At 70.5% G+C, this 57671-nt stretch carries 50 protein-coding genes and 1 pseudogene (1 of these 51 running past the window's edge); 23 read left to right on the forward strand and 28 right to left on the reverse strand.

What is annotated here, in order from left to right; translation table 11 throughout:
- Positions 1-97: 97 nt before the first annotated feature.
- The gene (locus ABZX37_RS24740) at positions 98-1435 is read right to left on the reverse strand and encodes an MFS transporter (protein WP_354743254.1); all 1338 of its coding nucleotides are present in this window, start codon (positions 1433-1435) and stop codon (positions 98-100) included.
- Positions 1436-1532: 97 nt separating this feature from the next.
- Here ABZX37_RS24740 and ABZX37_RS24745 point away from each other — a divergent pair, with 97 nt between their 5' ends.
- The 9 genes from ABZX37_RS24745 (at position 1533) to ABZX37_RS24785 (ending at position 9342) form a co-directional block, all read left to right on the forward strand.
- Entirely contained in the window at positions 1533-2018 is a 486-nt protein-coding gene (locus ABZX37_RS24745; protein ID WP_354743256.1) for a MarR family transcriptional regulator, read from the forward strand.
- A 61-nt stretch (positions 2019-2079) separates the two neighbouring features.
- Positions 2080-3000 (forward strand): hydroxymethylglutaryl-CoA lyase, encoded by a 921-nt coding sequence (locus ABZX37_RS24750; protein WP_354743258.1) that lies wholly within the window; start codon positions 2080-2082, stop codon positions 2998-3000.
- 21 nt (positions 3001-3021) lie between these two features.
- A complete protein-coding gene (locus tag ABZX37_RS24755) occupies positions 3022-3738 on the forward strand; it encodes an enoyl-CoA hydratase/isomerase family protein (protein WP_354743260.1) in 717 nt (238 codons plus the stop codon).
- Entirely contained in the window at positions 3735-4925 is a 1191-nt protein-coding gene (locus ABZX37_RS24760) for a CaiB/BaiF CoA-transferase family protein (protein WP_354743262.1), read from the forward strand. The genes ABZX37_RS24755 and ABZX37_RS24760 overlap by 4 nt, the downstream gene beginning before the upstream one ends.
- A complete protein-coding gene (locus tag ABZX37_RS24765; protein ID WP_354743264.1) occupies positions 4925-5665 on the forward strand; it encodes an enoyl-CoA hydratase/isomerase family protein in 741 nt (246 codons plus the stop codon). The genes ABZX37_RS24760 and ABZX37_RS24765 overlap by 1 nt, the downstream gene beginning before the upstream one ends.
- Positions 5662-7233, forward strand: a complete 1572-nt coding sequence (locus ABZX37_RS24770; RefSeq protein ID WP_354743266.1) for an AMP-binding protein — start codon at positions 5662-5664, stop codon at positions 7231-7233. The genes ABZX37_RS24765 and ABZX37_RS24770 overlap by 4 nt, the downstream gene beginning before the upstream one ends.
- Positions 7230-8192: a nitronate monooxygenase gene (locus ABZX37_RS24775; RefSeq protein WP_354743268.1), complete on the forward strand. Its 963-nt coding sequence runs from the start codon at positions 7230-7232 to the stop codon at positions 8190-8192. Before ABZX37_RS24770 ends, ABZX37_RS24775 begins: the two co-directional genes overlap by 4 nt.
- 306 nt (positions 8193-8498) lie before the next feature.
- A complete protein-coding gene (locus ABZX37_RS24780; RefSeq protein WP_354743270.1) occupies positions 8499-8741 on the forward strand; it encodes a hypothetical protein in 243 nt (80 codons plus the stop codon).
- A 19-nt stretch (positions 8742-8760) separates the two neighbouring features.
- On the forward strand, positions 8761-9342 hold the full coding sequence (locus ABZX37_RS24785) for an SMI1/KNR4 family protein (RefSeq protein ID WP_354743272.1): 582 nt from the start codon (positions 8761-8763) through the stop codon (positions 9340-9342).
- Between the two features lie 12 nt (positions 9343-9354).
- Here the strand turns inward: ABZX37_RS24785 and ABZX37_RS24790 are convergent, their stop codons facing one another.
- The gene (locus ABZX37_RS24790) at positions 9355-9999 is read right to left on the reverse strand and encodes a VC0807 family protein (protein WP_354743274.1); all 645 of its coding nucleotides are present in this window, start codon (positions 9997-9999) and stop codon (positions 9355-9357) included.
- Positions 10000-10047: 48 nt separating this feature from the next.
- Here ABZX37_RS24790 and ABZX37_RS24795 point away from each other — a divergent pair, with 48 nt between their 5' ends.
- Entirely contained in the window at positions 10048-10626 is a 579-nt protein-coding gene (locus ABZX37_RS24795) for a helix-turn-helix transcriptional regulator (protein ID WP_354743276.1), read from the forward strand.
- Between the two features lie 2 nt (positions 10627-10628).
- Here the strand turns inward: ABZX37_RS24795 and ABZX37_RS24800 are convergent, their stop codons facing one another.
- Both ABZX37_RS24800 and ABZX37_RS24805 read right to left on the reverse strand, forming a co-directional pair.
- Positions 10629-11510, reverse strand: a complete 882-nt coding sequence (locus tag ABZX37_RS24800; RefSeq protein ID WP_354743278.1) for an SDR family oxidoreductase — start codon at positions 11508-11510, stop codon at positions 10629-10631.
- A 31-nt stretch (positions 11511-11541) separates the two neighbouring features.
- Positions 11542-13170 (reverse strand): AMP-binding protein, encoded by a 1629-nt coding sequence (locus tag ABZX37_RS24805; protein WP_354743280.1) that lies wholly within the window; start codon positions 13168-13170, stop codon positions 11542-11544.
- A 91-nt stretch (positions 13171-13261) separates the two neighbouring features.
- On the opposite strand from ABZX37_RS24805, the gene ABZX37_RS24810 reads away from it, so the two are divergent.
- The gene (locus tag ABZX37_RS24810) at positions 13262-14107 is read left to right on the forward strand and encodes a LuxR C-terminal-related transcriptional regulator (RefSeq protein ID WP_354743282.1); all 846 of its coding nucleotides are present in this window, start codon (positions 13262-13264) and stop codon (positions 14105-14107) included.
- On the opposite strand, the gene ABZX37_RS24815 is transcribed toward ABZX37_RS24810, so the two are convergent.
- From ABZX37_RS24815 to ABZX37_RS24885, 15 genes and pseudogenes are all read right to left on the reverse strand, one after another.
- Complete coding sequence (locus tag ABZX37_RS24815) at positions 14104-15159, reverse strand: 3-deoxy-7-phosphoheptulonate synthase (RefSeq protein ID WP_354743284.1); 1056 nt, start codon at positions 15157-15159, stop codon at positions 14104-14106. The two genes, ABZX37_RS24810 and ABZX37_RS24815, sit on opposite strands and share 4 nt — an antisense overlap.
- A complete protein-coding gene (locus ABZX37_RS24820) occupies positions 15160-16524 on the reverse strand; it encodes a DHA2 family efflux MFS transporter permease subunit (protein WP_354743286.1) in 1365 nt (454 codons plus the stop codon).
- On the reverse strand, positions 16512-26339 hold the full coding sequence (locus tag ABZX37_RS24825) for an amino acid adenylation domain-containing protein (RefSeq protein ID WP_354743288.1): 9828 nt from the start codon (positions 26337-26339) through the stop codon (positions 16512-16514). The genes ABZX37_RS24820 and ABZX37_RS24825 overlap by 13 nt, the downstream gene beginning before the upstream one ends.
- Positions 26340-26355: 16 nt before the next feature.
- Positions 26356-27132, reverse strand: a complete 777-nt coding sequence (locus tag ABZX37_RS24830; protein ID WP_354743290.1) for an ABC transporter ATP-binding protein — start codon at positions 27130-27132, stop codon at positions 26356-26358.
- Positions 27129-28151 carry an iron chelate uptake ABC transporter family permease subunit gene (locus ABZX37_RS24835; protein WP_354743292.1) on the reverse strand — a complete coding sequence of 341 codons (1023 nt, stop codon included), beginning with the start codon at positions 28149-28151 and terminating at the stop codon, positions 27129-27131. Before ABZX37_RS24835 ends, ABZX37_RS24830 begins: the two co-directional genes overlap by 4 nt.
- Positions 28148-29131 carry an iron ABC transporter permease gene (locus tag ABZX37_RS24840; RefSeq protein ID WP_354743294.1) on the reverse strand — a complete coding sequence of 328 codons (984 nt, stop codon included), beginning with the start codon at positions 29129-29131 and terminating at the stop codon, positions 28148-28150. The genes ABZX37_RS24835 and ABZX37_RS24840 overlap by 4 nt, the downstream gene beginning before the upstream one ends.
- Complete coding sequence (locus ABZX37_RS24845; RefSeq protein ID WP_354743296.1) at positions 29128-30126, reverse strand: ABC transporter substrate-binding protein; 999 nt, start codon at positions 30124-30126, stop codon at positions 29128-29130. Before ABZX37_RS24845 ends, ABZX37_RS24840 begins: the two co-directional genes overlap by 4 nt.
- A gap of 26 nt (positions 30127-30152) precedes the next feature.
- The gene (locus ABZX37_RS24850; RefSeq protein ID WP_354743298.1) at positions 30153-31010 is read right to left on the reverse strand and encodes a siderophore-interacting protein; all 858 of its coding nucleotides are present in this window, start codon (positions 31008-31010) and stop codon (positions 30153-30155) included.
- Positions 31007-31249, reverse strand: a complete 243-nt coding sequence (locus ABZX37_RS24855; RefSeq protein WP_116199911.1) for a phosphopantetheine-binding protein — start codon at positions 31247-31249, stop codon at positions 31007-31009. Before ABZX37_RS24855 ends, ABZX37_RS24850 begins: the two co-directional genes overlap by 4 nt.
- Positions 31246-31908 carry an isochorismatase family protein gene (locus ABZX37_RS24860; protein WP_354743300.1) on the reverse strand — a complete coding sequence of 221 codons (663 nt, stop codon included), beginning with the start codon at positions 31906-31908 and terminating at the stop codon, positions 31246-31248. Before ABZX37_RS24860 ends, ABZX37_RS24855 begins: the two co-directional genes overlap by 4 nt.
- 3 nt (positions 31909-31911) lie before the next feature.
- On the reverse strand, positions 31912-33507 hold the full coding sequence (locus tag ABZX37_RS24865) for an AMP-binding protein (RefSeq protein ID WP_354743302.1): 1596 nt from the start codon (positions 33505-33507) through the stop codon (positions 31912-31914).
- Positions 33504-34997, reverse strand: coding sequence for an isochorismate synthase (locus ABZX37_RS24870; RefSeq protein WP_354743304.1), 1494 nt, complete (start codon positions 34995-34997; stop codon positions 33504-33506). Before ABZX37_RS24870 ends, ABZX37_RS24865 begins: the two co-directional genes overlap by 4 nt.
- 153 nt (positions 34998-35150) lie before the next feature.
- The gene (locus ABZX37_RS24875) at positions 35151-35867 is read right to left on the reverse strand and encodes a 2,3-dihydro-2,3-dihydroxybenzoate dehydrogenase (protein ID WP_354743445.1); all 717 of its coding nucleotides are present in this window, start codon (positions 35865-35867) and stop codon (positions 35151-35153) included.
- A gap of 240 nt (positions 35868-36107) precedes the next feature.
- Positions 36108-36269, reverse strand: a pseudogene (locus ABZX37_RS24880) (SDR family NAD(P)-dependent oxidoreductase); the annotation flags it as partial.
- A gap of 77 nt (positions 36270-36346) precedes the next feature.
- On the reverse strand, positions 36347-38584 hold the full coding sequence (locus ABZX37_RS24885) for a heavy metal translocating P-type ATPase (protein ID WP_354743306.1): 2238 nt from the start codon (positions 38582-38584) through the stop codon (positions 36347-36349).
- A gap of 189 nt (positions 38585-38773) precedes the next feature.
- Between ABZX37_RS24885 and ABZX37_RS24890 the strand changes: the two genes are divergently transcribed.
- The gene (locus tag ABZX37_RS24890; protein WP_354743308.1) at positions 38774-39007 is read left to right on the forward strand and encodes a hypothetical protein; all 234 of its coding nucleotides are present in this window, start codon (positions 38774-38776) and stop codon (positions 39005-39007) included.
- Between the two features lie 153 nt (positions 39008-39160).
- On the opposite strand, the gene ABZX37_RS24895 is transcribed toward ABZX37_RS24890, so the two are convergent.
- Both ABZX37_RS24895 and ABZX37_RS24900 read right to left on the reverse strand, forming a co-directional pair.
- Entirely contained in the window at positions 39161-41101 is a 1941-nt protein-coding gene (locus ABZX37_RS24895) for a cytochrome c oxidase assembly protein (RefSeq protein ID WP_354743310.1), read from the reverse strand.
- A 450-nt stretch (positions 41102-41551) separates the two neighbouring features.
- The gene (locus ABZX37_RS24900) at positions 41552-42121 is read right to left on the reverse strand and encodes a sigma-70 family RNA polymerase sigma factor (RefSeq protein WP_354743312.1); all 570 of its coding nucleotides are present in this window, start codon (positions 42119-42121) and stop codon (positions 41552-41554) included.
- 100 nt (positions 42122-42221) lie between these two features.
- Between ABZX37_RS24900 and ABZX37_RS24905 the strand changes: the two genes are divergently transcribed.
- Complete coding sequence (locus ABZX37_RS24905) at positions 42222-42956, forward strand: zf-HC2 domain-containing protein (RefSeq protein WP_354743314.1); 735 nt, start codon at positions 42222-42224, stop codon at positions 42954-42956.
- Between the two features lie 223 nt (positions 42957-43179).
- Here ABZX37_RS24905 and ABZX37_RS24910 read toward each other — a convergent pair whose 3' ends face one another.
- On the reverse strand, positions 43180-43788 hold the full coding sequence (locus ABZX37_RS24910) for a DUF5134 domain-containing protein (RefSeq protein ID WP_354743316.1): 609 nt from the start codon (positions 43786-43788) through the stop codon (positions 43180-43182).
- Positions 43785-45203, reverse strand: a complete 1419-nt coding sequence (locus tag ABZX37_RS24915) for a PepSY-associated TM helix domain-containing protein (RefSeq protein ID WP_354743318.1) — start codon at positions 45201-45203, stop codon at positions 43785-43787. Before ABZX37_RS24915 ends, ABZX37_RS24910 begins: the two co-directional genes overlap by 4 nt.
- 190 nt (positions 45204-45393) lie before the next feature.
- Between ABZX37_RS24915 and mftA the strand changes: the two genes are divergently transcribed.
- Genes mftA through mftD form a run of 7 tightly spaced genes read left to right on the forward strand, consistent with a single transcriptional unit; the run spans position 45394 to position 51043 of the window.
- A complete protein-coding gene (gene mftA / locus ABZX37_RS24920; RefSeq protein WP_344279510.1) occupies positions 45394-45498 on the forward strand; it encodes a mycofactocin precursor MftA in 105 nt (34 codons plus the stop codon).
- Positions 45488-45781: a mycofactocin biosynthesis chaperone MftB gene (mftB, locus tag ABZX37_RS24925; RefSeq protein WP_354743320.1), complete on the forward strand. Its 294-nt coding sequence runs from the start codon at positions 45488-45490 to the stop codon at positions 45779-45781. Before mftA ends, mftB begins: the two co-directional genes overlap by 11 nt.
- The gene (mftC, locus tag ABZX37_RS24930; RefSeq protein WP_354743322.1) at positions 45781-46974 is read left to right on the forward strand and encodes a mycofactocin radical SAM maturase; all 1194 of its coding nucleotides are present in this window, start codon (positions 45781-45783) and stop codon (positions 46972-46974) included. Before mftB ends, mftC begins: the two co-directional genes overlap by 1 nt.
- A gap of 1 nt (position 46975) precedes the next feature.
- Positions 46976-47665: a mycofactocin biosynthesis peptidyl-dipeptidase MftE gene (mftE, locus tag ABZX37_RS24935; RefSeq protein WP_354743324.1), complete on the forward strand. Its 690-nt coding sequence runs from the start codon at positions 46976-46978 to the stop codon at positions 47663-47665.
- Positions 47662-48450, forward strand: coding sequence for a mycofactocin-coupled SDR family oxidoreductase (locus tag ABZX37_RS24940; protein WP_354743326.1), 789 nt, complete (start codon positions 47662-47664; stop codon positions 48448-48450). Before mftE ends, ABZX37_RS24940 begins: the two co-directional genes overlap by 4 nt.
- The gene (gene mftF / locus ABZX37_RS24945; protein WP_354743328.1) at positions 48447-49874 is read left to right on the forward strand and encodes a mycofactocin biosynthesis glycosyltransferase MftF; all 1428 of its coding nucleotides are present in this window, start codon (positions 48447-48449) and stop codon (positions 49872-49874) included. Before ABZX37_RS24940 ends, mftF begins: the two co-directional genes overlap by 4 nt.
- On the forward strand, positions 49871-51043 hold the full coding sequence (gene mftD / locus ABZX37_RS24950) for a pre-mycofactocin synthase MftD (protein WP_354743330.1): 1173 nt from the start codon (positions 49871-49873) through the stop codon (positions 51041-51043). The genes mftF and mftD overlap by 4 nt, the downstream gene beginning before the upstream one ends.
- 117 nt (positions 51044-51160) lie before the next feature.
- On the opposite strand, the gene ABZX37_RS24955 is transcribed toward mftD, so the two are convergent.
- The 5 genes from ABZX37_RS24955 to ABZX37_RS24975 form a co-directional block, all read right to left on the reverse strand.
- A complete protein-coding gene (locus tag ABZX37_RS24955; RefSeq protein WP_354743332.1) occupies positions 51161-52030 on the reverse strand; it encodes a hypothetical protein in 870 nt (289 codons plus the stop codon).
- Positions 52031-52111: 81 nt separating this feature from the next.
- Positions 52112-53428 carry a HAMP domain-containing sensor histidine kinase gene (locus ABZX37_RS24960; protein WP_354743334.1) on the reverse strand — a complete coding sequence of 439 codons (1317 nt, stop codon included), beginning with the start codon at positions 53426-53428 and terminating at the stop codon, positions 52112-52114.
- Positions 53425-54111, reverse strand: coding sequence for a response regulator transcription factor (locus tag ABZX37_RS24965; RefSeq protein WP_354743336.1), 687 nt, complete (start codon positions 54109-54111; stop codon positions 53425-53427). The genes ABZX37_RS24960 and ABZX37_RS24965 overlap by 4 nt, the downstream gene beginning before the upstream one ends.
- A gap of 30 nt (positions 54112-54141) precedes the next feature.
- Positions 54142-54726, reverse strand: coding sequence for a nuclear transport factor 2 family protein (locus ABZX37_RS24970; protein WP_354743337.1), 585 nt, complete (start codon positions 54724-54726; stop codon positions 54142-54144).
- A gap of 64 nt (positions 54727-54790) precedes the next feature.
- Entirely contained in the window at positions 54791-55483 is a 693-nt protein-coding gene (locus ABZX37_RS24975) for a YafY family protein (RefSeq protein WP_354743339.1), read from the reverse strand.
- A 270-nt stretch (positions 55484-55753) separates the two neighbouring features.
- Here ABZX37_RS24975 and ABZX37_RS24980 point away from each other — a divergent pair, with 270 nt between their 5' ends.
- From ABZX37_RS24980 to ABZX37_RS24990, 3 genes are all read left to right on the forward strand, one after another.
- Complete coding sequence (locus ABZX37_RS24980) at positions 55754-56581, forward strand: MerR family transcriptional regulator (RefSeq protein WP_354743341.1); 828 nt, start codon at positions 55754-55756, stop codon at positions 56579-56581.
- 82 nt (positions 56582-56663) lie between these two features.
- The gene (locus ABZX37_RS24985; RefSeq protein ID WP_354743343.1) at positions 56664-57593 is read left to right on the forward strand and encodes a hypothetical protein; all 930 of its coding nucleotides are present in this window, start codon (positions 56664-56666) and stop codon (positions 57591-57593) included.
- A 7-nt stretch (positions 57594-57600) separates the two neighbouring features.
- A protein-coding gene (locus ABZX37_RS24990; RefSeq protein ID WP_354743345.1) for an RNA-binding S4 domain-containing protein crosses the window boundary here: on the forward strand, positions 57601-57671 show its 5' end (the start). The gene runs 307 nt beyond the window's last position; the window shows 71 of its 378 coding nt (coding positions 1-71); the start codon lies at positions 57601-57603; its stop codon lies beyond the right edge, outside the window.

The following is a 57671-nucleotide window of genomic DNA, read 5'->3' on the forward strand; positions in this document are numbered from 1 at the left end:
GTGAGGGGAACCCTGAGGGAATCTGATTCCCTCAGGGTTCCCCTCACGGACTTCGGCGGGAGCGGGGAGGCGGCTTGCCGAGTCCGCGGTCGGAGGGTCAGCGGCGCCGTTCGCGAAGATCGCCCGGCCGGACGCCGACGAGCAGCACCACGACGGCCAGCAGGACGATGCCCGCGCTGATCTGCAGCCCCAGCGACAGGCTCCCGGTCGCGGATTCGATGAACCCGAGCAGCGACGGCGAGGCGGCGGCCGCGAACGAACCCATCGACGTCACCACCGCGATCCCGGTGGCCGCCGCCCGGTCGTTCAGATAGATGGACGGGATCGAATAGAACACCGTCAGCCCCGAGTAGTGCGCGGCCGCCATCACCGCGAGCAGCAGGATGACCACCACGACGTTGCCGCCGGACGCCGAGATCGCCAGCATCGCGAACGCCGCCACGATCCAGCTCGTCGCCGCGTGCCAGCGCCGCTCCAGGGTGCGGTCGGAGTGCCTGCCGACCAGCAGCATCACCACGATGCCGAGCAGCGGCGGGATCGCCGAGAAGAAACCGAGGTTCAGGACGTTGCCGACGCCCGCGTTCGCGATGATCCGCGGCGTCCAATACGAGACGGCGTTTGCCAGCGTGTACGCGCCGCACGCGCAGAGCCCGAGAATCCAGACCTTCGGGTCGCGCAGGGCGAGCAGCAGGCCGCTGTGTTTCTCAGTCGCCGGACCTTTGTCGCGCCGGTCCGCTTCGAGGTCGGCGCGCACGGCCGCCTTCTGTTCCGCGGTGAGCCACTTCGCCTGCTCCGGGCCGTCGGTGACGAAGAGCAGCACGAGCCCGGCCAGCAGGATCGGCGGGATCCCCTCGATCAGGAACAGCCACTGCCAGTCCGCGAGCCCGCCGACGCCGCCGAGCGAGTGCATGATCCAGCCGGACATCACCGAGCCGAGCGCGCCCGACACCGGGATGCCGATGAAGAACACGGCCGTCATCCGCGTCCGCCGCGACGACGGGAACCACAGCGACAACAGGTACAGCGCGCCCGGGAAGAACCCGGCTTCGGCGACGCCGAGCAGGAAGCGCGCGGCGTAGAACATGATCTCGTTGTGCACGAACAGGGTCACCACGGTCATCACGCCCCAGGTGGCCATGATCCGCGCGAGCGTCTTGCGCGCGCCGATGCGGGCGAGAAGCGCGTTGCTCGGGACTTCGAAGAGGATGAAGCCGACGAAGAACAGCGTGACGCCGAGCCCGTAGACCGCCGGGCCGAAGCCGAGGTCCCGCTTGAGGCCCTGCTGCGCGATCCCGATGTTGGTGCGGTCGATGTAGCTGACGACGTAACACAGCACCAGCAGCGGCATGACGCGCCGGGCGATCGTGCGGTAGGTCGCTTTGCGGTCGAGGCCGGCGGTTGCCGAAGCGCCGGTGACAGCGGATGGTTCGGCCACGGCTGAGACTCCTTCGTCCGGATCGGGCGAGTGGCAGTCTCCGCATCGAGTGTTGAGTTTGTCAACACCTACCGGGTAACGGCTACGATGTCCGGCCATGGCCGAACGCGCAGACGGACACGACCTGGTCCCCATCTCCGGACTGCTGTCCTACCGGCTCTCGCGCACGTCGTCGGCGATGTCGCGCAGCGCCGCGGCGCGCTACCGGCGGGACTTCGACGTGAGCCTCGGCGAATGGCGCGCGATCGCGCTCATCGCGGCCGACCCGACGCTCACGCTCAACCGGCTCGCGCGCCGCGCCGGACTCGACAAAGCGCAGATGAGCCGGGTGGTCAGCCGGCTGACCGACCGCGGGCTGGTGAACCGCACGGCCGGGTCCGGGCGCACGTCGCAGCTGGCGCTGACCGCCGAGGGCACCCGGACCTACCGCGGCCTGATCGCCGCCGCCAACGAGCGCGACGCGGATTTCCTCGCCGTCCTCACCGGCGAGGAGGCCCGGGTGCTGGACCGCGCGCTCGACAAACTGGCGGAGCACGCGCTGGCCGTCGAGGAGAGTGAGCGGGCTCACCCGGCCGCCGAGTAGTGTTGACTTTATCAACACCCTCGCGTACTCCTGGAACCACCGACGAGGAGGTGGGCCCAGGATGTCCGACGCCGTCACGATCTGCGAGTGCTTCGCCCGCGACGGGCTGCAGCACGAGCCGGAGCCCGTGCCGACCGCGACGAAGATCGCGCTGCTGAACTCCTTCGCGCGCACCGGTTTCCACCGGATCGAGGCGACCAGCTACAGCCATCCCGCGCGGGTTCCCGGTTTCTCCGACGCCTCCGAGGTGCTCGCCGGGATCGACCGGCACCCCGGCGTCGCGTTCAAGGCGACCTGCCCGAACCCGCGCGCCGTCGAACGCGCGCTCGCCGACCTCGAAGCCGGGCACGGCGCCGAGGAACTGAGCCTGCTGGTGTCGGCCACCGAGGCGCACACCGAACGGAACCTGCGCACCACGCGCGCTGGGCAATGGGAGCGCGTGACCGAGATGGTCAAGCTCGCCGACGGACGGTTTCGCCTGGTCGGAGTGGTCTCGGTGGCGTTCGGCTGCCCGTTCGAGGGCAAGGTCGACCCGGGTCGGGTGGCCGAAGACGTCGCCCGGTTCGCCGACCTCGGAGCGAGCCTGGTGACCCTCGGCGACACCACCGGCGTCGCGACCCCGGGCTCGGTGCGCGCGCTGTACACCCGGCTGTCGCGGGAAAACCCGGAGCTGCCGCTGGTCGCGCATCTGCACAACACGCGCGGCACCGGGATCGCGAACGCCGTCGCCGCGTTGGAGGCCGGGTGCCGGCATTTCGATTCCGCGATGGGCGGCGTCGGCGGGCATCCGGCGAAGATCGGCTACGGGGCCGGGCTCACCGGCAACGTGTGCACCGAGGACCTGGCCAGCCTGTTCGCCGCGATGGGCGTCGACACCGGCCTCGACCTCGACCAGCTCGCCGCGGCGTCCGCGGCCTGCGAGGAAGCGCTCGGCCGGCCGCTGTACAGCATGGTCGCCCGCGCCGGCTTCGCGTCCGCCTGACTTTTCTTTGGGGAGAAACCTGTGCTGCTGACTGAAAATCACGACGCCGTCCGCGTTCTTACGTTGAACCGGCCGGACAAACTCAACGCGCTCGACACCGCGCTCACTCGCGCTCTCGACACCGCATTGGACGAAGCCGGGCGGGACCCGAGCGTCCGTGCGGTCGTTTTGACGGGGGCTGGGCGCGGCTTTTGCGCCGGTGCCGATTTGAACGAGTTCTCGTCGCTCACCCCGGATCAGCCGGAAGCCGTTCTCGAACGCGCTGCGCTCACTGCCCGGCTGCAGACGCGCATGCAGCAGCTGCCGGTCCCGGTGGTCAGCGCGGTGCGCGGGGCGGCTGTCGGCGGCGGTGCCGGGCTGGCGATCGGGGCGGACCTGGTGGTCGCCGGGTCGGATCTGAAGTTCGGGTATCCCGAGCTGAAGCATTCGATCGTGCCCGCGCTGGTGATGACCGGGCTGGTCCGGCATCTGGGCCGCAAGCTGGCATTCGAGCTGGTCAGCACCGGTCGGCTGCTCACCGCCGAGGAGGCCTTGGCGGTTGGGCTGGTGAACCAGGTGGTCGAACCTTCCGAGATCGTGCCCGCCGCGCTCGCCGTCGCGCAGCGCTGGGCCTCGGTCGAACCCCGCGCGCTCGCCGCGGCCAAGGACCTCTTCTACCGCGTCGCGGACCTGCCGACGGACGCCGCGATGCGGGCGGGCCAGGACGTCAACGCGCTGATGCGCGGGTTCCGGTCATGACCGGGCCGCTCGCCGGGGTCACCGTGCTGGACCTTTCCCGGGTCCTCGCCGCGCCGCTGGCCACGCAGATCCTGGCCGAACTCGGCGCGACCGTGATCAAGGTCGAACGCCCCGGCTCCGGCGACGAGACCCGCGGCTTCGAACCCCGGCTGCCGCACGGCGAAAGCGCGTACTTCTTCGCCTTCAACCGCGGCAAGCAATCGGTCACTGTCGACTTGAAGGACCCGCGCGGCCGCGACGTCGTCCGGAAACTGGCCGCGCGGGCCGACGTCGTCGTGGAGAACTTCCTGCCCGGCACGCTCGACCGGCTCGGTCTCGGCTACGCGGAACTGGCCGCGGAGAACCCCGGCCTCGTGCTGGTGTCCGCGACCGGCTTCGGCCAGACCGGGCCGGACGCGCACCGCAAGGGCTACGACACGGTGTTCCAGGCGCTGTCCGGCGTGATGGCGATGACCGGCGATCCCGCAGGTCCGCCCGCGAAAACCGGGGTTCCGGTCGCGGACCTGACGTCCGGGCTGTGGGTGGTGATCGCGGTGCTGACCGGGCTCGCCGGACGGTCCGCGGACGGTCGCGGCCGACACCTCGACGTGGCGATGATGGACGTCCAGCTCAGCCTGCACGCGCTGAACGCCGCCCGGCTGTTCGCGCTCGGCGAGGACCCCGTCCGCACTGGGACCGAACATCCGGGACGGGTGCCGTCGGCCGCGTTCCAGGCCGGGGACGGCGAATGGCTGCACATCAGCGGCAGCGACCAGCACTGGGGGCCGCTGTGCACCGTGCTCGGATTGTCCGCTTTGGCCGCCGACCCTTCGCTGCGGCACAACGCGGGCCGCGTCGAACACCGCGCGCGCGTCATGAAGGCCCTGCGCGGCGCGATCGCCCAGCACGACCGGGACCAGCTGGTCAAAGAACTGCAGGCGGCGGAGGTACCCGCTGGAGCCGTGCGTTCGGTCCGGGAGGCGCTGGCCGATCCGCATGCCGTCGCGCGGGGCGTCGTCGGGGAGTTCACGCATCCCGTCGAGGGTTCGTTCCCGGCGCTGCGCACGCCGTTGCGCGAGACTGCCGGAGACGGCCCTGCGCTGGGAACGCCACCGGTGCTGGGCGCGGACACCGACGTCGTGCTGCGTGACCTGGCTGGACTGTCGGACAGCGAGATCGAGGGCCTGAGGGCCGCGGGAGTGATCTGATGAACGAACGCGTGACGCTGGACGTCACCGACGGAATCGCCCGTGTCGAACTGGCCCGTCCGTCGGCGCGCAACGCCGTGGATCTCGCGATGTGCCACGCCTTGAAGGAAGCCTTCGACGCCGTTGACCTCTCAGAGGCCCGGGTTGTGCTGCTCAGCGGCGCTGGTCCGGTCTTCTGCGCCGGTGCCGATTTGAAGGAACGGACCGGCAAGGACGCTGCCTGGGTCCGCCGCCGCCGAGTCGCCTCCTTCGCGGCCTACGCGGCGATCGAGGCCTGCCGCTGTCCTGTGGTCGCGCTGGTGCACGGCACCGTCGTCGGCTCCGGCGGGGAGATCGCCCTTGCCGCAGATTTCGCTCTCGCCGCGTCGGGCACCGTTTTCCGGTTCCCTGAGCCACATTGGGGCACGGTCGGCGCTACTCAACGGCTTCAGCGGGCCATTGGGAAACGCCGGGCGAAGGAACTGCTGTTCACCAACACGCCGTTGTCCGCTTCTGAAGCCGCCTCCCTCGGCCTGGTCAACCGCGTCGTCCCCGACCTGGCCGCCGCCGGAACCGAGGTCGCCACCGCCGTCGCCGCCGCCCCGCCCGGCGCGATCGCCCTGACCAAACGGGCCGTCGACCTGGGTTCGGAAACCGACCTCGACCGCGGCATCCGGATCGAAATGTCCGCCATCGAACAGAACCTCGCCGACGGCAGCTGGCGCGACGGCGTCGCCCGGTTCACTGGAGAGACCCGATGACCGACCTGCGCACCGCCTGCCCGCTCACCGTCCAGGACGCCCTCGCCCGGGCCGCCCTGCTGGCTCCTGACGTCGAAGCCGTCGTCACCGCCGACGCCCGGATCACCTACCGGGAACTGGCTCTTGAAGTGGACCGGGTGCGCGGCGCTCTGGCTGCCTCCGGGATCGGGCGCGGCTCCCGGGTCGGGCTCTGCCTGGGCAACACTCCCGAGTGGGTCACGCTGTTCCTGGCTTTGGGTTCTCTTGGCGCGCTGGTTGTCCCCGTCAACACCCGCTTCACCGCGGACGAGGTGCACTACACGCTCGCCCACGCCGGCGTCAGCACTCTGTTCGCCGCCGAGCGTGTCTTGAACGTCGATTTCCCCGCGCTGTTCTCCGAAGCCGGTATTGAACCCGGCTGCGCGACTCTGCCTTCTTTGAAGCGGATCATCATCCTGGGCCAGGACAGCTGGAACGATTTCCTGGCCGCCGGTTCTCCCGCCGAACCCAGTGCCGCTCCGGACGATCTTCTTCTCGTGCAATACACCTCCGGCACGACGTCGCGTCCCAAAGGTGTCCTCCTGACTCACCGCAGCATGTGCGCCGACGCCTTCTTTTCCGGCGCCCGCCTGGGTTTGCGCCCCGGCGACCGATTCCACTCGGCGCGCCCGTTCTTCCACGTCGCCGGAAGCACGCTGTCTGTGTTGTCGTCCTTGCAGCACGCCACCACCCTGGTGACGATGCCGAAGTTCGAACCAGCGGAAGCGTTGCGGCTCTTGGAAGCTGAGCGCTGCACGCACTTCTCCGGCAACGACACCATCGCCCTGCTCCTGCTCAACCACCCCGACCGCCCGCAGCGCCGCCTTTCCTTGCGGGGTGCGTGGGTCGCCGCGTCCCCGACCGTCGTGCGCCGGGTCATCGACGAGCTCGGCGCTCGCGAATGCGTTGCCGGGTATGGACTTTCCGAAGCCTCCCCCAACGTCGCCCAATCCGCCTGGTGGGAACCAGAGGAGATCCGCGCCTCCGGTGCCATGGCCCCCGAACCAGGCGTGGAAATCCGCATCCGGTCCCTGGACGACACCCACGACTGCGCTCCCGGCGAACCCGGCTCGGTGCTGGTCCGGGGTTGGAACGTCATGCAAGGCTACCTGGACGATCCCGTTCGGACCGCCGAAACCATCGACGCCGAGGGCTGGCTGTCCACCGGAGACGTCGGCCTGCTGGACGATTCCGGCCGGTTCCATTTCACCGGCCGGACCAAGGAAATCATCCGGGTCGGCGGGGAAAACGTCGCGCCCGCGGATGTCGAGGATGTGTTGCACCGCCACCCCGCCGTCCGCCAGGCCGCTGTCGTCGGAGTCCCCGATGAGCGCTTGATCGAAGTGCCCTTCGCCTTTGTCGTCCTGACTGCGCCGGGCATTTCGGAAGAAGACCTGCTTTTGTGGACGAAAGAACGGTTGGCCGGGTTCAAGGTCCCGCGGCACCTGCGCATTGTGGACGGTTTCGAGGCCATCGGCATGACCGCCAGCGCCAAGGTCCAGAAGAACCAACTGGCTCGCTACGCCCGGGCCCTGCTGGAGAACTCATGACGCGGCTGCGTACCTCGGTCACCGATTTGCTGGGCTTGGACCTGCCCATCATCCAAGCCGGAATGTCGTGGGCTTCGTCGTCCTCCGCTCTGCCGTTGGCCGTCAGCAACTCAGGCGGCCTCGGCGTCGTCGCCGCGGGCCCGATGCGCCTGCCCGACCTGACGCGGGTACTGGACGAAATGGCCGCCGGAACCGACCGTCCGTGGGCCGTGAACCTGCCCCTCTACCGGGCTGGCGCGGACGAGGTCATCGACCTCCTGCTCTCCCGCCGCCCTCCAGTGCTGATCGCCTCCCAAGGCGGCCCGCGACGATATCTGGACCGGTTCCACGCCGTAGGGACCCGGTGCCTGCACGTCGTCGCCGGGGTCTCGCATGCGTTGAAAGCCGCTGCCTCCGGGGTCGACGGTTTGGTGGTAGTCGGCGCCGAGGCTGGCGGACATCCGCCGCCCGGGATGGTCACCACGCAGGTTTTGGTGCGTGCAGTGGTCTCCGCAGTGCCGTCGATCCCGGTGATCGCGTCCGGCGGGGTCGCCGATGGCGCCGGGCTGGCCGCGATGCTGGCCCTGGGTGCCGGGGCGGCCCAGTTCGGGACTCGATTCCTGGCGAGCGCCGAGGCTACCGTGCATCGCTCCTATCAGGAGGCAGTGCTGGCCGCTGGCGTCGACGGCACTCGGACGGTTGGTCGAGGCTTTGGCGTGATTCGTGCGCTGTCGAACGATTTCACCGCTCGGATGGCGGAACTGGAGGCTTCGGGCGCGGAGGAGTCGTTGCGGCGGAAGGTTTTTCAGGCTTCTTCGCTGAAGGATGCCGCGCTGCATGGTGATGTCGCTACGGGGAAGGTGGAGGCGGGTCAGTCGGCTGGGCTGATCACGGAAGTCCTTCCGGCTGCTGAGATCGTCGCACGGATCACGGAGGAATACGCGGCTGTGGTGCGTCGTCTGCCTCAGCTTGAGGGTTGATTGCTCCGTTCAGCGCAATCCTGCCGGTGATCGAATTTCGGTAGGATGCGCAGGTGAGCCAACCGATCGAGGAGATCGTCGAAAGCGCCATTGGAGCACCGCCGAACAGGACATCGGCGCGGTGCTCCCGGACGACTACAAGGAATTGTTCTCCCGGTTCCCCTCCTGTGCTTTTTGCGACGCGATCGTCATGGCCAATCCGATCGACGCGCGCACCGACTATCCGGGGTTGCTCCGGGAGGACGTCTTCGAAACCTGGAAATCCTGGACGACACGAGCTACCGGCTCTTCCCCGACGAAGGCGGGATGTTCTGCTGGATCACCGAACCGGCCGACCCGGACCGGTGGCGCGTCGTCTACTACAGCCAGGGCATGGACGCGTGGCGCGAACACCCCGGGCCGGTCACCGAGGTCATCCGGGAAGCCCTGACCACCACCGGTGACGACAACATCTTCGGCTGGCCGCCCGAAGACCTGCCGCCGCTCTTCCGAGTCCCGTCAACCCACCTGGAGAACGGGCGATGGCTGCCCCACAAGGAATACCGGTGACTCCGTCCGGGAAGACCCCATGAACAGGCACTCGATCGACGAACTGGCCCAAGCCTCCGGCTGGACCGGAGGAATCCGCCGGGGCCGGGACTGGGCCGAGGTCGAACAGGCCGTCGGCATCGGGTTCCCCGACGATTACAAAGCCCTGCTGTCCAAGTTCCCGTCAGGCTGCTTCCGCGGCGCGGTGAACTTCAACAATCCCGTCGACGCGCGCATCGACCTGAACACGTTCGTCCGCGAAAACATCCACAGCGTGCTCGAGTCCTTCGATTCCCCGTGGGGAAATTTCCTCGAAGGCACGGACTACCGGCTGTTCCCCGAACCCGGCGGCCTCCTCCCCTGGGCCAACGACACCGGCGGCGGCGTGTTCTTCTGGCGGACCAGTTCCGAAGACCCGAACCACTGGCCGGTGGTCTTCTGGGACCGCGGCACGTTCGAGTGGAACGAGCACCCCGGCGGAATGGTAGAGGTCAGCTGGGAAGTCCTCACTGGCACGGACAACATCCTCGGCATGGACCTCAGTTACGAAGAGCCGATTTTCCGAGTCCCGTCAACCCACCTGGGAGACGGCGAATGGCTGCCCCACAAGGAATATCGCTGAACGAGCAGAAGGTCAGCTACCTGTCTCCGCTGCCGCGAGACGCTCGATGATCCGCCGAGGCACCTGGATCAGCACCCCGCTCGCCGCGCCAAGCGCACCGAGCAGGTACAGCGTCACCGTGTTCGACACGTCCACCGCATGCGCGAGCTCCATCTCCGGAGCACTCAGCAGGATCACCGCCCGCACCGCTGCCGCAGCCAGCAGAATCACGCCCGTCAACGCGGTCAGCCCACGCTGCCAGCGCCGGTACCGCGGCACGGAACTCCACGCGTACGCGAAAGCCCGTTCCCGCGCCGGGTCGCCGAAACTCGCGGCCGACGCGGCGAAAGTGTGCGTCAGCGGAGCCCGCCGAAACAGCGTGGCCAGGCAGAAAGTCCCAGTTGCCAGGACGTAAGCTGCCTCGCGCAACGCGGCCACCCGCGGGTTCTGAGTCACCAGCGTCACGGTGAGCGTCGTGGCGAGCTCGACCAGGACTAGCAGTCCCACAAGGTCGAGACGACGACGACGGATTGTCGCAGCGACGGCGAGCATCGCGACCGCCAGTGCCGGTCCCGTCAACGACCAGAAAACACCCGCCCCGCACGCGCGCAGCACGTAATAGCCCCCGACAGAGACCGCGACTTCGAGCAGCGCCACACCCAGACTTCGGCCCTCCATCAGCCCCTCCTCCCCCATAGTCCGTTACAGGCTAGTACGATACAGACTATGGCACCTCGAGGGAACCTGTCGCCGGTCGTTCTCGCCGTTCTCGCGCTCCTGGCCGAGGAACCGCGACACGCCTACGGGATGCAACAGCTGATCAAGGAACGCGGTGTCGACCTGGTCGTGAATGTCCGCACCCGGTCGGGTTTGCACACCGCGCTGGAGCGGCTCGTGCGCGACGGCCTGGTCCGGGTGCACGCTGTCGAACGCGCGGAAGGGCGACCCGAGCGCACGCTTTACGAGATCACTCCGGCCGGGCGGGAAACGTTGCTGACCGCGGTCCGATCCGGCATCGCGACCCCGGCTGCGGAGTTCCCGCTGTTTCCGGCGGCGGTGTCATTCCTGCACCTGCTCACCCCGGAAGACGCCCTGATTCGGTTGCGGCGGAGGATCGAAGCGCTGCAAGAACGTCTCGACACCACCGAAGCGGTGCTCCGCGCCTCGCACGATGCCTACGTCCCGCGGCTACACCTGCTGGAGCACGAACACCGCACGGCCGTTGTCACTGCGGAACTGACGTGGCTTCGCGAAGTGTGCGCAGACCTGGAGACCGGCGAACTCAGCTGGCAGCAATACACCTGACCTCACCAGCTGTCCGGCTGCCGCCCGTCCAAGTCCGTCACCCCGTACTCCCTCGCCAGCTCCGCCGAACTCACCGACTGCTGATTCCACCGCTCCCGCAACGGATCCGCCGCCATTGCGGCCACCCCGCGGCCCACATACCGCGGCGATTCCGACTCAGCGAACCCCGGCGGAGCACCAGCCGCCAACGCCGAGCGCCAGTTCCCCTCACTGACCCCATAAGCGTCGAGCATCATCTCCGACCGCAGCCACCCCGGTGTCACCGCGACAGCCGTAGCGCCGTAAGCCGCCAGCTCGTGCCCCTGCGAAAAAGCCAGCCGGTTCACCGAAGCCTTGGCCAGGTCGTAAAACACCGAAATCCGATAGCGCGAAGCATTATGCGCCAAGGTCCCATCGGTAACCTCGACCACCAACCCGCCAGGCTCGCGAATCACCAGCGGCAGCAGGAAATGCGACGTAACCAGATGCGTCTCGACACCCAGCCGAAGAATCCGCAACCCCGCGTCAAGATCGTGCTCCCACACCGGCGTATTCCAGTCCGCCGGACCGCCTTTGAGCCGCTCAGCGCCCCAAATGTCGTTGACCAGCAAGTGAAGCCGACCGTATTCAGACGCGACGAACGAGGCCAGCCGACGGACATCATCGTGGTCCAAATGGTCAGCAATGAACGGAACGCCGACACCGCCCAGCTCGGACACCAGCGAAGCAGTCTCCTCGACAGTTTCCGGCCGGTCGTAGTCCGAACGTCGAACTCCGCTCAAGCTGCTGCGTCCAGTACAGATCACCGTCGCCCCGGCCTCGCCCAGCGCGGCGGCGATCCCCCGGCCCGCACCGCGGGTCGCCCCCGCGACGAGGGCGACCCGGTCGTGCAGATCTGGCGGCATCGGGCCAGTGTGGCGCCAGCGGACCGAAAACTCAGCTCGAAACCGTGCTCAGCTCCCGGCCCCGCAACGCGAAACGCTGGATCTTGCCGCTCGGGGTCTTCGGCAGTTCCGCCACGAAGTGGATCCGCCGCGGGTAAACGTGCGCGGCCAGGCGGGTTTTCACCGTCTGCTTCAGCTCATCCGCCAACTCGTCCGACCCGTCGACGCCGGGGTTCAGCACGACGTAAGCCACCACCAGCTCGCCGCGCAGTTCGTCCGGCGCGCCGATCACCGCGGCTTCCGCGACGGCCTCGTGCTGCGTCAGTGCGCTTTCCACCTCGAACGGGCCGATCCGGTAGCCCGCCATCAGGATCACGTCGTCGTCGCGCGAGCCGAAGGTCAGGTAGCCGTCGCGGTCGCGGGCGGCGATGTCGCCGGTGTAGTACCAGCGGCCGTCGGCGCTGAAGCGTTCCGCGGTCCGCTCGGGGGCGTCGCGGTAGCCGGAGAACGGCATCAGCGGGCTGGCGGACACGTCGATCGCGACGCGGCCGGTTTCGCCGACCTCCGCGATCTCGTCGCTGCCCGCCTTCAGGACCTCGACGGCGAACCCGGGCAGCGGCCGTCCCATCGACCCGGTCTTGACCGGCGCGAGCAGGGCCGGATGCCAGGCGTTGCCGACGACCATGCCGGTCTCGGTCTGGCCGTAGTGGTCGCGCACGGGGCAGCCGAGCACCTCCTCGGCCCAGGTCACGACGTCCGGCGTCAGCGGCTCCCCGGCCGACGAACAGTGCCGCAGCCGCAGGCCGACCGGCACCGGCAGGCCCGAGCTGCGCAGTGCGCGGTACACCGTGGGGCCGGCGGTGAAGTTGGTGACGCCGAAGCGTTCGAGCACCTGCCAGGTCAGTTCGGGGCTGAACCCGGCGTGCAGCAGCAGGCTGCGCCGTCCGGTCGCGAGCGGGCCGAGCAAGGCGAAGTACAGCCCGTACGCCCAGCCCGGGTCGGCGGCGTTCCAGAAGACGTCCTCATCGGTCTGGTCGAGGCAGAACTGCTGGTAGGAGTGGATCCCGGCGAGCCCGCGCAGCGGCACCGGCACCGCCTTCGGGGTTCCGGTGGTGCCGGAGGTGAAGATCTCGACCAGCGTGCCGTCGCCGCCGACCGCGACCGGGTCGGGCAGCGGGTGCGGCTCGTCCAGCAGCGCTTCGAAGGACAGGTCGTCGCCAGCCGCTTCCCCGGTCGTCACGATGATCCGCGACGGGTCGGCGGGCAGGTCCTCGCCGGGGTCGAGCTTGGCGCGCTGACCAGCATCGACGACGACCACGCGGGTTCCGTTGCCGACGATCCGCTGGGCGATCGCGGGCGGCGCGAACGCGGTGAACAACGGCACATGGACCGCGCCGAGCCGCCAGATCGCGAGCAGCGCGGTGACCAGTTCAGCCGACTTGCCCATGAGCGTCGCGACCCGGTCGCCGGGGCGCACGCCGTGTGCGGCCAGTGCGGCGGCGAACCGGGCGGAGGCGGCCTCGAGCTGGCCGTACGTGAGGTCGCGGCTGCTGAGGTCGGCCTCGACGAGGGTGAACGCGACGGCGTCGGCGGGATGGCGTCCGCACAGCAAATGAGTCGCGTCCGCGTCCGGCGCGGCGTAGGTCTGCAGCAGGTCGAAGGTGGTCCGCTCAGGGCTCACAGCGTGCTCCACGGTCGTCGTTGGCCGGTGTCGGCGGTACTATCACCGCACGTCAGCAGGCCCACTACCCCCGAAAAGGGGTGACGCCCCGATGCCCGTCACCGATCCCGGCCCGGCCGAGGACGTCGCGGAGGTCCGTCGCGCGCTGGTGCGGCTGCGCGGGGCCGCGCAGGTCCCGCTGTCCTTCGGCGGGGTGGTCACGGACGGTCGCCGGCTGCGGATGACCGAACTGGTCGGGAACTCGACGACGTCGCTGCTCGGCCTGGTGGTCGCGGAGGGCAAGGGCCTGGGCGGGCGCGCGATCGGCGTGCGGAAACCGGTGGTGCTGCCGGACTACTACACCAGCGAAGCGATCAGCCACCACTTCGACCGCGCCGTGCAGGCCGAGGGCGTGCGCTCGGTGATGGCGGTGCCGGTGATCGTGTCCCGCACCGTCCGGGCGGTCCTCTACGGCGCGGTCCGCGAACACGTCCGCTTCGGCGACCGCTCGGTCACCGCGATGGTCGAGGTGGCCCGTGACCTGGAGCAGGAGCTGGCGATCCGCGCCGAGGTGCACCGCCGGCTGGAACTGCTCGCCCCCGCCCCGGACGTCGCGACCGGCGAACCGGCCGACCGCGAAACCATCCGGGAAAGCCACGCCGAGCTCCGCCGCATCGTCGCTTCCCTCGACGATCCGGACCTGCGCGATCGTCTCGACGCCGTCTGCCGCTCGCTCGCTGGCGGCGCCCCGGAAGGCCCGCGACCGACGCTGTCGGCGCGCGAGCTGGACGTCCTGGCCGGTGCGGCGGCCGGGCAAACGAACGCGGACATCGCCGAAGCGCTCGGGCTGGGCGCGGAAACGGTGAAGAGCTATTTGCGCAACGCGATGCGGAAGCTGGACGCGAAGACCCGTCTCCAAGCGGTCAACGCCGCGCGCCGCGCCAACCTGCTGCCTTAGCCGTCCGTGAGGGGAACCCTGAGGGACTCAGAGTCCCTGAGGGTTCCCCTCACGGCATTCCCCCGACGCTCCCGGCTGGCCGACGCCAGCGACTCCAGCAACGGAACCGTCCGCTCCCACCCGAGGCAAGGATCCGTCCGGCTCACCGCCGGGTCAGCGGGCACCCGCTCCGGGTCCTGTGCCCCGTCCCGCAAATACGACTCGATCATCACCCCGGCGACCGCGGCCCCGTCCCGGATCTGCCCCGCCACGTCGGCGATCACGCCCGGCTGCCGGTTGTGGTCCTTCCCGCTGTTCCCGTGCGACGCGTCGACCACCGCTCTTCGCGGCAGCCCGGCCTCCCCCAGCACCGCCATCGCCTCGGCGACCGACGCCGCGTCGTAATTCGGCGCCGGACCTCCGCGCAGCACCAGATGCGCGTCCGGATTCCCGCTGCTGCGCAAGGTTTTCATCCGCCCGTCCACGCCCAGCCCGGGAAACGCGTGCGCCGCCCCGGCCGCGCGGATCGCGTCCACCGCCGGACCCAGCCGCCCGGACACGCAGTTCTTCATCCCCACCGGCATCGGCAACCACGACGCCAGCTGCCGGTGCGGCTGGCTGGCCACCGTCCGCGCCCCGATCGCGCCCCAGCTCACCGTGTCCGCGACATACGGCGCCAGCACCGGATCCACGAATTCATACGCCAGCGGCAACCCGGTCGCCGCCGCGTCGAGCAGGAACTGCCGACCCAGCCGGACGCCGGTGGAGAGATCGCCTTTGCCGTCCAGGGTCGGGTCCGGGAGAAACCCGGTCCAGCCGGTCACCGATCGCGGTTTCTCCAAGTAAGCCCGCAAAACCACCACGAGGTCGTCCGCGTACCGAGCCGCCGCACCGGCCAGCAACCCGGCGTATTCCAGCGCCGCCTCCGGATCGTGCACCGAGCACGGCCCCACGATCACCAGCAACCGCGGATCGCGCCGGGCCAGCACCGCCGAGACCGTTTCGCGGTGCCGCGCGACGTCCGGCGCGACCCCGGCGGTCACCTCCACCGGGCTGGGCAACGTGTCCTGCATCTACCGGCTCCTTTCCTTAGGCAGCTTCGCCGCCCCGGCAGCCGCCACCACGACCAGTCCGAGCACCCACCAGAACGTGTCCGCGAAGGCCGCCGCGACGTCGGCGCCCCGTGCGGCCAAACGGTTTTGCAACACCAGTGCGAGAACGGCGGTCCCGACCGAACCGCCCAGCGTGTTCAGCAAATTCAGCGCGCCAGCCGCTTTCGGCAGCTGCGTTTTCTCCAGGCTGCGGTACACCAACGCCAGCACTGGCGCACTGATCATCGCCGCTCCGAAACCCCGCAGCAACAGCGAAATGACCAACACAACATCCGGAAGTTCCGGACCCAGCTGGGTAAACGCCGCCGTTCCCAGTGCGACCAGGCCGATCCCGGACAGCACCAGCGTCCGCGGCGCCGCCCGGTCCACTATGCGATGCACCAGAACCGACCCGGCCGCCGCGCCGATTCCCTGTGGCACCAGCAGCAATCCGGTGTCCCACGCGTCCAATCCGGCACCGCGCCGCAGATACAACGGCAGCAGAAACATCGTGCCGAACACCGAAGCGCCCAGCACGACCAGCGCCAACGCAGCGGCCCCGAACGGCGGCCGGGTGAACAATCGCGGATCCAGCAACGGCGCCCGCACCCGCAATCCGTGCCGGACAAACGCGGCCAGCATCAGCAAACCCGCCACGACCGCCGCCGAGGAAAGCAGCTTCGGGTATCCGTCGGAGAACCCGGTAAGCCCGAAAACCACCGCGGCCAATCCCGGCGAAAGCAACGCGGCGCCGCGGAAATCGAACGGCTCGCGCGGATCGGTCGGCGCGTCCGCCGCGACATACCGCAACCCGAGCAACACCGCGACCACGCCGACCGGCAGGTTGACGTAGAACAGCCACGGCCAGTCCGCGACGTTGAGGATCGCCCCGCTCGCCAGCGGACCCAGCACCGGCGACAGCAACGGCACCACGCCGACGACGCTGATCAGCCGTCCGATCCGCTCCGGTCCGGCCGCCCGCGCCAGCAGCGCTTGGCCGGTCGGCGGCAGCAAACCGCCGGCCAGCCCTTGCAAAACCCGGAACGCGACCAGCATCGGCAGCGAACTCGCCAGCCCGCACAACAGCGATGCCAGCACGAACACGACCACCGCGGTCAGCCAGGTCCGCCGCCCGCCGAACCGCGCGGCCAGCCAGCCCGACGCGGGCACTGCGGCCACCACCGCCAGCAGATATGCGGTGGTGACCCACTGGACCTCGGTGACGGACGCGTCGAATCGCTGCGCCAGCGTCTCGACGCCGACCGAGACGATCGTGCTGTCGAGCGTCGCCATGAACGTGCCCAGCACGAGCACGAACGCGGTCCGCCACAGGTTCACCGCAGCCACTCGCCCGCGTCCTTGTCCAGCCGCGACGGAAGCTCGGCCAGGAATCGCAGCAGGTCCGCGACCAGCGACCGGGCTTCGGCGGCCGGCAGAATCCCCGCCTGGTAACCGAATACGCCGGACCAGCCGCCCGCGAGTTCGGGCACGACGGTGACCGTCATCGGGTAATGCGTGCGCTCGCGGAAGCGGGTCCCGGTGATCGTCAGCCCAGGGGCCGGTTCGCGCAGTTTCGCCGGATCCACCGGGTAGTTCTCGAACACGACGAGGCTGTCGAACAGCCGGTCCTGCCCAGTCAGCGCACACAGCTCCGCCAGGCCGACGTGCTGATGTGCCAGCAATTCCTGTTGCCGGGATTGGGTTTGCGCGAGAGTCTCCGCCACCGTACCGGTGAAACGAACCCGGACCGGCACGGTGTTGGCAAGCAATCCGAGGACCTCTTCGACACCGTCCACTTCGGACGTCCGGCCGGACACCATCGCGCCGAAAGCAACGTCGGCAACCCCAGAGCGCGCGGCGAGCACCGCCGCCCACGCACCCTGCAGCAACGTCCCGGCCGTAACCCCGTGCCGGGCACCGGCTTGAGTCAGCTCGGCAACCAGCGGAGCGTCCACAGTGAACAGTTCCGGCTCGACCGCCGCAGGCTGTCCGCGCAGGAGCTTCCGCGACGGCAGATCAGCCAGTTCCGTCCGCCACGCGTGTCCGCTGACCGCGTGGTCCCGCGCGGCGAGCCACCGCGTGTACCGCGACACCGGCACCGCCTCCGGCAGCGACTCACCGGAGTAACCGGCGAACAACTCGGCCAGAATCCGCGGCGCCGACCAGCCGTCGGACAGCAGGTGATGGCTGGTCAATACCAGTTCGTGCCGGTCCGGACCGTGCCGAAGCACAGTCACCCGCAGCAGCGGTCCACCGGCGAGATCGAACGGCTCAGCGAGATCTTCGGCAAGCAGCCGTTCGACGTCATCCTCGACCGAGCGCACCCGGAAGCCGACCTGCGGCTCGGTCGGCAGCACCTGCACCTCGTGCCCGGCCGGGAAGACCGCGCCCAGGTTCGGATGCCGCCGCACCAGCGCGTTCGCCGAAGCCGCCAACGCGCGTACGTCGAGCGCTCCGACCAGCGAGAACGCCGCCTGCACCGGGTACGGATCCTCGTCCGCCGCCCGCGATTCGCGCAGGATCAGCTCCTGCAGAGGCGTCAACGGCAACAGTTCGCCAGCAGGTACCGCAGCGGCCAGCGCCGCGAGTTCCTCCTGGAACGCCGCGCCCAAAGCCGCGACCTCGTCCGCGCTGAACTCCGAGGACGGCCAGGTGAACCGCACCGCCAGCCGGTCGTCGCGCACCATCGCGTTCACCATCAGCGCATGCCCGAGCGGGCCGCCATCGGAGCCGAGCGGATCGGCGTCCGGCGGGCGCTGCCACGGCGTCTCCGCCTGCGGCGCCGCCTCGAACCGGCCGAGGTAGTTCCAGCTGACGTCCGCCCCGGTCGACGTTCCGCCGAGGATGCCGTACCCGAGCCCGTCGCCGGCGGCCCGGAGCTGATCGCGGACCGCGGCGATCGCCGTCTCCCCCTCTGGCGGGGTGATCCGCGCCGGGTACATCGCGGTGAACCAGCCGACCGTCCGGGACAAGTCGACGGCTCCGGCGAAGTCCGGCGTGTGGTCCGGACGGCCGTGGCTCTCCAGCGCGACGAGCAACTCCGAGCCGCGCCAAGCCCTCGCGAAAGCGGTGAGCAGCACGGCGTCGGGGCCGGTTCGGTACGCGCCCGGCAACGTCGTCAGCACCGCCTGTGTGATCTCCGCCGACACCGCGATCTCGTGGTGCCGCGCAGTTCCACTCACCGGACGAGCCGAAGCCGAAACTCCTTGCCAGTGCGAGCTTTCCACCTGCCGTGCGGTCTTGGCCGCGGCCAACGCGCGTGCCCAGCCGAGGAACGACGGCCCGCGATCCGGCAGCTGGTGACCGTAGTACGCCTGCTCAAGGTCGTCGAGAAGAATCCGCCACGACACCGCGTCCACGACGAGGTGGTGCGCGACCAGCGCGAGCCGCCCCGGACGCGCGGGTCCGGCATCCACCCACACCGCACGCAGCATCGGACCGGTCCGCGGGTCCATTGCGGACCGGACAGCCTCGATCTGATCGTCCAGCAGCGCCCGCAGATCCGCGTCCTCGCCCGCCGGGACGACCATCAGCACGTCCGCCCCGGCCACCGCACCAGGCTCCGGAACGCGCAGCACGTCACCAGCCAGACGCGAACGCAGCACGTCGTGCCGTTCGAGCACCGCGTCAAGCGCCGCCCGCCACTTCGGCACGTCACCGCCGGACGGCACGCACACCTCGACCCACTGACAGAACCCGTCCGCTTCCGAGCCAGCGCGTTCCAGCAGCTCACGCATGACGGGCGTCAACGGCGCGTCCCCGACCGCGGGCGTGAGATCCGGCGACACCACCACCGTCTGGTCACTGCAGCGCGCCGCGATCCCGGCGATCGTGCCGCCCTCGAACACGTCCCGCGCGGTCAGGTGCAGGCCCTCCCGCCGGGCACGCGCGACCAGCCGAAGCGACGCGATGCTGTCGCCGCCAGCGTCGAGGAACCCGTCGTCGATCGTGACGTCCGGGCCGAGCAGTTCCCGAACCACTCGCAGCAGCACGGTTTCCGCCTCGGTCACCGGTTGGCGCGCCGCCGCGACATTCCGCGGTCCAGGCGCGGGCAGCGCGGCCCGGTCGAGCTTGCCGCTGGGCCCGAGCGGCAGCCGCTCCAGCGAGAGCACTGCCGACGGCACCATGTGCGCGGGCAGCTCGGCGGCCAGGTACTCGCGCAGCGCGGCCGGATCCGGGTCCGCGCCGTCGACCGGCACGACATAGCCGACCAGCCGCCGGTCCCCCGGCCGGTCCTCGCGCACGAGCACGACCGCGGCCCGCACGTCCGGATGCCGCGCCAGCGCCGATTCGATCTCGCCCGGCTCGATCCGGAACCCGCGCAGTTTGACCTGGTGGTCGGCGCGGCCGAGGAACACCAGCTGCCCGTCCGGCCGCCAGCGCACGAGGTCGCCGGTGCGGTACATCCGGTCGCCGGGCGCGCCGAACGGGTCGGCCACGAACCGCTCCGCGGTCTGCCCCGGCCGGTTCACGTACCCGCGCGCGAGCTTCGGCCCGGCGAGGTACAGCTCGCCGGTGACGCCGGTCCCGACCGGCCGCAGCCCCGCGTCCAGCACGTACGCCCGCACCTGCGGGTCCGGCCGCCCGATCGGCAGCGGACCGGGATCGGCGGCGGAGTACACCCAGGTGACGGAGTTGATCGTGACCTCGGTCGGGCCGTAGGCGTTGAACAGCGCCCGCCGGCCGCCCCAGCGGTGCGCCAGCTCCGGGTCGAGCCGTTCGGCGCCGACCACGAAGAACACCTCCGGGTCCACCGTCGCGTCGTCCGGCATCGCGGACAGGAACGACGGCAGCAGGTTCAGCCCGGTCACGCGGTGTTCTGCGGCGTAGGCGAGCAGGTCGTCGCCGGACCCGCGGACCTCTTCCGGCGCGATCACCGAGGTCCCGCCGGACAGCAGCGGCAGGAAGAACTGCCAGTACGACACGTCGAAGCTCGTGGACGCGAAGTGCAGGTACCGCTCGCCGTGCCGGATGCCGACGATGTCCTCCTGCAGCGCGACCAGGCTCGGAATGCCGCGATGCGTGATCGCGACGCCCTTGGGTTTACCGGTGGTGCCGGACGTGTAGATCACGTACGCCAGCGAGTCCGGCGAGGGAACCACGTCGTCCCAAGCAGACGGTCCACTGAGGACTAGTGGGTCGATGAGCGGAATGCCGAAGCCTGGGTCCGAAGTGGACACCACGGCGGCGGGCGCGCTGTCTTGGACCAGGTGTGCCAAGCGTTCCGCGGGATACGTGGGGTCCATCGGGACATGGACCGCACCAGCCTTGAGCACGCCGAACAACGCGACGACCAAGTCGATGTCCCGTTCCAGCAGCACCGCGACCGGGTCTTGTTCGCGCACCCCGGCCGCACGCAACCCGTGCGCGAGCTGGTTCGCCTTCCGGTCCAGTTCCGCGTAGGTCAGGCGGCGATCCCGGCACACCACGGCTTCGGCGTCCGGCGTTTCCCGCACCCAGCGGGCGAATTCCGCCAGACAGGTACCGGATTCCCGCCTTGGTTCCGGACCGGTTCCTTGCTGGAGAAGAGCTTCTTCCTCCTCCGCGGCAAGAGAACGCAGCCGAGCGACCGGTTGCCGCGGGTCCGCCACGATCTCGTGCAACAGCGTCGTCAGCCAACGGCCGTAAGCCGCCACGGTCGCCTCGTCGAAGGCGTTCGGCTGGTAGCCGAGGCCGATCGAGATCTCGTCGCCCGGCAGCACGATCACGGTGAGCGGGTAATGCGTCGCGTCGGTGATGTCGACCCCCGCGAGGTCGAGTCCGGGCGCGAGCGGTTCGCGTTCCCGGCTGGAGAGCGGGAAGTTCTCCATCACCAGCATCGTGTCGAACAGATCGCCGACGCCCGCCGCGCGCTGGATGTCCGGCAGGCCGAGGTGATGGTGGTCGGTGAGCCGCGCGTTCTCGTCCTGCACTCGCGTCAGCAGCTCCGCGGCGGGATCGGACGGCGCGAACTTCACGCGCACCGGGATGGTCGTGCCGAGCTGGCCGATCATCGCTTCCACGCCGGGAACATCGGACGGACGGCCGGACACCGGGCAGCCGAAGACCACGTCCTGGCGTCCGGTGAGCCGCGCCAGCAGAACGCCCCACGCGGTCTGGAACACCGCCGTCGACGTCACCCCGCGCTCGCGGGCGAAGACGCGCAGCTGTTCGCTGAACTTCGCGCCGAGTCCTGCCCAGATCCGCTGTGGACGGTCCGAAGTGGACTCATTGGTCGCCGGAGCGAGGCGGGTTCCTTCTTCCAGGCCAGCCAATGCGGTCTGCCAGGCCTCGACTGCCGCGTCGTGATCACGGGCGGCCAGCACGCGGTGGTACTCGGCGAGCGGCGGCGCGACGGGAGCGGCGGGTCCGCCGTCCAGCTCGGCGTAAGTGGCCAGCAGGGCGCGGCCGACGAGCGGCATCGACCAGCCGTCGAGCAGCGCGTGATGGATCGTCAGCACCAGCCGGTGTTCGGCCGGGCCGAGGGTGAGCAGCAGGAACCGGATCAGCGGCGGCACCGCCGGGTCGAACGGCCGGGCCAGTTCGACCGCGCATTCGTCGTCAGCGTTCGCCGGGTGCTCGACGTGCCGCCAGTCCAGGCGCTCGTCGGCGGGCACGACCTGCACGACCTCGCCCGCCGCCGTCGTGTGCAGGTGGACGCGCAGCGCCGGGTGCCGCCGCAGCAGTTCCTCGGCGGCGGCTCGCATCCGGTCCGAATCGAGGCGTCCTTCGAGCCGGGTGACCGCCTGCACGGTGTAGACGTCCGGTCCGCCCCTGGTCAGCGTGTGGAACGACAGCCCGGCCTGCAACGGCGTCGCGGGCAGGACGTCGGCGAGCGGACCCTGCTGTTCGAGGTCGTCGATGTCGTCCTGAGTGAGCGTGACCAACGGAAGGTCCGACGGCGTGAGGCCGCCGACGTTCTCCCGCGCATGCTTGGCGAGCGCGGCGAGGGCCGCGTCCCATGCTTCCTGGAGGCGTTCGACCTCGTCCGGCGGCAGGACCCGGCTGGCGGCGGTCCATTCGACGGCGATCCGCGGCTCGCCGTCCTCGCGGACAAAGCAGTTCAACGCCAGGACCTGCTCCAACGCCTTCGCGGGCGGCTCGATGACAGCGAACGGATCCTCGTCCGGCAGCTGCCAGCCGCCGGACAGCGGGGTGAACCGGCCGAGGTAGTTGAGCAGGACGTCCGGCATTTCCGGCGCGAACTCAGCGCCGGGGTCGAGGTACCGGAGGACGCCGAAGCCGATCCCGCCGTCCGGCACCGCACGTCGCGCTTCCTTGACCGCGCGCAGCAGCCGGTCGAGAGTGTCCACACCAGACAGTTCAATGTGGACCGGGTATTCGGCGGTGAACCAGCCGACGGTGCGCGCGAGATCCAAGCCTTCGCGGCCGTGGCCCTCCATCGTGACAGTCAACGCGTCCTCGTCGCCGCGCAGCGTCAGTACGAGCGCGGCGAGCAACACCTCGTCAACGCCCGCGCGATAGGCGGCGGGCAGGGTCGTGAGGATCGCCGTGCTTTCCTCTTCGCTCGCGACGGTGACCGAACGATGCGCGGTGGCAACAGTATCGCGCCTCGGGTCGAGCTTGCTCGTCTGCGCCGACCGCCAGTACTCCAGTTCACCGCGTCGCACACCGCTCGCTCCCTGTTCGGCGAGCGCCAGCGCATGGCGGCGCCAGGAAGTGCGCACGGGCTCCAGAATCCCGCCCTCGCATGCTGTCTGCAGATCAGGCAGCAGAATGCGCCAGGAAACCCCGTCGATCGCCAGGTGGTGCACGACGATCACCACCTGGTCCCCCACCAGCGCGACCCGCAGCATCTCCCCGGCGCGCGGGTCCAATTCGGACGCCAGCCGGTCCGCCACCTCGGCCGGATTCCCCGTCGCCTCGCTGACCGCCGCCGCGACTGCCCCGCGCGGCCGGATCACCAACGAGCCATCGGATTCGACGCGAAGCCGCAACACGTCATGGTGATCCAGAATCGCCTGAACGCCTTCGCGCAGCCCCGGCACCGGACCGTCCACCCGGAGCACTGTCCACTGTGCATATCCGACGATCGCGTCCAGATCCGGATTCAGGTCGAACAACGTCCGCACGATCGGCGGTGCCGGGACCTCGCCGATCGGCTCGTCCGGCTCACCGTCCGGTTCGGACAGATCCCGGCTCGCCGCCGCCAAGGCCGCGAAACTGCGCCGCGCCAGCAAATCCCTGGGCCGAAGGTCCAGCCCGTGCGCCCGCAACCAGCTGCTCACGCTGATCGCCGTGATGCTGTCGCCGCCGAGAGCGAAGAAGTCATCGTCGACCGCGACCCGCTCCACACCGATCACCTCGGCGATCGCGGCGCACAGCAGCCGTTCCCGCTCGGTCCGCGGCTCGCGTCCGCCGTCTGCCGCTGCCGGGGCGGGCAGCGCAGCGCGGTCGAGCTTCCCGTTGCCGGTCACCGGAAGTTCGTCCAGCACCACGACCGCCGCCGGGACCATCGCCTCCGGCAACCGCTGCGCGAGCGTCGCGCGAACGTCTTCCGCCACTAGTTCGGTGCCGACGACATAACCGATCAACCGCGGCCCGCGCACGGCCGCCGCAGCGGCCCGAACACCGGGAACCGCGCCCAGCGCGCCCTCGACCTCGCCCAATTCCACACGGTGGCCGCGAATCTTGACCTGACCGTCGCGCCGCCCCAGGTACTCCAGACCGCGCCCCGGCACCCAGCGCACGACGTCGCCAGTGCGGTACATCCGCTCCCCCTGCGGCCCGAACGGATCGGCGACGAACCGCTCCGCCGTCCCGCCCGGACGGCCGAGGTAACCGCGAGCCAGATGCGGCCCGGCGAGGTACAACTCCCCGCGACTGCCCGGCAGCACCGGCCGCAGCGCGGCGTCGAGCACGTACGCCCTCGTGCCCGGCACCGCGAACCCGATCATCGGTTCGTCCCCGGTGATCGGCGCGCTGGCACCGTCCACAGTGGCCTCAGTCGGTCCGTAAATGTTGCGCGCCCGAATACCGGACGACGCGACCCGCTGCCACAACGCCGGCGGCGTCGCCTCGCCGCCGAGCACCAGCAACGCCGGGTCGAGCGAACCCGCGTCCAGCAACGGCGCGGCCATCGACGGCGTCGTGTCGATGACGTCGATCCGGTCGCGCAGGAAAGCGGCGTGCAGCGCGTCGACGTCGCGCGCGGTTTCCGTGTCGTAGACGTGCAATTCGTGCCCGCACAGCATCCACAGCAGCTGTTCGATCGCCGAGTCGAAGGCGAACGAATACGTGTGCGCCACGCGAAGCCGCCGCCCCTGCGCGGTCTCGGTGACGGTGGTCGCGCGATGGTTCCGCAGCAACGTCTCCAGCCCACCGGACCGGACCAGCACCCCCTTGGGCTGTCCCGTGGAGCCCGAGGTGAAGATGACGTACGCGAGATCTTCCGGATGACGGTCCACATCGGACAGTTCCGTCGCCGAATACCCGGCGATCTCAGTCCGTACCGCCGGATCGTCCAACCGGAGCTGCGGCACTCCCGGCAGCAGATCGGAGTCCGTGACGGCGAGTTTCGGGGTCACCTCGGCGACCAGCGCGCGCACCCGTTCCGCCGGATGCGCCAGGTCCAGCGGCAGGAACGCGGCACCGGCGTCGAGAACCGCCAGCAGCGCCACCACCAGATCGACCGACCTGGGCAGCGCCAGCGCCACCACGTCGTCCGCCCCGACGCCCCGCGCCCGCAACGCCCGCGCCAGCCGGTGCACCCGGTCCAGCACCTCGTCGCCGGTGAGCCGCTCGTCGCCGCAGACCAGCGCGGTCTGTCCGCCGAGCCCGTCCAAGAGTCCGTGCTCAGTCGCGGCAATGGCGGGCGTCGACCACTCGGCGAGCAAGGCATCGACGTCCGGCACGAGGTCCACCCCGCCGACCACCGGCGCGTCCGTCCCGGTGAACGCGGCGATCAACGCCTTCAACGCCGTGAGCTGCGCGTCAACGCCAGCCTGGTCCTGCGACCGCGCGTCGACCTCGAACCCCAGCAACAGCCCGCCGCCAGCCGTCGGCAGCACGCTGAGCCCCATGTCCTCCGGCGGCCCGCCCGCGACGTTCCGCATCGTCCCGCGCGCCTCGCCGAACGCCAGCTCCAGGTCGAACGCCTTGAGGTTGATCCCGCGTCCGTGCAGCAACGCACCCGCGCCCGGCACCGCCAGATCCTGCGGCAGATTCTCGCCTCGATACCGCTGGTGCGCGCGCATTTCCCGCAGCGCTGCCGCGACCCGCGCGGTCAGCTCCTCCGGACGGTCCCCCGGCTGCACGCGGACCCGCAACGGCAGCACGTTAACCGCCATCGCCGGAGTACGCAACGCCGCACCGACCCGGCACATCAACGGAACCGCGAACACTACGTCCGCCGTCCCGAGCACCCGATGCAGGAACGCCGCGTAACACGCGATCAGCGCGTCGCCCCAGGTCGTCCCGGCGAGCTTCCCCAGTTCGCCAAGCCCGGCGACCTCGTCCGCGGTGAGCTCGGCGCGCGCGGTGAACGTCGCTTCCGGCAACCCAGCCGCGCTCGCGTCCTCGGCCAGCTCCGGCATCGGCGTAAACCGATCACACCAGTACGCGCGGTCCTGCGTGAACCGCTCGCTCATCCGGTACGCACGGTCGGCGTCCACCAGATCAGCGAACCGGCCGAACGTCGACGGCGGCGCCTCTTCGCCCCGCACCGCCGCGGTGTACCGGGCGGCCGTGCGGCGAGCGAGCATCGCGGCGGTGTATCCGTCGAACACCAAATGGTGGCCCAGCTGGGTAAACCACACCTCGGTGTCGGAAAGCCGGAGGATCACGTGCGAGAACAACGCCCGGTCCAGCATCCCGCGACATGCCTCGGCCACCCGCTGCCGCTCCGCCGCGACCCGCGCGTGCGCGGCCGCCAGCGGATCCGATTCCCCTTGCAGATCAACGATCTCCGGCAAGGGAACCGGCTCGGCGGACACGGTTTGCCGAGGACCGTCCGGAGTGTCGAGCACCCGCAGGCGAAGGCTTTCGGCCTCCTCGGCGGTCGCCCGGATCGCCTCGGCCAGCGCCGCGACGTCGACCGGCGCGCCGGAGATCTCGATGACATCGCCGACGAGGTAGTAAGGCGAATCCGGTTCCAGCCGCTGCGCGTTCCAGATGCCCAGCTGGGCGCTGGTCAGTTCGAGGGTGGCGAGTGCGGTGCTCAACAGGTGACTCCTGGGGTCAGAGCGACGGCACGACCATCGGCGTGCCGGTGACCGGATCGGGCACCACGACGCTCGGCAGGTCGAAGACTTCCTTGATCAGGTCGGCGTCCACGACGTCGCCGGGCGCGCCCTCGGCGACGACCCGGCCGTCGCGCATGGCGACGACGTGGTCGGCGTAGCGGCAGGCCTGGTTGATGTCGTGCAGCACGGCGATCACCGTCCGGCCCTCGTCGCGCAGCCGCTTCAGCAGCTCCAGCACCTGGTACTGGTGCGCGATGTCGAGGAACGACGTCGGCTCGTCGAGCAGCAGGTACGGCGTGCGCTGCGCGAGCACGACCGCGATCCACACCCGCTGCCGCTGCCCGCCGGACAGCTCCTGCACCGGACGGTCGGCGAGCCCGGCGACCCCGGCCGCGGTCAGCGCGCCGACCACCGCCGTCTCGTCCTCTTCCGACCACGACGACAGCAGCGACTGGTGCGGGAACCGGCCGCGCGCGACCAGCTGCCGGACGCGGACGTCCTCCGGCGCGGACGGATCCTGCGGCAGGAAGCCGAGTTCCCGCGCCAGCGCCTTCGCCGGATACGTCCCGACCGCGCGGCCGTCGAAGGTCACGCCGCCCTCGGACGGCCGGAGCAGCCGGACGAACGCGCGCAGCAATGTCGATTTGCCGCACGCGTTCGGGCCGACCACCGCGGTGAACGCGCGGTCGGGCACGTCAAGCCGCAACTGCGTCGACACGACGCGGTCGCCGTAGCGCAGGGTGAGGTCCCGCGCGGTCAAGCGGGCGGTCACTTCCGCCGCACCTCCTTGGTGAGCAGCCAGATCAGGTAGCAGCCGCCGATCGCCGTGCTGACCACGCCGACCGGCAGCGACACCGGGGCGAGCAGCATCTGCGCGGCGAGGTCCGCGCCGGCGAGCAGCACCGCGCCGGTCAGCGCGGCGGGCAGCAGCGGGATGCCGGGCGCGCGGGCGAGCCTGCGGCCGATCTGCGGGGCGGCGAGCGCGACGAACGCGATCGGCCCGGCCACCGCGGTGACCGTGGCTGTGCAGGCGACGCCGATCACGACCAGTTGCAGCCGGAGGGATTCGTGCCGCACGCCAGTCGTCACCGCGAGTTCCGTGCCGAGCGCCGCCTGATGCAGCGCGGGCGCACGGGTCAGCAGCACCGCGAACAGCACAGCCAGCACGCCGAACGGCACGGCGACGTCGCTCCAGCCGATGCCGTTGAGCGAACCCGCACTCCAGCCGACCGCGGCGATCGCCACTTCCAGGTCGGCGCGCAGCACGATCCACGAGTTCAACGCGGTCAGCATCGCGTTGATCGCGATCCCGATGACGATCAGCCGCAACCCGGACCGGCTGCCGCCCATCGAAAGCAGGTAGACCGCGGCCGCGGTGACCAGCCCGCCGAGCACCGACGCGAACGTCAGCTGCGCCGGAGAACCGGACAGCACCGTCATCGCGATCAGCGCGCCGGTGTAGGCCCCGGAATCGAGGCCGATCACGTCCGGGCTGCCGAGCGGATTCCTTGTGACGTTCTGGAAAATCGCCCCGGCCAGTCCGAGCGCGGCACCGAACACCAGCCCGGCGGCCACGCGCGGCAGCCGCCATTCGCGGATCACCACGCCCGGCCCGCCGCCGGACCCGCCGAGCGCGGCGAACACCCGCGCCGGGCTCGCCCAGGCCGCGCCGTAGCACAGCCCCAGCAACGCGAGACCGGCGAGAACGACGCCGAGCACGGCGACGAGGATGACCGTCCGGCGCTCGACCCGCAGCGAAACCCGCCCGCGGCGGAACACGAACGCGGTCACAGCGCGGCCGTCCCGTACTTGCGGACCGCCCAGATCAGCACCGGACCGCCGACGAACGCCGTCACGATCGCGACCGGCACCTCGCCGGTCGGCAGCAGCACGCGCGAGCCGATGTCCGACACCAGCAGCAGAATCGGGCCCAGCACCACCGCGAACGCGGTCAGCCACGGCACCGACGCACCCGCCGCGCGCCGCGCGAGATGCGGCACGATCAGCCCGACGAACAGAATCGGCCCGGCCACCGCGGTCGCCGCTCCGGCCAGCAAGGTGATCAGCAACAGCGTCACCGCGCGGATTCGAGCCACGCGCGCGCCGAGAGTGTGCGCGACAGTGTCGCCCAGCGCGAGCGCGTTCAGCTGACGGCTCAACAGAAACGCGGCGACCACGCTCACCGCGATCACGATCAGCGGCACTGTCAGCGGAGCCTGTTCCCGTCCGGCCAGCGAACCGACCGCCCAGAACCGGTACCGGTCGAAGGTGTCCGGCAGCAGCAGCCGGAGCCCGAGCGAAACGCCGCTGAGCACGAAGGTCAGCGCGGTGCCGGTGAGCACCATCCGCAACGGCGACCGCCGGCCGACCGCGTACACCAGCAGGGTCGCCAGCACCGCGCCGAGCACGGCGAACAGCAGCTCCCCCGACTCGGAAACGGCGATGCCGAGCGCGGAACCGATCGTGATGGCGAACCCGGCCCCGGCGGTCACGCCGAGCACTCCGGGTTCGGCCAACGGGTTGCGCGACAGCACCTGGACGAGCACCCCGGCCACCGCGAGCGCCGCACCGACGCCGACCGCCAGCAGCGCACGCGGCGCCCGGACGTCGCGCACCACCGCCTGATCGGCCGGGTCGCCGTGCCCGAAAATGGCCTTGAGCACCTCCGCCGGCGCGATACCGTGCGCCCCGACGCCCACGCTGACCACGGCCACCGCCGCCAGCAGGACGACGGCGGCGGCCAGCAGCGCGGTCCGGCTGCGCGCGGTCACTTCTTCAGCAGCGGCGCGAACGCCTGGTCCACCGCGTCCAGCGTCTTCATCGCCGCCCGGTAGGTGGCCGCTTCGGTGTAGCGGAAAGCGAACGTCTTGCCGGCCTTCACCGCCGGAAGTTCCTTCCACAGCGGCGAATCGAGCACGTACTTCACCGCGGGCGGCACCGAGCCGTCCGGCTTGACCGAGTAGGTGATCGCGTCCGCCTGCGCGAACGCCGTGGGCAGTTCCTCGATCGACGGGTACTCGCTGACGTCCTTCGAGCCGCCGCCCTTGACCTTCACCTGGCCGTAGTAGTTCGCGCCGAGGTCCTGTGCGATGTTGGTGCCCCAGGAATCCTTGAACTCGCGCTGGAAGTTGCCCTTCGCGACCTCGCCGTACGCGCCGACGTGCCCCAGTTTCAGCTGCGGCAGCACGGTTTTGTACTTGTCCGCGAGCTGCTTGGCCTTCGCCTCGTACTCCTGGCGCGCGGCGTCGAACCCGGCCAGCGCGCCCGCCGCGTCGGACTGCTTGCGCGAAAGCTCCCGCCACGCCGACGGCACCGAGGGCCCGATCGCCACGACCGGCGCGATCTCCTGCAGCCGCTTGACGTCGATGTCCGCGAGCACCGGCTTCGGCACGCCGATCACGATCAGGTCCGGATCCGCCTGCGCGATGGCCTCGTAGTTCGTCTCGGCGGCCTGCTCGCCCGCGACCTTCGGCAGTTCGTCGTACTTCTTGCGGTCCTCGGCCGTCATCATCGGCAAGCCGCGCTTCCACGTCGAGATCCCGACGAGCGGGGCCTTCGCCTCGAGCAGCGCCGGAACGGCGTAGCCGGTCGCGATCACGCGCTTCGGCTTGACCGGGATCTTGATCTCGCCGTTGTCGGCGGCGAACGCGCGGGTCGGGGCGTCGCTCCCGCCGCCGCTCTGCGCGTCGCCGGAACCGCAGCCGGCGACGGTGAGGGCGACCGCGAGCGCGGCGGCGGCAAGACGGGTCTTTCTGGTGACGGTCATGCGAGGGTCCTTGCTGTTCTGATGGATCAGTGATCGTGCTCGTCGTCGAAGTCCGCGACGCCGCGTTTCCAGTAGCCGGTCACGTCGCAGTCCTCGCGGGCGAGCCCGAGGTCGTCGCGCAGCCAGCGGCGCAACGGCTTGATCGCGCCCGCCTCTCCGGCGATCCAGGCGTAAAGCCGTTCGCCTTCGGGCACCTTGACTTCGCTCACGGCGTCGGCGAGAAGGTCGACGCTGCCGGGCGGATTGCCAGTGCCGCGGTGCAGCCAGCGGACTTCGACGCCGTCCGGAGCGTCGAGGTCGATCTGCTCGCTCGTGTCGGCGACCTCGGCGAACGCCCAGCCCACCGCGGTCCGCGGCAGTTCCTCCAGCCAGCGCGCGAGCGCGGGCAGCGCCGTGATGTCGCCGGCGAGCAGGTAGCGGTCGTAGTTGTGCGGCACGATCAGCCCGCCCGGCGGACCGGCGACGTGCACGGCCTCGCCCGGCCGCACCGCCCGCGCCCAGTCCGAGCCGAGACCGCCGTCGTGCAGGGCGACGTCGAGGTCCAGCTCGCCGGACGCCGGGTCGTAGCGGCGGACGGTGTACTCGCGCGAAACCGGCGACGGCTTCGGCCAGCGGAGCATGTCCCCGTTCGCTTCGGGCAGCCGCAGCTGGCCGTCCGCGTCCGGGAAGAGGATCTTCACGTGCTCGTCCGGCGAATGCGCCTCGAACCCGGTCGTGCCCGGCCCGCCGAGGGTGACGCGCAGCAGCCCGGTGCCGACCGCGCTGGTCCGCACGACCTCCGCGCGCCGGATCCGGATGGGGTACGGCACTTTCTCGGCCTGACGGCCCGCGCGGACCTCCGCGATCCGGGCGGTGTGGCGGTGCCGGTGCTCGTCCCGGCTCACTGCGCGCCGCCGGTGAGCAGCTTCGTCCAGTGCCCGAGCCGCGGGTCCTCGGCGAGGTCGGCGAATTCCAGCTGCGCCGCGCCCGCGCCGCGCCACTTCTCGACCAGGCTCATGATCCGCATCGAATCGAGGCCGAGGTCAGCGAGGTCGGTGTCCGGGGTCAGCTCGTCGAGACCGCAGCCGAGCAGTTCGGCGACGTCCGCGTTGACCTGGCCGGCAGTCAGTCCGGGGGTGCTCATCGAGGTGCTCCTGCGGGAATCGGCGCCGACAGCGCGGCGAGCGCGTCGGCGGTGGTGGTGACGACGCCGCAGCGTTGCGCGACGTACTCGCACGCCTGGTCGTGCCGGGAGCGGTCGAAGTCCGCGACCGCGTCGCTGATCAGGAACGGCCGGACGTCGCGCATGAACGCCTCGACCGCCGTGGTCTGACAGCCGATGTGCGCGTAGACGCCGGTGATCAGCAGCTGGTCGCGGTCGCCGAGCTGCTCGCGGAAAGTGCTGCGCTGGAAGGCGCTGTAGCGCCATTTGTCCAGCACGGTGTCGCCCGGTCGCGGGGCCAGCTCGTCGACGATGTCGGCGGCGCGCGGGTCGTCGTCGATCACCGCGCCGATGCCGTCGCCCCAGAATTCGGTGAGCAGCCCGCGATCGGCGGCGGGCTGCTTGCCCGGCTGCGCGGTGTAGAACACCGGAATGCCGTAGCTGCGCGCCTTCTCGGCGAGCTCCGCGATGTTCGCGATCATCTCCGGAATCGGCGAACCCTCATACGGGGCGAGGAAATACCGCTGGACGTCGTGCACGAGCAGGGCCGACCGCGCCGGGTCGGGCCGCCAGCCGACCCGCCCCGCGGGCAGGTCCGCCGCGCTCGGCAGCGGGTACGCCCGGATTTTCGGCAGGGACACGCCTCACCTCTCCTTCGCCAGGGCGGCCAGCGCCGCCCGCAGTTCGCGTTTGCTGGTCTTGCCCACGCCGGTGACCGGGAACTCCCCGACCACCTCCACCAGATCCGGCACCTTGAACGCGGCGATCCCGCGTCCGCGCACGAACCGGCGCAGTTCCGCCGCGCTCGGCTGGTTTCCGTCCACCGGAACGACATACGCGCAGGTCCGCTCGCCGAGGTACTCGTCCGGCACCGCGACGACGGCCGCGTCGAGCACGCCCGGATGCGCCATCAGGTGGTTCTCGACCTCTTCCGCCGCGACCTTCTCGCCGCCGCGATTGATCTGCTCCTTCGCCCGCCCGACGACCTCGAGATGCCCGGATTCCCGTTGCCGCACCAAATCGCCAGTGCGGTAGAAGCCGTCCTCGGTGAACGCGGTCTTGTTGTGCTCGTCCGCGTTGTAGTACCCGCGAATCGTGTACGGCCCGCGGGTGAGCAGCGCACCGATTTCGCCGGGCTCGACTACGTGGTCCGACTTCGCCAGCGGATCGTCCGGATTCACGACGCGCACCTCGTCGTCCGGCGAGATCGGCCGCCCCTGGGTGCTCAGGACGAGGTCGTCGGGATCGTCCAGCCTGGTGTAGCAGACGAGCCCTTCGGCCATGCCGAACACCTGCTGCAACTGACATCCCAGCGCCGGTCCGATCCGTTCGGCGAGTTCCCGGCCGCATTTCGCGCCGCCGACGAGCAGAACCTCCAAAGAGGACAGATCCCGCCCGGTCCGCGCGGCTGCCTGCACCCAAGCCGCCGCCAACGGCGGAACCACCCCGCTGATGGTGACCCCTTCGGCCTCGATCAGCCGGAACGCGGTGTCGGCGTCCGGACGCGGCACCATCACCGTGGCCGCGCCCGCGTGCAACGCGCCGAGCAGCCCCGGTGAGCTGAGCGGGAAATTATGCGCGACGGGCAGGGCCGCGAGATACACGCTTTCCTTCTTGAGTCCGCATATCCGCGCGCTTTCCCTGACGCTGTAGAGGTAATCGTCGTGAGTACGCGGAATCAGCTTCGGCAACCCCGTGCTTCCGCCGGACAGCTGCAGAAACGCCATGCCCTCCGGATCCGGCTCCGGCAGCTCGCGCGGTCCGGTCGCCGCCAGCTCCGCGAACTCCGGCTCGCCGACGACGAAGACTTTCCCCTTGGCAACCTCCCGCGCCATCTTCGCGTGATCGTGCCCAGCGTGCTCTCCGACGGTGATAATCGCCTGTGCTTCGCTCTGCTCCACGAAGTGCCGCAACTCGCTGTCGCGATGCGCGGGCAACGCGAACACCGGCACCGCACCGGCCCGCCACAGTCCAAAAACGACAGACACGAACTCCGGAATGTTCGGCAACTGCACGACGACCCGGTCGCCCTGCTTGATCCCGCCGGCGACGAACCCAGCCGCCAACCGATGCGCCCGCTCGTCCAGTTCGGCGAACGTCCACCGCTGATCCTCGCCGACCACGGCAGTCCGGTCCGCATACGCTTCCTTGAGCGAGGTCAGCAACGCCCCGAACGTCTGCCCCCGCCAATACCCGCTGGCCCGATACCTGGCCGCGGTTTCCTCCGGCCACAGGTTCACGCGACCCCCTCCGCACCCAGCGCACGCAGCAGCGTCCCGAACTTCGCGCTGGTCTCGGCCAATTCCGCCGCCGGATCAGACCCAGCGACGACACCGGCCCCCGCGAACAGGCGCGCCGTCCTGTCGGACACCTCCGCACACCGGATCGTGACCACCCATTCGCCGTCCCCCGCGAGGTCGGTCCACCCGACCAACCCCGCGTAATATCCGCGATCCTCGGGTTCCAGTTGCGCGATCGTGTCGCGCGCGAGATCGACCGGCACCCCGCACACCGCGGGCGTCGGATGCAAGGCTTCAGCCAACTCCAACGACGACGGCCCACCCGGCCCCACCCGACCGGTGATCCGAGTGGAAAGGTGCCACATCGTAGGCGTGCCAATCACTTCCGGCTCTTCCGGAACTTCCAGCTCGGTGCAGTAGCGCCCCAGCACCTCCGCGACCTGCGCGGCGACGAGAGCGTGTTCATTGAGGTCCTTTTCGGACACTCTCAACTCGGCAATCGCCTGTGCGTCCTGGACCGGGTCCCCCGTCCGCCTCCGCGACCCAGCGAGCGGATTCGCGGTCACGACGTCGCCCTTGCGAGACACCAGCAACTCCGGACTAGCCCCGACGAGCGTCCGCGGCGCCGGATCCCCCGGGGCGCTGACGTCAACGGCGAAGGCGTGCGCCGCGGGGTCGGCCACGACGAGGTTGCGGAGCAGCCGCTGGACGGAAACGCCCTGCTGGCCCACGAGATCCAGCGCCCGGGCAAGGACGACCTTCTCGAGTTCCCCGTCGGTGATGAGCTCGACGGCCCGACGGACACTTTCGGCGTAAACCTCGGGGGCCGGTTGAGGTACTACGGTCCAGGAGGTTTGTGCCGAGAACCCGCTCGGCTCCCCGCGATCGCCCTCAGCGGAGACCCCGCCAGCCAGTTCCGCGCGACTGCCCACATCTGAAACCTCGTCGGCCAGCTCCGCACGACCACCCACACCCGGATCCGCGTCAGCCAACTCGGCACGACCACCCACGCCCGAATCCGCGCCAGCCAACTCCGCACGACCGCCCACGCCTGAAACCCCGCCAGCCAACTCCGCACGACCGCTCACGCCTGAAACCCCGCCAGCCAACTCCGCACGACCGGCCACGCCCGAATCCGCGCCAGCCAACTCCGCACGACCATCCACGCCTGAAACCCCACTCGCAGCGTCGCCCGGTGCCTTGGCCCGGCGCACCACCGCGGGCACGATCAAACTGCTCCCGGAATCCGGCCGAAACCCGATCGCTCCCACCACAACCGGATGGGCAACCCCCGCCAGCACAGCGGCTTCCAACGCCTCAGCGGCAGCCGCGGCCCGGTTGCCGGGTGTGCCGCGGACGCACGAATGCACCCCGTCGGCGAGCAGCACCCCGCGGGCCGACGAGTAGTAGAACGACCCCGGCAGGTACGCGGCCAGGAGATCCGCCGCCCGGTGGACCGGCCGCGGACGGGCCGGAGCAGGTGAGGACACGAGGTGAATTCCCTTTCGCACACGCGCAGGCGGCCGAGCCGCCCCGTCTGTTCCTTGGACAAGGTCCAGACCTTGACTGTTCGGTTAGCCTAACCTAATGGACGCTACCGTATCCGGACGAAAAGGAAAAGCCGCCCGGCGGATCAACCCGGGTCACGCGCGAAGCGTGGCCCCGCCGTCGACGTAGAGGTTCTGCATGGTGATGTGCCGCGCCCGGTCGGACGCGAGGAACAGCACAGCGTCCGCGATATCGGCCGGGTCGGCGATCCGCCCGAGCGGAATCCCGACGCGGAATTCCCCTGGATTCCCCGCGATCACGCGGGCTTCGCCGGAGTCGTCCGTCCACAGCAGACGTTGCATGTCGGTATCGGTCGACCCCGGCGAGACGATATTGCACCGAATCCCCGACCCGGCGAGCTCCAGCCCGAGACAGCGGGTGAGCATGGTCGCCGCCGCCTTCGAAGCCGCATAAGCCGCCATCCCGGTCCGCGGGACACCAGCCGCATTCGACCCCACAGTCACGAGCGCCCCACTCCCCCGCGGCTGCATCCGCCGGGAGATCTCGCGTAGCACTGTGAAAACGCCCGTCGAGTTGACCGCGAAGGTCGCCGCCCAGTCCTCGTCGCTGGTCTCGCTGACGCTTCCAGGCCGCAACACCCCCGCGACAGACACCCCGATCCCGATCGGCCCCAACTCCCGCTCGACATCCGCGACAACCCGCGCAACCGCTGCCGGATCCCCCACATCCGCCACGAACGGCACCACCCGCCCGCCTCGGCTCCCGACCGGCGGCCCGGCACCCGCCTCGACACGAGCCCGCGCCGCATCGGCTGTTATCTGCGCAGCGTCACCGTCCGCACGCTCCGACATGACCTCAGCCGCAAGGCTCCCCGAGACATCGCCGCCTACGGACGCCCCCGCCACAACATGCCCGGAAAGTCGCTCAACATCACGCCCCTCCGGAACGTGCCCGGAAAGTCGCTCAACACCACGCCCCTCCGGCGCACCCGCCGCCAGAGAACCCGGCGCAGCGTCGCCAAGCGCTCCACCGTTCGAAGCATCCGCGGCATCCGCCCGAGCCCGCCCCGCGCCGTAGTCACGCGCGGCAACCTCCCGCAGCCCCTCCTCGTCAATGTCGACCGCGGCCACCACGGCACCGGCGCGGGCAAGCGCCTCCACGACGGCCGCGCCGATCCCGCGCGCACCGCCGGTGACCAGCGCGACCCGCCCCTCGATCCCGGCTTCCGCGTCCCGCGTCACCGCGCACCTCACCCTCTGTCGCCGACTGATTAGGCAAACCTAACCTAATCGAGTGAGCGACGGCCAGGGTGATCCCGCCCACCCCCGGTTCAGCGGCCGGGCGCGAAATTCCGCAACCGCAAGCTGTTGGCCACCACCAGCACCGACGACAGCGACATCGCGGCCCCCGCGATCAGCGGGTTCAGCAGCCCGCACGCGGCGAGCGGCAACGCGGCCACGTTGTACCCGAAAGCCCAGACGAGATTGCCGCGGATAGTGCGCAATGTCCGCTGAGCGAGACGGATCGCGTCCGGCAGCACCGACAGATCGTCGCGGACCAGGATGATGTCGGCCGACCGCAAGGCCAGATCGGTTCCCTCCGCGACGGCCAGCCCGAGATCCGCGGTCGCCAGCGCCGGAGCGTCGTTCACCCCGTCGCCGACCATCGCTACCCGATGTCCCTTGCGCTGCAACGCGGACACCGCCGCCGCCTTCTCGCTGGGCAAAACCCCGGCGAGCACCTCGGGGATCCCGACCTCCGCCGCGACAGCCTGTGCCGTCGCCTCGTTATCGCCGGTCAGCAGCACCGTTTTCAACCCCAGCCGATGCAACTGCGCGACCGCCGCCCGCGCCGACGGCTTCACCTCGTCCCGTACTACGAGCATGCCCGCGACCTCGCCGCCTTTCGCCACAAGCACGACCGTCGCCCCGCCAGCCTCCGCCGACGCCACTTCGGCCTCGACCTCCAGGCCAACCGAAACCCCTTCGCCGACCAGCAACTTCGGCCGCCCGACCACGACTGCCGTTCCCTCGACGACACCACGCGCACCCAGCCCCGGCAAGGCCTCGAACTGCGCTGCGGCCGGAAGCACCTCCGGCCCACCAGCGACAATCGCTGCCGCAATCGGATGTTCCGACGAAGCTTCCACCGCGGCCGCGAGACGAAGCGCTTCCGTCGACGAAAACGACCCGAACGCCCTGGTCTCGGCGAGAGTCATCCGTCCCTGGGTCACCGTGCCAGTCTTGTCCAGCACGACGGTGTCGACCGTGCGACTCGCCTCGAGCGCGTCCGGCCCCTTCACCAGGATCCCGAGCTGCGCGCCCCGCCCGACGCCGACCATCAACGCCGTCGGCGTCGCAAGCCCCAACGCACACGGGCACGCGATGATCAGCACGGACACCGCCGCCCCGAACGCATCCCGCACCGGGTTCCCGCTGAGCAACCACCCCGCCAGCGTGAGCACGGCGAGCGCCGAAACCACCGGGACGAACACCGCGCACACCCGGTCGGCCAGCCGCTGCACCGCCGCCTTCCGCTCCTGCGCCCGCTCGGCCAGCGCGCTCATCTGCGCCAGCTGCGACCGCGCCCCGACCGCCTCCGCACGCACCACCAGCCGGCCGTTCAGGTTGATGCTCCCGCCGATCACCCGGTTTCCCGGCCCGACCTCCGCCGGCACCGGTTCTCCCGTGATGGCACTTACATCCACTGTGGACAGACCACTGTCGACAGTTCCGTCAGCGGCGATCTTCTCCCCCGGCCGCACCACGAACCGGTCGCCGACCGCCAGTTCGCCGATTCCGACCAGCACTTCGCCGTCCGCGCGCAGAATCCGCACGTCCTTCGCCGCCAGCGCGTCCAGCGCCCCGAGAAGGTCCGCCGCGCCACGCCGGGACCGCGCCTCGAAGTACCTGCCAGCGAGCAAGAACGTCGTCACGCCTGCCGCGACATCGAGGTACACCGAATCCGCGCCCGGCGCGGTCGCGCCGAACCCGATCCAGTAGCCCGCCTCGCTGCCCGATCCGATCAGCACCGAAGCGGCCGACCACAGGTAGGACGCCAACACCCCCAAGGAAACGAGAGTGTCCATACTGGACGATCGGTGCCGCAGATTGCGCAGCGCGGCACGGTGGAACGGTGCCGCCGACCAGAACACGACCGGTGTCGCGAGCAGCAGACACACCAGCTCCCACAACGGGAATCGCAACGACGGCACGAGCGCGAGCGTGATCGACAGGTTTCCCAGCGGGACAGCCAGCACCGCGGCCACGATCAGCCGACGGCGCAGATCGCGAACCCGCGCGTCGCGATTTTCCGGGCTCGTTTCGCCGCGGACAGTCGCGGTGTAGCCAGCCCGCTCGATCGTCGCGATCAGCAAGGCGGGATCGAGGTCAGGTGGATAGTGGACGGTCGCGCGTTCGGTCGCATAGTTCACCGTGGCGCGGACGCCGTCGAGCTTGCCGAGGGAACGCTCGACGCGCGCCGCGCAAGCGGCACAGGTCATCCCGCCGACGGCGAGATCGAGGTGACGGGTCGGGGTCGCCGCGGGGACGGCGGTCTGCGTGGACATGGTTCTCCGGATTCCAGGATGGGCACGAAAGCGGTGGCAGTGCCTGCGCCGGAAAGGCGGACTGATTTCCATCGTACGCCTGGTTTTCCGTCGCCACTCCTTCGGGTGACTTGGGAACCTTTCACCGCTCCCCGACGACTATCCAGATGGTGGCAGTGCCCGGCCCGACCCGATCAGACAGGAGCGAAAATGTCCGAAACCTTTGCCGCATCAGGAGATCTGCGGCACGTGACCACGTTCTGCGGCAACTGCGACTGCGGCTGCCCGGAGCTGTTCCTCGACGACGCCGCCCCGGCGGAGCGTCGCGTCGTCTTGACCGACGACTTCGGGCAACGCGTGCAGATGAGCTTGGCACAGCTGAAAGTTCTCGTCGCGGACGTCAAGGACGGAGCCTTGGACAAGGTGGTGACTGCCGTGGTTTAGCAATGGAATCGTTGCGGTGCCTCGAGATCGTGACTTCCCGAGGTGGGACGCTATCTGCGGAATGCCAGATTTCAGCGCGCGGCGAGCCGATGCCGGTCGAGCGGAACTCGGGAGTGATCGACCTGATTCGCTGAGGCAGGCATCGGACCGCGGCTACTGTCTTCTGGCCGCCAGGTTGGCGAGCATCGCGTTGTAGGCGGCGAAATCGTCGTCGTCGCCTTGGTCAAAGCGACGGTCCAGACGCGCGGCTTCGCGGTCGTCGTGGCGGCCCCACTGCACCAGCAGCGCCACGACGACCACGATCATCGGGATTTCCCCGGTGGCCCAGGCAATGCCGCCGCCGAGGCGTTGGTCAGAGAGGAGGTCAGGCATCCACGGCAGGGACAGGTACCGGTAGAACGTCTCGGCGATCACCGTCTGCTTGTTCATCAGGATCACGCCGAAGAACGCGTGGAACGGCATCACCGCGAACATCATGCCGAGCCGCGCCAGATGCGGCAGCGAGCGCGGCGGGCGGTCGACGCCGATCACCAGCCAGAAGAAGACGTAGCCGGACACGAGGAAATGGAGGTTCATCAGCTGATGCGCCCAGTGGTAGCGCATCGCCTCGCCGAACAGGCCCGAAAAGTACAGCGCGTAGTACGAGCCGACGAACACCACTGACGCCACCAGCGGGTGCGCGACCAGGCGTGTGAAGCGCGAGTGCAGCAGCGCCACCAGCCACTCGCGCGGACCGTCCGGCCCTGTGCCCGCCACCGGCAAAGCGCGCAGTGCGAGGGTCACCGGGCCGCCGAGCACGAGCAGTACCGGGGCGAGCATGGCCAGCGTCATGTGGATGACCATGTGCAGGCTGAAGGTTCCAGACGAGTACTTGCCCAGGCCGGACGACGTCGCGATCAGCACCGTCGCCCAGCCGCAGGTCCACGCCCAGAACCGGCCGCGCGGCCAGTCGTCGCCGCGAGTGCGGAGTCGACGCGCGCCGACCGCGTAGGCCGCGACGGCGAGCACTGCCAGGACGCCGAGCAGCAAGTCCGGACGCCAATTGAGAAAGAGCCGGGCGAACGTCGGAGGGTCAGGCAGGTCGTAGCCGAGCACGGTCTCGCCGACGGTCGCCGGATCGTCCACGAACGCCGGTGGCACCAGACGCGCCAGCCCAGCCGAGACGCCCATTGCCCCAGCCAGCACCACGACCTCAGCCACGAGAGCCGCTTTCCCGCCGCCCCAACGCCGGCGCGTGACGGCGATCAGCACCGCCAGCACCACCGTGACCACGACCTTTATCCCAAGGAGAAAGCCATAGCCAGTAAGCAATCCAGCCGGACGGGGCAGCGTGAGACCGTCGACTATTCCGGACGCGGCGAGTACGACGAGACAACAGGTCGCCAACCGTCGATATCGACGCAGCGCGACTTCTCGGGCCGAGCCCGAACGTCGGACGTGGACCAGCAGCGCAACGAGGGCGCCAGTCCACAGCGCCGCCGCGATCACGTGCCACACCAAGGCGTTCGTGGCCAGGTCGTGCCACGCGCCGATGGAAACGTGCCCGGCGATCGCGCGCGGCAGCAGCCCGACGATGGCCAGGCCTAGCCACCACACCGTGGTGCGCCAGGTCAACGTGCGCCAAACGCCGATCGCTACGGCCGTCGCCACCGCCAGGACGCAGAGCCAGGCTTTGGGTTCCTCCATGGCGTCGACGAGGACGGCAACGTTCGCCAGGTGGAACGCCTCGGAGACTGGTCGCCCGGACGCGTCAGCGGCGTCGAACGGCACCAGCATCGCGGCAGCGAGCGCCCAGACGACCGCGGCGCCCGCTGCTGTGCGGGTCGCTGCGTAACCGTCCGGGGAGAGCCGTCCCGATTCGCCCGGCGGGCTCAGAAACGCCGCGAATGCCAGCGCACCGACGCAGACCACCCCGGCCGCGTCGGCGATCAACCGAAGCAAGGAGGTGCCGAAGGACGTCAACGGGCCGGGAGCCGGGTTGCCGAGAGCGGCGTAGACATCGCCCGCCGCAGCGACCACCGCCACGACGGCCACGGCGGCAAACCCCGCGGCGGCAAGCAAACCCCGCCGGTGCGGGGCCGGAATAGTGCGCACAGCAGAATAGTCGGGCGGAGACGGCCGCGAGTTCCCGCGACCTGGATCACGGGCGGATCCCACGGCGGGCCCTAACAGGCTGCCGGAACGACGGCTCGGCTCGGCTCGGCTCGGCTCGGCTCGGCTCGGCTCGGCTCGGCTCGGCTCGGCTCGGCTCGGCTCGGCTCGGCTCGGCTCGGGAAAGCGAAGCCGAGCACCTAGCTCGGCAATCCGCCACCGTCCACTCCAGACGACCGCCGTCGAGCGACCAGCCCGCCGCCGCCCTCGTCCGATACGACCAGCCGTCCATCCCGCTTGGCACCTGACTCGAGCAGCGACCCGCCCGGTAACCAAGGCGATCCGCCTGCTACCGGACGGCCGACCCACTCGCCGACAGCCGAGCAGATCCAGCCAGCTACCAAGCAACCCACGCCAACACCCAAGCGGCCCGGCAGAACGGAACGACCCGCATCACATAGCGGTGTCGCTCTCCTCCTGCGCGCGCAGCAAATCATCACGGGCGCGGGACACCCGGGAACGCACCGTGCCGACCGGGCAGCCGCACACCTCGGCCGCTTCCGCGTACGACAGGCCCAGGAATTGGGTCAGCACCAGGGCTTCGCGGCGGTCCTCGTCCAGGGTGTCGAGCAGGAGGCCCAATTCGATGAGGTCCTCGAAACCCGCCGTGCGCGTCCGGGCCGATTGTTCTTCGGCGGCGCGCTGCCAGTCGGCCGTCGTGGATTCGCGGGGGCGGACCGAGCGCGCGCGGATGCGGTCGACGACCACCCGGCGGGCGATGGACAGCAGCCACGTCCGCGACGACGACCGGCCCGCGAAGCGCGGCAGGGAGCCGAACGCGCGCAGGTACGTTTCCTGGGTGAGGTCGTCCGCGTCGGCCGGGCTGGTGCGGTGGGCCAGGAACCGCCACGCGTCGGCTTGCGTCGCGCGGACCCAGGCTTCCAATGCGGCCTGGTCACCGCGGCCCGCGGCGAGGGCCAGTGCGGTGATCCGCTCGTCGTCGTTGTCGCGGCCGGTGGACACGGATGTCACGGTAGTCCATGCCGTCCGGCGGCGGCGCCACGACCAGGTGCCGGGAAAATCGCCGAACCCGCCGGGAACTCAGGCGCGCGTCCGAGCGACTATGACAGACGTGAGCTGTGAAATCTTCCGCGAAGCGCTGTCCGCGCGACTCGACGGCGAAGCGGGCCCGCTGCCCGAACCGCAGGTCGACCAGCACCTCGAGACCTGCGCGTCGTGCCGGAGCTGGTACGAGCGAAGCGCGACGCTGCGCCGCACGATGTTGGTCCGCAGCGCGCCCGAGGTGCCCGACCTCACCGACCGGATCCTCGCCGAAACCCCGGCCCCGCCCCGGGAAAAATGGGGGCTGCGGGTCGCGCTGGGACTGGTCGGGCTGGTCCAGTGCGGGCTGGCGTTCGCGCAACTGCTGGGCATGGACCACGCCCACGGCGGTTTCATGGAAGGCCACCTCATCAACGAAAGCGCGGCCTGGAACCTCGCGGTCGGCGTCGGACTGCTGTGGGCCGCCCTGCGAACCCGCGCGGCGGCCGGGCAGCTGCCGATGATCACCGGGTTCGTGATCGTCCTCGCCGTGCTCACGACCAGCGACCTGATCGGCGACCGGGTGACCGTCGCCCGGGTACTGTCGCATGTCTTCCTCGTCGTCGGGCTGGCACTGCTCTACGCGGTCCACCGCCAGCACCGCCTCCGGCACCAGCCGGGCCCGGACCTCGCCGACACCGCCGACGACCCGGACCAGACCGCCGTGACCACCCACGGCGCGCTCGCCCTGGTCCGCCCGCACCCGAAACGCGGCCGCGACTCCCAACGCCCGACCGGACGGCACCGCGCCGCCTGACGCCCGTCCCCGCTCGCGTGTCCGGCCAAGCAGCTCACCCGGACGGACACGCGAGCAAGGAATCTCGCCGCGACGCGAACCGCGCGCCAGCAGCGACCCGGCGGACGACTGCTCGTTCGCGACACCCAGCCGACGCGGCCCGCGGTTCGCAGCCCGCGGTTCGCAGCTCACGGCTCACGGCTCACGGCTCACGGCTCACGGCTCACGGCTCACGGCTCACGGCTCAGATCATCGCGACCGCCATCACCGCCATGCCCAAACTCATCACGCCCTCCATCGCCAGCCCGGCCTCCCGCCGTCCAGGCCGGGCGACCGTCCGGGCGTGATCGATCGCCCGGGCCAGCCACGCGACTCCAGCCACCAAAAACACCACTGCCAGCACAGCCGCGACCGCCACCACGTGCCCCGGCGCGTGCCCGGTCATCGTCATGCCCGCGTCGCCCATGTCCATCCCGGCGTGCTCGCCGCCCATCGCCGTCGCGGACATCGTCATTCCCGCCATCGCCGACGGCATCACGAACGCCATCCACGCCATCCCGGCCATCATCAGCGCGTGGTGCGCTCCCGGCAGCCGTCCGTGCCCCATGCCCAGCGCCGCGCTCACCGCGAACCATCCGGCCGCCGCCGCGAACAGCACGACCTGCGGCATTCGGGCGAAAGTCATCGTCGCGGGCCAAGCCATCGTCACCATCCCGACGCACATCGCCGCGTGCAGCGCGTCCGCCACTCGTCCGCTGACGCCGGGACGCCGCGCGCAGCGGTACAGGCAGAACGCCCCGGCCGCCGCGAACAGCAGCGTGAGGATCCACCGCAAACCCGCTTCGGCGATCATCGCGCGACCTCCCGGCGCAAGCCCAGCAGGCAGTCCACGGCCAGGAATCCCACCAGCGACACCCCGAACACCGGCAGGAACCACCCCACGACCGCCACCACGACCAGCACCGGAGCCAGCACTCGCCCGGGGATCCGCCGCCACGCGCCGCGCATCGGCAACCGGCCGAATCGAGCCCGGCCACGCCGCCACCCGTAATCCTTCGGCGATCGATCCAAGCCGCCCGACTCGCCGGAACGTCCCCCACCGCGCAACCAGCCACCCGCCGCCGATCGCCCGGACCGGCCCCGCAGCCACCACATCCGGTACCCCCACCCCACAACACAAACCAACGCCGCCCCGAGCACCGTCAGCACAATCTGGTTCGCGACCCCGAACAACAACCCCATGTGCGCGTCGATCCCCCACCGGCTCAGCTTCGCGGCGAGCGGATAATCGGCGAACCTCAGCGTCCCAGCAACAACGCCCGTACCGGGATCAACCGCCATCGAGTCCTGTTTGGACGGCCAGCCCCGCCCGATCTGCTGCACCACGTAGCCACCCGCGGACGGCGGCCGGATCTCCACCGGGTCGGACAATCCGGCCCGCACGGTCGCGTCGCGAACCGCCTGCCAGCCGACGTCGCCGGGAGACCGAGAAGCAGACGAAACCGACGGCGTAGTCCAGTCCAAAGAGGACCGCAGGTCGGTGATGTTCGCGCCCGCATGAAGGGACCACGTCAACCCGGTGGCGGAGAGGAACAACAGCCCCGCAGCGATCCACAGCCCCGCCGAGCCATGCCAAGAACGCAGCCGACGCCGTCCAGGCTTGCCGCCGGAAGGCAGCAGCACAGCACGCAAACGTCGACGACGGCCAAGCCACAAAGCCAACCCGGCAAGGGTGATCACCCACAGCCAACTCGCCGCCAGTTCACTGTACAACCGGCCGAAATCGCCGAGATGCAGGCTGCGGTGGAGAGTGTCGATCCAGCCTCGGACCGGCATCGCCTGCCCGGAACCGTAGGTCTCCAGCGCGCCGCGAACCGCGCCGTCATGCGGATTGACGAACACCGTGTACCGATAACTCGGCGCAAGACCCGGACGGTCGAAGATCACCTGGGTGGTGTCAGTCGCGGACGGTGCCGGGCGGACGGCGATGACCTTCCCGTCCGGCACCTGCCCGCGCGCGACGAGAACCTGTTGGTCCAGCGAGACCGCGCCGGCGGCGGCCGGGACGTGCAACTCCCGCGAGTAGACAGCCTGCTCCAGCTGCGGCGTCCACACGTACGCGATCCCGGTCAGCGCAGCGACCAGCAGGAACGGTCCGACGAACACTCCGGCGTAGAAGTGCAGCCGCACCACGAGCGGACGCAGCGCCGCCCATCCGGTCGCCGGTTCCCGTTCGGTGCGTGGCGCGTCGTCTGTGCCGATGGCCATCCTGCTCCCTTCGCGTGGTCCGCCTCCTGAGGAGTCGGGCGAGCGGGGCAGTCGGTTCCCGGCCGGGGACAACGCCCGATCGGGTGTCTCGCGCGGACGGGCCATTGCTTCTGGCACTGAGTGACAGTATTGTCGCCGTCACATTCGACACCAAGTGTCAAATATCGCCGAGCGGGACAAGGGAGTCACGATGAGCGAGACGACAGCCGCAGCCGAGACGCAGGCCGAAGAGGTCGTAGCCGACGAATTGCTCGTCGAGGAGGTCTCGATCGACGGAATGTGCGGTGTCTACTGACCGCGACGCCGCGGCGTTCGATCTGGACGGTGCTTGGGAACTGGACAGCCGGGTCTCCATCCGGCCGGAGCGGTTCGGCGCGCTGCTGTACCACTTCGGCACCCGCCGGCTGTCCTTTCTCAAGAGCCGCACCATGCTCGCCGCGGTGCAGGCGCTGACCGACCACCCCTCCGCCCGCGCCGCCTGCGCACGGGCCGGGGTCGCGCAGGCGGAACTGCCCCGCTACCGCGCCGCCCTCGCCGCGCTCGCGGCGTCGGACATGATCCATCCGAGGAGCGTGTGATGCCGCTTGTCGACGAATTCCAGTTCGGGCTCGACGCGCCGATCTGCCTCACCTGGGAACTCACCTACGCCTGCAACCTCTCCTGCGTGCACTGCCTTTCCTCGTCCGGCCGCCGCGACCCGCGCGAGCTGAGCACCGCCGAGTGCAAGGCGCTGATCGACGAGTTCGAGCGCATGCAGGTGTTCTACGTGAACATCGGCGGCGGCGAACCGACCGTCCGGCCCGATTTCTGGGAGCTGGTCGACTACGCGACCGAGCACCACGTCGGCGTCAAGTTCTCCACCAACGGCATCAAGATCACCGAGGACGTCGCGAAACGGCTCGCCGGCAGCGACTACGTCGACGTCCAGATCTCCCTCGACGGCGCCACCGAGGAGGTCAACGACCACGTCCGCGGCCCCGGCTCCTACCGCACCGCCGTCCGGGCGATGGAGAACCTTTCCGCCGCGGGGTTCGGGAACTTCAAGATTTCTGTCGTGGTGACCCGGCAGAATGCGGGGCAGCTCGACGACTTCAAAGCCATTGCCGACCGCTACGGCGCCCAGCTGCGGCTCACCCGGCTCCGCCCGTCCGGCCGCGGCGCGGACGTCTGGGACGAGCTGCACCCCACCGCGCAGCAGCAACGGGAACTGTACGACTGGCTGGTGAAGCATGGTGAAAACGTGCTCACTGGCGACTCGTTCTTCCACCTGGCGGGCTACGGCGACGGCGGCCTGCCCGGGCTCAACCTGTGCGGGGCGGGCCGGGTGGTGTGCCTGGTCGACCCGGTCGGCGACGTCTACGCGTGCCCGTTCGCCATCCACGACACCTTCCTCGCCGGAAACACCCGCGTCGAAGGCGGATTCACCCGGGTGTGGCGGGAATCCGAACTGTTCGCCGAATTGCGCAGCCCGCAGAGCGGCGGGGCCTGCACGTCGTGTTCGGCGTTCGACGCCTGCCGCGGCGGGTGCATGGCGGCGAAGTTCTTCACCGGGCTGCCGCTCGACGGTCCGGACCCGGAATGCGTGCGCGGCCACGGCGAACGCGCGCTGGCCGGGGTCGCCGCCGGCAGCGCGCCGAAACCGTCGCTGGACCATTCGCACCGCACACGCAAGCGCGAACCCGTGCCGGTGACCATCGGCATGCGCCGTCCGCCGGACCGGGCCTGCGACGAGAACCCGCTCGCCGGTTTCGCACCGGGGCCGGGCCGCTGAGATGCGCCTGGCCGATCTGTCGTCGCCGGACGTCGCCGAACAGGCGGCGTCCGGCGCGATCCTCGCCGTGCCGCTCGGGGCCACCGAGCAGCACGGCCCGCACCTGCCGCTGAGCACGGACACCGACATCGCGACGGCGTTGTGCGACCGGCTCGCCGCGGAACGACCGGACGTGCTTGTCGCGCCGGCCGTGCCGTACGGATCGAGCGGCGAACACGCCGGGTTCGCCGGGACCCTGTCGATCGGGCAAGCGGCCACGGAACTCCTGCTCGTGGAACTGGGCCGGTCGGCCTGCGAAACGTTCCGGCGGCTGCTTTTCGTGTCCGCGCACGGAGGAAACGCGGCGTCGGTGACCCGCGCGGTCGCGATCTTGCGCACCGAATCGCGGGACGTTTCGATGTTCGAGCCGCGCTGGCAAGGCGATCCGCACGCCGGACGGCCGGAAACCGCTCTGCAGCTGGCACTTCGGCCGGATGCGGTGCGGATGGAGAAAGCGGTACCGGGCGACAGCCGTCCGCTGGGCGAGTTGCTCCCGGTGCTGCGCAACGGCGGCGTGCTGGCCGTGACCGAAACCGGGATCCTCGGCGATCCCACCGGAGCCACCGCGGACGAAGGCCGGGATCTCCTCGACGTCCTCGCCGCGCAGTTGCGAGCACACGTTCACGACTGGACCTCCGTGGTGACGCCGTGAAAGTCGCCCTCGTAACCGGCGCGGCGCGCGGCATCGGCGCAGCCACCGCGGCAAAGCTGACCGGACAGGGCTGGGCCGTGCTCGCGGTCGACGTCGCCGAAGACAACCCCGTCCTCCCCTACCCGATGGGCACCGCCGAAGAACTGTCCACAGTGGTCGCCAAGATCCGGGAAGACGGCGGTACAGCGGAGGAATTCCGTGCGGACGTCCGCGACCGTGCGCAACTGGCCGCAGCCGTCGCGGAAGCAGAACAACGCTGGGGCGGGCTCGACGCGGCCATCGCGGCGGCCGGAGTGATCGCGGGCGGAGTGCCGCTGTGGGAAATGCCGCCGGAGCAGGAAGACGCTGTGCTCGACGTCAACCTTCGCGGTGTCCTCAACCTCGCCCACGTGGCGATTCCCGCGATGCTGCGGCGTCCGAAACCGCGCGCCGGACGGTTCCTGGCCGTCGCGTCCGCCGCCGCGACGCGCGGGCTGCCGACACTCGCCGCGTACTGCGCGGCGAAAGCGGGGGTCGCCGGGCTGATTCGCGCGCTGGGCACGGAATTGGGCGACTCCGGCGTCACCGCGAACGCCGTCAGCCCGGGCTCGACCGACACGCCGATCCTCGCCGAGAGCTCCCGGTTGTACGACCTTCCGGCGGCGCAAACGTTTGCCGCGCAACAACCTCAGCAGCGGCTGCTTGATCCCGCCGAAGTCGCCGCCGTCCTGGCCTTCCTCGCCGGGCCGGAAAGCAGCGCGATGACCGGCGCGGTCGTCCCGGTGGACGGAGGGCTGGCACTGTGACCGCCCCGCTGCCCGCCGGATTCCGCCTCGCCGTCGACCCGAGCGTCAAACAGCTCTCCGACGGCCTCCTTTTCGGCGGCTCCCCCGCCCGCGTGCTGCGCCTGACGAAGGCCGGGCGAACGGCGTGGGCCCGCTTGGCGGACAACCCCGTCGAGACCTCCGCGGAAGGCGTCCTTGCCCGGCTGCTTACCGACGCTGGGTTCGCGCACCCGTTGCCACCAGTCAAAACCGCCGACGCGACCGTCGTCATTCCGGTCCGCGACCGCGCCGAACTGCTCGGCCGATGCCTCGCCGGACTCGACGGCCGATACCCCGCGCTGGTCGTCGACGACGGATCCGCTGACCCCGCCGCCATCGCCGCAGCAGCCTCCGCGCACGGCGCGAAGCTCGTCCGGCGCGACATCAACGGCGGCCCGGGCGTAGCTCGAAACACCGCCCTGGAGCACGTTTCCACCGACCTGATCGCCTTTCTGGACAGCGATTGCGTCCCGTCGTCGGACTGGATCGACCAGCTGGCCGGGCATTTCGCCGACCCGCTCGTGGCCGCCGTCGCGCCGCGCGTGCGGCCGCTCGCTCCCGGCACGTGGGCTGGCCGCTATACCCGCGCCGCCAGCAGCCTCGACCTCGGCACCGCCGCCGCCCGCGTCGCACCCGGCACGCGACTGTCCTATGTGCCCACTGCCGCTCTGCTCGTTCGCCGGACCGCAGTGAAATCCGTCGCCCGTGACGGTGCGGTTTTCGACCCGGCAATGCGCGTCGGCGAGGACGTCGACCTCGGCTGGCGACTCCACGACGCTGGCTTCCGAATCCGCTACGACCCGTCCGCACACGTCGACCACCACGAGCCGACCACCTGGCGCGCGTTGCTCCGCCGTCGCGCCAGTTACGGCACTTCCGCCGCACCGTTGGCTATCCGCCGACCGGCCGCGATGGCCCCGCTCGTCCTGCACCCGTGGCCAACGCTGACCGTCGCCGCGCTTCTGGCCCGCCGTCCGCTTCCGGCCGCCGCCGCCTTCACGGGCGCAGTGCTGACCATGGCCCGCGTGCTGCGCCGAAGTGACGTGCCGACACACGGTGTCGTGCGCGCGATGGGCACCGCCGTTGGCCAAACCTGGCTCGGTTTCGGCCGGTACAGCACACAATTCGCCGCTCCCCTGCTCGCCGCGCTTCTGCTGCCGGGCGGGCGAAAACGCTGGGGACGGCGGGCCGCGATCGCGGCGCTGCTCGCCGGACCGCCGCTGACCGCCTGGCTCCGGCAACGCCCCGACCTCGACCCGCTCCGCTACACCACCGGCGCGATCGCCGACGACCTCGCGTACGGCGCCGGGGTGTGGGCGGGCTGCCTCGACCACCGGACCGCGGTCCCGCTGCGGCCGCGCATCACCTGGCGCCCTCTGCGCGTCGACCCGAAGGGAAAACGATGAGCACCACCTGGTTCGAATCCGTCGCCGAAGCACAGCGGCGGGCGAAGAAGCGCCTGCCCGCGTCCGTCTACTCGGCACTGATCGCCGGTTCGGAAAAAGGGCTGACGCTGCAAGACAATCTGGCCGCATACGACGAACTGCGCTTCGCCCCGCGCACCGCAGGACTGCCCGGCGAACGCGATCTGAGCACGAACGTCCTCGGCCGTGACGTCGCGCTCCCCGTGCTGATTTCGCCGACCGGCGTGCAGGCCGTGCATCCCGACGGCGAGGTCGCGGTTGCCCGTGCGGCCGCCGCGCGCGGGACGTCGATGGGGCTGTCGTCGTTCGCCAGCAAGCCCGTCGAGGAGGTGGTGGCGGCCAACCCCAATACATACTTCCAGGTCTACTGGACCGGCAGCCGCGACGACATCCTCCAACGGCTGGACCGGGCCCGTTCCGCAGGGGCGGTCGGGATCATCCTCACCCTCGACTGGTCGTTCTCGCACAGCCGCGACTGGGGCAGCCCGCACATCCCGGACAAGCTGACGCTGCGCGAGCTGATCCGCTTCGCGCCCGAGGGCATGATGCATCCGCGGTGGCTGCTCGCGTACGCGCGCACCAAGAAGCTGCCCGACCTCAGCGTCCCGAACATGGCCGAGCCCGGGACGCCGGTGCCGTCGTTCTTCGGCGCGTACGGCCAGTGGATGCAGACCGCGCCGCCGAGCTGGGAAGACGTGTGCTGGCTGCGGAAGCAGTGGGACGGGCCGTTCCTGCTGAAGGGCGTGTACCGCGTCGACGAGGCACGCCGCGCGGTGGACGCCGGGGTCAGCGCGATCTCGGTGTCCAACCACGGCGGCAACAACCTCGACGGCACTCCCGCCACGATCCGTGCGCTGCCCGCGGTCGCCGAAGCGGTGGGCAACGAGGTGGAAGTACTGCTGGACGGCGGAATCCGGCGCGGGAGCGATGTCGTGAAGGCACTCGCGCTCGGGGCACGCGCGGTCCTGATCGGGCGCGCGTACCTGTGGGGCCTCGCGGCGGGCGGGCAGGCCGGGGTGGAGAACGTGCTGGACGTGCTGCGCAACGGCATCGACTCGACGCTGCTCGCGTTGGGGCATCGCAGCGTCCACGACCTGAGCCGCGACGACCTGATCGTCCCGGAGGGCTTCGAACGCCGGATCGGGGCTTGATCAGCTGTCCGTGAGGGGAACGCTGATTCCCTCCGGGTTCCCCTCACGGACAGTCTTTTCGGACGCAGCGGCCTCGCCTGCTCTTGGGCGTGAAGTCCTTTCGCCGCAAGGACTCCGCTAGTGCCCGCGCGGTGCCGGGTTCTGCTGGAACTGCCCCTGCCAGCTGGCTTGGGCACCGGTGTCGCCGATCCGCACGATGTCGTAAACCGCCGCCCCGGCAGCCAGGACCGACAGCACGATCAACGTCACGCTGACCGCCTTCGAGGCAGGCGCGAGAAACACGCGGCGGTTCGCCGCGGCTTTGCTCGCGCTGGCACCGCTCACGGCGGGGCCAGCCTGGCGTGCACCAGCCGAGGCCGTGCCAGACGCAGCGGCCTCGGGCACCGCCGCCGCAGCACTGCCAGCCAGCACCGCATCAGCCGCGTCCGCCTCGGCACCAGCGCTCCCAGGCACGCCGACACCAGCGCGCGCCGACGTCGCGCCCGGCGCTCCCGCAGCAGCACCACCGCTTCCGGGCGCGCCAGCACCCGCCGCGACCACCCGGCCCGAGCCAGCACCGCCTGCCGCACCGGCCCCAGGCACCGCCGCCACAGCACCACCAGCCACCGCAGCATCAGCGTCCGCATCGCCCACAACCGCAGCACCCGCGTTCACCGCAGCCGCACCAGCCTCTCGCTGCCGCCACCACAGCGCCAAAGCCAGCACCGCCACCGGGATCGCCGCCCAGATCGCCGTGTCGCCGATTTCCGTGTGCGCCCGGACCAGCGGCGTCCGCGCCACGCGCCGTTCCAGCCACTCGCCCGCATTCGTCGTTATAGGCACCAGAATAACCACCAGCACCGACAAAATCGCGTTCGCGCCGGCCAGCCGCCTGCGCACCGAAGGCAGGCAAGCGGTCAGCACCAAGACCAGCGCCGACAACGGCAGCAGCACGACAATCGCGTGCACGAGCAGAATATGAGCGGGCAACCCGTTGACCGTCGTCATGCAGCCTTTCCCATCCACGAACCACAACCAGCCACAACTCTGGCCGAGTCCCGTTAGCACCGGGCAAGATCAAGGTGTGAATCAGGTAAGAGCCACCGTGAACCCCACTACCGCGCCGCCGCCGTCCCGCGGTCCGGCGAACACTTCGCCGCCGTGCGAGAGCGCGACTTCCCGCACGATCGACAGCCCCAGCCCCGACCCGGGCAAGGACCGCGCGGCCGCCGCTCGGTAGAACCGGTCGAAAACCCGGTCAGCGTCCTCGATCCCCGGCCCGCGGTCCAGCACCTCGACCCGTCCGGCCCGCACGCGCAACTCCACCGGACCGGAGCTGAACTTCACCGCGTTCTCCAGCAGATTCGTCATCGCCCGTTCCAAGGCCTTCGACCGGCCGGAGAACGTCGTGTCATCGGCGTCCACAGCAATCGCACGACCGGACCGCCGACGCACTCGCGCGGCAGCTCGCTCCGCCGGATCGCGCAGTTCGACCGGCAGCAGCGGCTCGTCGTCGTACTGTCCGGTGGCCAATTCCACCAGCTCCGTGACCAGGTGAGTCAGCTCGCGTGTCTCGCCGTCGACGTCCGCGAGCAGCCGGTTCCGCGCGTCCGGCGACAATTCCTCGAACCGCCGCAACACGCTCGCGTTGGTGCGCAGGCTGGTCAACGGCGTGCGCAGCTCGTGCGCGGCGTCCTGGACCAGCCGTTCCTGGTCGTCGCGGGCCCGCGCGAGCCGCTCGAGCATCCCGGCGAACGAGGCGGACAGCCTGCCGACCTCGTCGCGGCCGCCGTCCGGGACGCCGAGCCCTGGCCTGCTGCCCGCGCTCACCTCCTCGGTCAGCCGGGTCAGCCGGACCAGCCGCCGGGTGATCTGCCGCGCGAGGAGCCAGCCCGCGAGCGCCGCCCCGGCCAGCACCGCGAGGCTGACCCAGGTCATCCGCTCGGCGAGATCGCCGAGGACGTGCCGGGTTTCGTCCACGTCGATGCCGAGTTGCAGCACCCCGCGCCCGGAGCCGAGCGCGACGGTGAGCACACGGTAGTCGTCCGGACCGACAGTCGCGTCCGCATAGCGAGTGCCGACAACAAGCTCCCGATCAGCGGCAGTGACCGGCAGCGTGACCGGCCGTCCGCCGACACGATGCACCGTCCCGTCCGGCGCGATCGACTGCGCGACCATCGGCTGCGCTTCGTCGTGGTCGTCGTCCCCCGGACCGCGCGTGAGCGGGCTCGGCGCGAGCAGCTGCACCGCGCCCGCCGACACCTGCGACGCCGTGCTCAACAGCGAACGGTCGAGTTCCGCGCTGATCCGCTGGGAAGCCGTGTGATAGCCGAGCACGCCCACGAGAATCGCCGCGCCGCCGCCGACCGCGGCGAACGCGATCGCCAGCTTCCCGCGCAGATTCATGCCGGCCGCACCACGTAGCCGACGCCGCGCACGGTGTGGATCAGCTCGTCCGCGCCCGCGGTCTCCAGCTTCCGCCGCAGGTATCCGATGTAGACCGCCAGGTTCTTCGACTCCGGACCGAATTCGTACCCCCAGATCCGCTGGTGGATCGTGTCGCGGCCGAGCACGATCCCGGCATTGCGCACCAGCAGCTCCAGCAGGTCGAATTCGGTCTTCGACAACACGACCTCGGTGTCGTGCCACCACACCCGGCGCGCGCCGGCGTCGACCGCCAGCCCGCCCAGCCGCACCACGCGCTGGGCCTGCTCGCCCGGATCCGCGCTGCGCCGCAGCAGTGCGCGCAACCGGGCGAGCAGTTCGTCCAGTTCGAACGGTTTCGGCAGGTAGTCGTCGGCTCCCGCGTCCAATCCGGCGACGCGGTCCGCGGTCTCGACCCGCGCGGTCAGCATGAGCACCGGGGTGCGGTCGCCGCCCGCGCGCAGCACGCGGCACACGCCGAGCCCGTCGACGCCGGGCATCATCACGTCGACGATCAGGACGTCGAACTCCTCGCTCCGCGCGATCGCGAGCGCCTCGACGCCGTCGGCGACCTCGCTGACCCGGTAGCCCTCCAGTTCGAGCGCGCGGACCAGCGATTCCCGGATCGCCCGGTCGTCGTCCGCCAGCAGAACGCGGTTCGCCATGCCGCCATCATGCCTCTCCGGCGCCCGCGATCACGGGAGCGGACGCGTCCCCGGCACCACCCATTCGCGGTCCACCTGGCCGTCGACCGCGACCAGCACCGCCAGCCCGCCGCGCGCGCCGTCCGACCAGGTACCGGCCATGGTCTGCCGCGCCGGGTCGAGCACGAGCTCGCCGTGCCACGGGTGCGCATCCGTTGCCAGGGCACGCAATCCGTCCCGGTCCAGGTCGCCTTCGCCCGGTCCGTCCGGCAGCGCCGACCGGCCGTCCGGCGAGGGAATTGTCCAGTTCCGCGCGACTTTCCCGCCGGAGAGGACGCACAGGTCGGCTCCGGTGATGACCACGCCGTCGCGGCGGGTGACGTCCCAGGTGAAAGCGAGCCGTTCGGTTCCGTCGATCACGAAAGTGCGCGGGACGAACACATTCCCGACCTCGCGCTGGTACTTCGCGATGAACGCCTCGGCGTCCGCGGGGCCGATCAGCGGGTCGAGGCCGGGTTTGGTGCCGGACCACTGGCGGCCGTCGGCGGTGAGCAGCCGGTGCGCGAGCGAGGCGTCCTCGTTCCACATGCGACACCAGAGGGCGGGGATTTCTTCGGGGTTCAGTTCTTTCGTCATGCGACGACGATCGCGGGCGCCGGCGACACCGTCCTGTCGGTGTTTCCGCGCCGCGTGGCGCAGGTCACTCGCCGAGCGGACGGGCGGAGATCCGCGCGAGTTCGGCGTCGAGGCCGACCTCGCGGCGCTCGACGCGGTCGCCGGTGAGCTCGATGGCGCGGGTCCGGTCCAGCAGGAAGCCGCGGACCGCGTCGCGCAGGCGGCACCAGCCGAGCACGTACCAGCCCGCCGGGCCCCACAGCAGCCCCAGCGGCTCGACGTCGCGTTCCGTCTCCTGGCCTTTCGCGTCCACATAGGACAACCGGAGGACGCGCCGTGCCGCGAGCGCGGTGAGGATCAGTCCGCTGTGGACGGCAGGCGGTTCGGGCTCGCCGACCCGGTGCAGCCGCGCGGCGAGGTGCTGTTCGGCATCGCGGACATCGGACGGCAGCCGCGCGAGCACCTTGCGGGCCGCCGACTCCGCCGCGCCCGCGAACGGCGAACCAGCGGCGGAGCGCAGCGCGACGGTGATCGCGATGGCTTCCTCCGGCGTGAGGGTGAGCGGCGGCAAGGTCCGCTCGCGGTCGAGACCGTAGCCGCCGGTCCGCCCGGTCTCGGTCCAGATCGGGACGCCCGTCTCGCGCAAAGCGCCGAGGTCGCGCTCGATCGTGCGCACGCTGACCTCGAACCGGGCCGCGAGCCACGCCGCGGTCCGGGTGCGCGGCGCGACCGCCCGGAGCTCCTCGACAAGCGCGTACAGCCGGTCCGTGCGATTCACCCGGCCAGCCTACTGACCAGCGATTCCTCACCCGATCGGGTGGCTTTGCGGGCGACCGCCGTCACGAGGGAGCACCTCCGCTGTTCCGTTCGCGGGAGCCGCAACCGGCTCCGGTCCGTGCTGTGGAGGGCGGCGGACCGGCGCGGTCCCCTCGTTCGTCGGGGGACGAGGGGGCCGCCGGGAGCGGGTCGGCGCAGGGGGCCGGCCCGCTCCCGGTCCGGCGGGGACACTTGACTCTCACACCGTGTCAGAGCGTGTGCTGGGGAGGTCATGTTCACCATCGGAGAATTCGCCCGCCACGGCCGGGTTTCGGTCCGCATGCTGCGCCACTACGACACGCTCGGCCTGCTCCGGCCCGCCGAGGTCGACCCGCACACCGGCTACCGGCGCTACACCGCCGGGCAGCTGGCCGCGCTGAACCGGATCGTCGCGCTCAAAGACCTCGGTTTCGGGCTCGGCGAGGTAGCCGCGCTGCTGGACGACCAGGTCACGCCCGAGCAGGTCCGCGGCATGCTGACGCTGCGCCGGGCCGAACTGGCCGAACGGGTCGCCGCCGACCGGCTCCGGCTGGCCGAGGTCGAGGCGAGACTCCGCACGCTGGAAAGCGAGCACGCCATGCCGGATACCGAAATCATCGTCAAGGACGTCCCCGCGACGCGCGTCGTAAGGCTCACCGCGACCGTCGAAAGCTTCTCCCCCGAGGCGATCAGCCCGGTCCTGCGCCCGCTGTGCGCGGAACTCGGCCAGCGGCTCGAAGGATCCGACGCCGTCCCGGCCGGACCGCTGATCTGCTACTACGAAAAACCCGCCGCCGAAGACGATCCGGTCGTCGTCCACGCCGCGCTCCCGGTCTCCGGCGCAGTCGCCGCGCCGAACGGGCTCGAGGTGGCCGAACTGCCCGCTTGCCGCGCCGCGACGCTGGTCCACCACGGCCCGGCGAGCGGGTTCCTCGCCGGCTACCAGGAGCTCGCCCGGTGGACCGACGAGCACGGCTTCCGCGCGGACGGCTTCCCGTGCGAGGTCTACCTCCGCACCTCCGGCGACGAACGCGAATGGGTCACCGAACTCCGCGAGCCCTTCGTCGGGCAACCGCGCTGACCGGCCAAGACCCGACCTTCGACGGTTGCGCCGCCGCCCGCTGAAGAGGCGAATGGGTGGGGACGACCCGAGGAGGACGCAGGTGTTCTCGACAGGTCCCGGCACCCAGCCGGACCGGCTCGCCGACGCGCTGGCGGACGGGCCGTTCAGCCGCGCCCTCACGCTGGCCATCGACCGCAGCGGGCTCGGCCTCGACCGGCTGCGCGACCGGCTCGCCGCGGCGGGCGCGGCGGTCAGCACCACCACGCTCAGCTACTGGCGGACCGGCCGCACCGTGCCCGCCCGCGCCCGCTCGCGCGTCGCGGTGCGGATTCTCGAGGGCGTGCTCGATCTGCCGCCGGGCTCGCTGACCGGGCTGATCGAGCGCGATCCGGAGCCGCCGCCGGTTCCCGTCGTGCGCTGGGAACGGCTGTGGGGACGGCGGAACGCGGTGCTGCGGGTGTTGAACTCTTTCGAGACGGCGTACCGGACGTCGCTGGTCGTCGTCAGCCTGCACGAGGCCGTGCACGTGGGCCCGGACCGGCGGCTGCACCGGCTGGAAGTCCGCGAGGTGCTGCGCGCGACGGAGGACGACACGCACATCCGGCTGGTCACCGCGCACGGCGTCGGCCCCGGCTGCCCGCCGAAGCTGGTGCGCACCCGCTACTGCTCGCCCGGACGCACGGAAACCCTGGCCGAGGAGGGGTTCACGGTGGCCGAACTCGTCCTCGGCCGCGGACTGGACCGGGGCGAAACCGCGATCGCCGAGTACGAATTCGAGTTCACCGACGACCGCCCGGACCTCTCGTACGAGCGCCGGTTCCGCAACGCCGTGCACGAGCACGTGCTGGAACTGCATTTCGCGCCCGGTTTCGAACCGCGGGCCTGCCACGCCTACCGGCTCGATTCCCCCGCCGGGCCGGAGACGACCGTCGCCGAACTGCCGATCACCCAGGGCCTTCCGGCGCACGTCGTGTCCGCCGCGGTCACTCCGGGGATCCTCGGCCTGCGCTGGCACTGGGACGCGCCATGATGGACCCATGGAATCGACGCGGATCGACCGCTGGCTCTGGGCGGTCCGGCTGACCAAGACGCGCGCCGACGCCGCCGC

The sequence above is a fragment of the Amycolatopsis sp. NPDC004079 genome (assembly GCF_040610415.1).
GTDB classification, from domain to species: Bacteria; Actinomycetota; Actinomycetes; order Mycobacteriales; family Pseudonocardiaceae; genus Amycolatopsis; species Amycolatopsis halotolerans.

Coding starts and splice junctions, on each gene's coding strand:
- ABZX37_RS24745 (WP_354743256.1), top strand. CDS start 1,533: ATGGCCGAACGCGCAGACGGACACGACCTGGTCCCCATCTCCGGACTG.
- ABZX37_RS24750 (WP_354743258.1), top strand. CDS start 2,080: ATGTCCGACGCCGTCACGATCTGCGAGTGCTTCGCCCGCGACGGGCTG.
- ABZX37_RS24760 (WP_354743262.1), top strand. CDS start 3,735: ATGACCGGGCCGCTCGCCGGGGTCACCGTGCTGGACCTTTCCCGGGTC.
- ABZX37_RS24765 (WP_354743264.1), top strand. CDS start 4,925: ATGAACGAACGCGTGACGCTGGACGTCACCGACGGAATCGCCCGTGTC.
- ABZX37_RS24770 (WP_354743266.1), top strand. CDS start 5,662: ATGACCGACCTGCGCACCGCCTGCCCGCTCACCGTCCAGGACGCCCTC.
- ABZX37_RS24775 (WP_354743268.1), top strand. CDS start 7,230: ATGACGCGGCTGCGTACCTCGGTCACCGATTTGCTGGGCTTGGACCTG.
- ABZX37_RS24780 (WP_354743270.1), top strand. CDS start 8,499: ATGTTCTGCTGGATCACCGAACCGGCCGACCCGGACCGGTGGCGCGTC.
- ABZX37_RS24785 (WP_354743272.1), top strand. CDS start 8,761: ATGAACAGGCACTCGATCGACGAACTGGCCCAAGCCTCCGGCTGGACC.
- ABZX37_RS24790 (WP_354743274.1), bottom strand. CDS start 9,999: ATGGAGGGCCGAAGTCTGGGTGTGGCGCTGCTCGAAGTCGCGGTCTCT.
- ABZX37_RS24795 (WP_354743276.1), top strand. CDS start 10,048: ATGGCACCTCGAGGGAACCTGTCGCCGGTCGTTCTCGCCGTTCTCGCG.
- ABZX37_RS24800 (WP_354743278.1), bottom strand. CDS start 11,510: ATGCCGCCAGATCTGCACGACCGGGTCGCCCTCGTCGCGGGGGCGACC.
- ABZX37_RS24810 (WP_354743282.1), top strand. CDS start 13,262: ATGCCCGTCACCGATCCCGGCCCGGCCGAGGACGTCGCGGAGGTCCGT.
- ABZX37_RS24815 (WP_354743284.1), bottom strand. CDS start 15,159: ATGCAGGACACGTTGCCCAGCCCGGTGGAGGTGACCGCCGGGGTCGCG.
- ABZX37_RS24845 (WP_354743296.1), bottom strand. CDS start 30,126: ATGACCGTCACCAGAAAGACCCGTCTTGCCGCCGCCGCGCTCGCGGTC.
- ABZX37_RS24855 (WP_116199911.1), bottom strand. CDS start 31,249: ATGAGCACCCCCGGACTGACTGCCGGCCAGGTCAACGCGGACGTCGCC.
- ABZX37_RS24875 (WP_354743445.1), bottom strand. CDS start 35,867: ATGTCGGAGCGTGCGGACGGTGACGCTGCGCAGATAACAGCCGATGCG.
- ABZX37_RS24885 (WP_354743306.1), bottom strand. CDS start 38,584: ATGTCCACGCAGACCGCCGTCCCCGCGGCGACCCCGACCCGTCACCTC.
- ABZX37_RS24890 (WP_354743308.1), top strand. CDS start 38,774: ATGTCCGAAACCTTTGCCGCATCAGGAGATCTGCGGCACGTGACCACG.
- ABZX37_RS24905 (WP_354743314.1), top strand. CDS start 42,222: ATGACAGACGTGAGCTGTGAAATCTTCCGCGAAGCGCTGTCCGCGCGA.
- ABZX37_RS24910 (WP_354743316.1), bottom strand. CDS start 43,788: ATGATCGCCGAAGCGGGTTTGCGGTGGATCCTCACGCTGCTGTTCGCG.
- ABZX37_RS24915 (WP_354743318.1), bottom strand. CDS start 45,203: ATGGCCATCGGCACAGACGACGCGCCACGCACCGAACGGGAACCGGCG.
- mftA (WP_344279510.1), top strand. CDS start 45,394: ATGAGCGAGACGACAGCCGCAGCCGAGACGCAGGCCGAAGAGGTCGTA.
- mftC (WP_354743322.1), top strand. CDS start 45,781: ATGCCGCTTGTCGACGAATTCCAGTTCGGGCTCGACGCGCCGATCTGC.
- mftE (WP_354743324.1), top strand. CDS start 46,976: ATGCGCCTGGCCGATCTGTCGTCGCCGGACGTCGCCGAACAGGCGGCG.
- mftD (WP_354743330.1), top strand. CDS start 49,871: ATGAGCACCACCTGGTTCGAATCCGTCGCCGAAGCACAGCGGCGGGCG.
- ABZX37_RS24955 (WP_354743332.1), bottom strand. CDS start 52,030: ATGACGACGGTCAACGGGTTGCCCGCTCATATTCTGCTCGTGCACGCG.
- ABZX37_RS24960 (WP_354743334.1), bottom strand. CDS start 53,428: ATGAATCTGCGCGGGAAGCTGGCGATCGCGTTCGCCGCGGTCGGCGGC.
- ABZX37_RS24965 (WP_354743336.1), bottom strand. CDS start 54,111: ATGGCGAACCGCGTTCTGCTGGCGGACGACGACCGGGCGATCCGGGAA.
- ABZX37_RS24970 (WP_354743337.1), bottom strand. CDS start 54,726: ATGACGAAAGAACTGAACCCCGAAGAAATCCCCGCCCTCTGGTGTCGC.
- ABZX37_RS24980 (WP_354743341.1), top strand. CDS start 55,754: ATGTTCACCATCGGAGAATTCGCCCGCCACGGCCGGGTTTCGGTCCGC.